Below are 56,007 nucleotides of genomic sequence, written 5' to 3'. Positions count from 1 at the left end.
CCAGACGACGGCGTTGCGCTGGGTGCCGGCCCAGCCGTCGACGGTCCAGACGTAGCGGCGGGCGTCGGAGTTCTTCTCGATGCCCTCGACGGCCTGCCGGACGCCGGTGAAGGCGCTCTTGTACCCGCCGCCGATCCAGGCGACGTCGGTCTTGACCCCCCGGGTGCCCGCGGCGGCGACTTCCGTCGCGATGTCGGTGAGGCCGGTGGAGGTCCACAGGCCGGTCTGGAACCCCTTGGCCTTGAGTGCGTCGACGGTGGACTTGAGGGGAGCGGTGTAGCCGCAGCCGTAGCCGTCGTTGGGCAGGAACCAGCCCGAGGGCATGTCGGCGGTGCGGGCGTCGGAGGCGTAGCCGACCACGTCGGGGGTCGTCTGGTGGCGAAGGCGGTCGTGGTCGCCCTGGTAGGCGGGGTTGGAGGCGTTGAAGCAGTCGGCGTTGCCCAGTTCGAAGCCCCACATCGGCGCCATGAAGGGTTTGCCGCTGACGTCGGTGTACGCGTCGAGGACCGATTTGAGGGTGTCGCCGGTGAAGTACCAGGCGTCGAAGCGCTTCTCGTCGTGGGCGAGGGTGGTGGGCGCGTTGAACCCGTACGAACCGGGGGCCCAGGTGTTGCGCATGACTCCGTAGCCGTTGGTGGACATGTAGAAGGGGGCGGGACTGGCGTTGTCGTTCTCGCGCCACTTGTTGTCCACGGCGATGGGGACGGTCTTGCCGCGCAGGGCCCATTCCCCGAGCCGCAGGCCGGTTCCGTAGAACTGCTCGTCCGCACCGCGGGCGAGGTACTGGGTGGTCCGGGTGCCCGTCCAGGAGGTGGGCTGGGTCTCCTGCCAGACGAGGGTGGCGTCGTCGGCGCGGTAGACCGAGAACCGCAGGGGCTTCTTGTCGACGTGGATGGACAGGGCGCCGGTGGTGATCCGGTAGTGGGCGCCCGCGTCGGTGTACGTCGTGTCCACCGGGCCGAAGTCGGTGGTGGGGGCGAGGTCGGAGCCGGCCGGGTCCTGGGTGAAGGCGCCGTCGGGCGAGAGCCACAGCCGGAAGATGTCGGCGCGGGCGACGACCACGCGGGCCTTGGCGCCGGAGGACGTGGTCACGGTGAAGGTGTTGCCGGACCGGGTGAGGCCGGTGGCGTTGCCGGCGGTCGCCGGGGCGGGGGCCGCGTCGGCCGGTGAGGCCATCGGGCCGGCGGCGGCCAGCCCTGACATGGCGAGGGCGCCGGCGAGCAGGGCGGCGCCGGGTATGCGGCGGCGCGCGCGGAGCCGGTGTCTGGCGGGGGCGGGGGCGGACAGGGGACGGATGCGCCTCAGGGTCAGTCTCATGGGGCAGCTCCTCGTGCGGTCCGGGATCACGGACACACCGCTTTGGCATGCGCCTGGCAAACAGCACGGCCAAGATAGCGGCTGCGAGGAGCGGGATGAAGGAAGTTGCTCGAAATCGGCCGTCAACAAGCAACTTCACGCATGAACTTCCTGCATGAGCACGCTCAAGCCCCGTGAAGACGTTCGATCGCCACGAGCGCCGCGTCGTCCCCCAGCCGGCCGTGCGGAGAGTGCCGGAGCAGATCCGCGCACAGGTGGCGCAGCAGGCCCTCCGGACCGTCGCCGGGCCAGCCGGCGGCACGCTCCCTCAGGGGGTAGAAGTCACCGGCCCCGTTCCGGGCCTCGATCACCCCGTCCGTGTACAGGAGCACCAGGTCGCCGGGCTGGAAGGCGAAGGACTGCACGGTGAAGCCGCCCGGCACGAGTTCCAAGAGCCCGAGCGGCGGTGCCGGATGGGCCACCTGGAGCGGGACGGCCCGGCCTCCGCGCAGCAGCAGGGGCGGCGGGTGACCGCAGCTGACGACGCGCAGGATCATCTCGGCGTCCGGGATGTCGACCACGGCGGCGGTGGTGAAGCCCTCCCCCGGCGGGCGGCCCGCGTCGTCGCGCGTCTCGTCGTCCATGTCCGCGGCGACCGCTCCGTCCAGGGAGGCGACCAGCTCGGACAGACCGGCCCTGCGGTGGGCGGCGGAGCGGAACGCGCCGAGGACGATGGCCGCCTCACCGACCGCCTCCAGGCCCTTGCCCCGGACGTCCCCGATGATCAGCCGGGTGCTGTCCTCGGTCCGGGAGGCGGCGTACAGGTCGCCGCCGATCTGCGCCTCGGCCTCGGCGGCCAGGTAGACGGAGGCCAGCCGCAGCGGGCCCATCCGCTCGCGCAGCGGCCTCAGCAGGACCTGCTGCGCGGTCTCCGCCACCGACCGGAGCTGGGTGAGCTGCGCCTCGTGCACCTCCCGCAAGTGCGCGAAGAAGGTGACGAACGCCGAGATCAGGACCAGCGCGATGATCTGGAAGGTGTGGTTCAGGTCGGTGACGTTGGTCCTGGCGACGGCGACCGCCACCTGCGCCGCGACCGCCACCGCGCCGATGAACGCGGTCGCCCGCGGCCCCGCGAACGAGGCGGTGACGGCGGGGGCGGCGGCGAGGAAGGGGCCCAGGTGGACGTCGGGCGGCGCCAGCACGTCGACCGCGGTGACGATCGCGATCAGGGCCAGGGGAACGGACAGCATCCCCATGCGCGGCTCACGGTACCGGCGGGTACCTCCGTGCTGCGGGCGTAGGTCCATGACTCCTGCATACACCCGCGCCGCTCCTTCCCGTACGGGGGCGCGCACGGGGGACGCGCCCGGCGCGGCGGCCGGCGCGCTCCGTCACACCTCGAGCGCCGGCCCATGGGTGACGGCCAGGAGCGGCGGGGCCGGGGTGGCGTGGCGGTGACCGCAGGGGGCGAGGACCAGGACCACGGACTCCCCCGGGCGCTCGCGCCAGCTGATCCGTTCGACGCGCCCGGCGCACACCGGACAGGGCGGCAGCGCGGGCCCCGCCCCGGGGCTGCCGGGCGGGGCCGCGAGCGTCGGCGGCGCGGTGTGCGGGTCACGCATGGCGGCTCCCTGGTCCGGAGGTCGTGCTGCTCGCACTGTGCCATGCGCGGCTCGTCGTACGCGCGGGCGGTCCGCCCCGGGTCCGGCCGGGTCCTGCCGCCGCTCACCGCCTCGCGCGGCCGTCCCGGCCCGTCAGGCGCCCCGGCGTTCGGCTTCGACCAGGCCCGACTCGTAGGCCGCGATGACCGCCTGGGCGCGGTCGCGCACACCCAGCTTGCCGAACACGCCGGTGAGGTGGTTCTTCACCGTGGAGACGCTGATGGCCAGCTCTCCGGCGATCTCGGCGTTGTCGAGGCCGACGGCGAGCAACCGCCAGATCTCCAGTTCGCGCGGTGTCAGACCGTCCCGGGCCGCCGGGACGGGCGCGGCCCGCGGGGAGGGCGCGGGGGTGCGGACGTAGGTGGAGATGAGCCGGGTCAGCAGCCGCGGCGCGACGACCGCGTCGCCCGTGTGCACGGTGCGCACTGCCGCGATCAGCTCCTCCGGGGAGACGTCCTTGGGGAGGAAGCCGTACGCGCCCGCGCGCAGGGCGGCGACCACGTACTCGTCCATGTCGAAGGTACTGAGGGCCAGTACCCGGGACCCGGGCAGGGTGCGGGCCAGCTCGGCGGTGGCCGCGACTCCGTCGAGCACCGGCATCCGGATGTCCATCACCACCACGTCGGGGCGCAGCAGGCCCGCCCGGGCCACCGCCTCGGCTCCGTCCCCGGCCTCGCCGACGACCTCGACGTCCGGCTCCGGCGCCAGGATCAGCGCCAGGCCGCGCCGCACCAGCGGCTGGTCGTCCGCGATGAGCACCCGGATCACGTGTGGTTCCCCTCTCCGGACTGTGGTTCCCCCCGGACGGGGCCGCCCCCGGCGGCGCCCGTCACGACGCCGGCAGGGTCGCCGCCACCCGGAATCCGCCGCCGTCGAGCGGCGCGGCTTCCAGCGTGCCGCCCTGGAGGGCGACCCGTTCCCGCATTCCCACCAGACCGTACCCGGAGCCCGGCCCCGGCCGGGAAGGCGCCGTGTGGGCGGGCGGACGTACGGCTGACGTGCCGCCGGACGAGCCGCCCGGGCCGTCGTCGCTCACCTCCACGAGGACGTGGTCGGCACGGTAGCTCAGCCGTACGTCGGCGCTGGCCCGGCCCGCGTGCTTGCGCGTGTTGGTCAATGCCTCCTGCACGATCCGGAACACGGTCAGGCCCACGCTCGGCGGCAGCGGACGGACGGGACCGTCCACGGTGAACGCGGTCCGCGTCCCCGCGAGCCGGGCTTCGGTCACGATGCGGTCCAGGTCCGCGGTTCCGGGCTGCGGGGCCGGCGGGGCGCCCTCCGGGTCCTCCCCCGCCCTCAGGACGCGCAGGAGTTGCCGCATCTCGCCCAGTGCCGTACGTCCCGAAGCCTCCATGATGACGAGGGCCTTGCGGGCCGCCTCGGTGTCGTGGGCCAGGTTGGCCCTCGCCCCACCGGCCATCAGCTGCATGGTGGTGATGTGGTGGGCCACGATGTCGTGGAGCTCCCGGGCGATCCGGCGGCGCTCCTCGGCGACCGCCCGCTCGGCCAGCACCACGCGTTTCGCCTCGCCCACGCGCTGCCGACGGCCGACCGCCAGACCCGCGCCGACGCTGAGGGCCGCGGCCATGGTGGCGTTGAGCGCGCCCCAACCGGCGTCGGTCCAGCTTTCGGTCCGGACGGCGAGCGGCATCGCCACGGTCAGCGCGACGGCTCCCGCGGCGGCTCCGGGGCCGCTCATCCTGCCGACCGAGTACAGGGCGACGGCGAGGCCGGCCGTGAAGTGCTGGGGCAGCGGGGCGGTGAGCTCCAGGGCGAGGTCGAGGGACAGGACCACGGCGAGCACGGGCCCCGGGTGGCGGCGGCGGGCGAGCAGGCAGAGCGCGGCGAGCACGAGGAGGGCGAGGCCGGGAAGGCGCAGGGCCTCCCCGTCGACCACGGCGGTGCCCGCGTAGCCGAACACGTCCACGGCGGCCGTGCCGATGGCCACCAGCGCGTCGTCCCGGGTCCAGACGAAGGACCCGGTGGCGGTGCCACCCCCGCGGCGTTCACCCGGATCCTCCCCACGGCGTGTCGGCATCCTGTCCGGCCCTCCCCCTCGTCGACGCGCGCCGCCCGGTCGGTACCGGCGCCGCTCTTGGGCTCCCGCCCCATTCTCGCGTGGGGATCGGCCGGTGGGGCCGTACCCGGGGTGGAGCCGCACCCGAGACTCGGGTCCCGGTCGGCGGCGGGTGCCCGGCTCCGGTCCCGGGTGCGGACTCCTCCCCTCTCCCGACGTGCTGCGGCGCGGCCGGTGATGGGCTGGTGGGCGGCCGGTGAACACCGGTCCCGTGACGTGATGGAGGACCCTTGATCCGCGCCCTGACCGGCTTCGCCACCCGAAGTCCATGGAAGGTCATCGTCGTCTGGGCGGTGTTGGGCATAGCCCTGGCCGTGGTGGGCCAGGCGTTCGTACCCCGTGCCACCGAGGCGAGCACCGGCGAGTTCCTGCCCGCCGGCTACGACTCCGCCGCGGCCCTGCGGGTCGCCGAGCGGCACTTCGGGACCAAGCCGCACGCCAATCCGCTGACGCTGCTCGTGGCCCGCACCGACGGCGGCCCGCTGACGGCCGAGGACGAACGGCGGATCGACGCCGCGGCCGCAGAAGTGGCGCGGCGGCGGGTCGCGATGCCACGGACCGAGGACTCGGCGCCGCTCGGCCGGGACTACTCCCAACGCCCTCGTCTCAGCCCGGCCATGACCGCACCGGACCACCGCTTCAGGCTGCTGGCGGTGGAGTTGACGGGCAACCCGACCGATCCGGGCATGCAGGACCTGTACCGTGCCTTCCGGGACACCACCCGGGCCGAGTTCGCCGGAGAGGGCCTTCGCACCGGGTTCACCGGGGCGCTCCCCGAGTCCGTGGACACCGCGGACGAGGGCAAGACGCGGTCGACGGTCGTGGGCGCACTCGTGCTCGGCGTGATCGTGCTGCTGCACCTCCTGGTGTTCCGCAGCGTCATGGCGGCCCTGATCCCGCTGTTGGCGGTGAGCATCGTCGGCGGCGCCGCGACGGGCGCGGTGGTCGGTGCCGCGCTGCTGACGGGGGTGCGGCTCGATCCGTCGACACCGCAGCTGATCGGCGTGGTGCTGCTGGGCATCGGCATCGACTACTTCCTCTTCCTGCTGTTCCGCTTCCGCGAGCAGTTGCGCACGCGCCCCGGGCAGAGCGGCCGGGAGGCGGCGGCCGAGGTGGCGGGCCGCGTGGGAACGGCCGTCACCTGCGCGGCGCTGACCATCGTCGTCGCGTTCTCGACCCTGGGGGTGGCCACCTTCGGGCAGTTCCGGGTGCTCGGCCCGGCGATCGCGGTGTCCGTCCTGGTGATGCTGCTCGGCAGCCTGACGCTGATGCCCGCCCTGCTCGCGGTCTCGGGGCGCAGGATGTTCTGGCCCTCGCGCTCGCTGGAGCGGGAACCGCGTCCGGGCGTGGCCGCCCGAACGGGCGAGCGGATCGCGCGGCGTCCGCTGACGGCGGTGGTCGCCTCGGTGGCCCTGCTGGGGGCGCTGGCCGCCGGGCTGGTGGGGATGCGGATGGACTACGGCCAGGGCGGCCCGGACGGACCGCGCACGGCCGCGGCGGACACGGCCGCCGAGATCGCCCGGGCGCTGCCGGCCGGGGTGGCCGACCCGGCCCCGGTGTTCGTCACCGCGTCCGACGGGGGCACGCTGACCGCCGGACGGCTCGACGGCCTGGCACGAGCGCTCGCCGAGGTCGCCGGGGTGGGGCAGGTGGCCCCGGTGGTGTGGAGCGGGGACCACCGCGCGGCGCGCATCGACCTGTTCCTCACCGTCGACCAGCGCCGCCAGGAGGCGCGTGACCTGGTCGCGGGGCCGTTGCGGAAGGCGGTGGCCGAGCACCGGCCGGAGGGCACCGAGGCACACGTGGGCGGCACGGCGGCGGTCTTCTCCGACATCTCGGTCGCGGTGGGCGAGGACCTGCGGGTGGTGTTCCCGGTGGCGGCGGTGCTGATCGCGCTGATCCTGCTCCTGCTCCTGCGGAGCCTGCTCGCGCCGGTGGTCCTGATGGTCACGGTGGGACTGGGTTTCGCCGCCACCCTCGGCGCCGCCGCCCTGGTGTTCCAGCACGCTCTGGACCGGCCGGGCGTGGACTTCACGCTGCCGCTGGTGCTGTTCCTGTTCGTCGTGGCGCTGGGCACCGACTACAACATCCTGATCACCGACCGGATCCGGGAGGAGATGGAGCGGCCCGGTCCGGTCCGCGCGGCGGTGGCGCGGGCGGTCCGGCACACGGCGCCCGCGATCGCGACGGCGGGCCTGGTACTGGCGGTCTCCTTCGGGAGCCTGGCCGCGGGCCCCGGTTCGTCGACCCGGCAGATCGGCTTCGCGACGGGCCTCGGCATCCTGCTCTCCGCCTTCCTGCTGTCGATCGTGCTCGTGCCGGCGCTAGCCGCGCTGCTGGGGCGCTCCCTGTGGTGGCCGCTGCGGCCGCGCGACGCCGCCCGGCGGCTGAAGGCGCCCGAGCCCGAGCGGGTCATGGCGGGCTGAGCCGAGCGGGCCGGGGCCGGGCCCGCTCGCGCGAAAGCGCCGGTGCGCGAAAGGACCGTAGGGTCCCCCGCGCACCGGCGCCGGTGTGCGTGCCCGCTCAGCCGAGCCGGGCAACCTCCGGGTGGGCGTCCAGCCAGGCCCGGACGGCCTGCTGTTCCTTGCCCTTTCCGGTTTCCTGGATCTTGGCCTCCAGGCCGGTGAGCTGCTGCTCGGTCAGCTTGAACGAGCGCATCCAGGCGGCGACTTCCGGCTCGTCGGCGGCGAAGCCCTTGCGCGTGACCGTGTGGATGCCGTCGCCCTCACCCCAGGCGCCCTGCGGGTCCTGGAGCTTCTTCATGTCGTACGAGGCGTAGGCCCAGTGCGGCGACCAGAGCACGACCGCGACCGGCTCCTTCTTGGCGTAGGCCCGCTTGAGTTCGGCGAGCATGCCGGGGGTGGAGCCGTCGACGACCTGGTACTCGCCGTCGAGGCCGTACTGGGGCAGCACCTTGTCCTTGAGCATCTTCATCTCGCCCGCGCTGGGCTCGATGCCGATGATCCGGCCCTTGAACCGGTCGCCCTTGCCCTTGAGGTCGGCGAGGGAGGTGACGTCCTTCATGTACGAGGGGACGCTCAGTTCGAGGGACGTCGGGCCGTACCAGGAACCCAGGTCTTCGAGCTTGTTCCCGTACTTCTTCCAGTACTCGGACTGGGTGACGGGCAGCCACGCGTCGGTCTGCACGTCGATCTGGCCGCCCGCGAGGCCGGTGAAGAGGGCGCCCAGCTCCAGCTGGCGGGCGTCGACCTTGTAGCCGCGCCGCTCCAGGAGCTCCTTCCACAGGTAGGTGGAGGCGATGCCCTCGTCCCAGGGGATGTAGCCGATGCTGACGGTGCGGCCCTTGCCGGTGTCGGGGACGCCGGAGGCGGTCGTGGCGGTCGTCCCGCCGCCGAACATGCCGATGCCGCCCGCGACGAGGGCCAGGGCCACGACGCCGCTCAGCGCGTGGACGGGCTGCGGCCGGTGCTGCCACACCCTGGCCGCGCCCTGCGTGGCGGCGCGGGCCTTGGCGAGGGCGCGCCGGCCGAGCGGGGAGACCTGGCGCCCGAGGGCGCCGGTCATCCGGTCCAGGTACATGGCGAGGATGACGATGGAGATGCCGGCCTCGAAGCCGAGGCCGATGTCGACGCTGCCGATGGCGCGGTAGACGGCGCCGCCGAGTCCGCCGCCGCCGACCATGCCGGCGATGACGACCATGGACAGGCCGAGCATGATGACCTGGTTGATGCCGGCCATGATCGTGGGCAGGGCCAGCGGCAGCTGCACCCGTACGAGCGTGTTGCGCGGGGTGGTGCCGAACGCGTTGGCGGCCTCGACCAGCTCGCCGTCGACCTGGCGGATGCCGAGCTCGGTCATCCGCACGCCCGGGGGCAGCGAGAAGATGATGGTGGCGATGATGCCGGGCACCACGCCGACCCCGAAGAAGATGATGCCGGGGATGAGGTAGACCATCGCGGGCATGGTCTGCATGAAGTCCAGGACGGGCCGCAGCACGGCGCTCACCCGGTCCGATCGGGACGCCCAGATGCCCAGCGGTACCGCGATCACGAGGGTGACCAGGGTGGCGACCAGGACCAGGGAGAGCGTGGACATCGCGTCGTCCCACAGGCCGACGGAGTCGACGAGCGCGAACCCGGCGAAGGCCAGCAGGCCCGCGAGCAGCCCGCGCAGCCACCAGGCGCCGACGGCGAGGATGCCGGCGAACAGCAGGGGGGCGGGGGCGGACAGGACGGCGTCGATGCCGTCGTAGAGGCCGCTGACCAGCGAGCTGATCGCGTCGAAGAGCCAGGACAGGTGGCGCTGGAGGAAGTCGACACCGCTGTCGACCCAGGCACCGAGATGGATGCGGGGCATCAGGCCGCCACCTCCGTGGTGCAGTGCATCGGGGGCCGCTGTTCGTCCCCTATGAAGGCGACGAGGCGGTCCTGGCCCACCGAGCCGACGACGGCGCCGTCCGCGCCGGTGACGGCGACGGGGTGCGGGACGCGGGCGCTGACCGCGCACAGGTCGGCGAGCGGGGTGTCCGCGCTGACGGTGGGGCAGTCGCAGGCGTCGGCGTGCGGCTCGGGCTCCTCCATGACGGCGTCGGCCGTCAGGACCCGGGAGCGGTCGACGTCCTGGATGAAGGAGGCCACGTAGTCGTCCGCGGGGCGGGTCAGGATGTCCTCGGCCGTGCCCTGCTGGACGATCCGGCCGTCGCGCATGACGGCGATCGAGTCGCCGAGCCGCATGGCCTCGTTGAGGTCGTGGGTGATGAAGACGATCGTCTTCTTCAGCGTGCGCTGGAGTTCGAGCAGCTGGTCCTGCATGTCGCGGCGGATCAGCGGGTCGAGGGCGCTGAACGACTCGTCCATGAGGAGCAGGTCGGCGTCCGTGGCGAGGGCGCGGGCGAGGCCCACGCGCTGCTGCATGCCGCCGGACAGCTCGTCGGTCCAGGAGTTCTCCCAGCCGCCGAGCCCGCACAGCGCCAGCGCCTCGGCGGCGCGCCGTTCGCGCTCGGCCCGGGGGACGCCCTGGACCTCCAGACCGTAACCGGCGTTCTCCAGCACGTTCCGGTGCGGGAACAGCGCGAAGTGCTGGAACACCATGCTGATCTTCGTGGAGCGGACCCGGCGCAGTTCGGCCGGGGCGAGCGCGGTGAGGTCCTCGCCGTCGAAGAGGATGCGTCCGGCCGTCGGCTCCAGCAGTCCGTTGAGCATGCGCAGGAGCGTGGACTTGCCGGAACCGGACAGGCCCATGACGACGAAGATCTCGCCGGGCTCGACGCGGAAGGAGGCGTCGATGACGGCGGCCGTGATGCCCTCGGCCCGCAGTTCCTCGCGGTCGGTGCCCTTTTCGAGCGTGCGGATGACCGCCGCGTCGCCTTCGTCGTCGCCGGGCCGTCTGCCGAACACCTTGTACACGTGCTCGGCCTGGAGCGTGGACACATACACCTCGCGGGTCGTGGGGGATACGGCTCGCGCGCCGGTGGGGCGACGCGCACCGTGGAGCGGCGCGGGATCCGCCCGCCCTTGCACCGACCCCGTGAGAGGGCGGCGGAAGGTTCCGTTCCAGACCCGCTCGTTCCCGGCCTTATTCAGTGCAAACGCAAAGGTGATCTACCTCACGGTGAGGAGGAGGGCCTGAGCGGGCATACGACGACGCACGTCGCCGGGGTTGGCGACGTGCGTCGTGGGTGTGGCGCGGGCTTTCGCCGCGCCCTTCGCAGGCGCGAGTCCGTCAGACCCGGCGGGCGGGCGCGGTGCGCCCGGCGGGGGTCTCGGACGGCTCGGGGTCGGCCAGCATGGACTCCCGCAGATGGGTGAGGAGCCGGGTCAGCAGACGCGAGACCTGCATCTGGGAGATGCCGAGGGCCGCGCCGATCTGGGCCTGGGTGAGTTCCTCGCCGAAGCGGAGCTGGAGCATCCGGCGCTCGCGGTCGGTGAGCCGTTCGAGCAGCGGGGCGAGGGTCTGGATGTCCTCGACCAGCTCCATCGCGGGCTCCTCCTCGCCCATGACCTCGGCGAGGCTCTGACCCTCGGTCTGATCACCGTGCTCGGACTGCGGGGCGTCGAGGGAGCCGCTGGTGTGACCGTTGGCGGCGACGAGCCCCTCGACGACCTCTTCCTCGGTGAGGCGCAGGTGCGCGGCGAGGTCGGCGACGGTCGGCGAGCGGTCGAGCCGTACGGTGAGCTCTTCCTTGGCCTTGGCGATGTCGATGCGCAGCTCCTGGAGCCGGCGCGGGACGTGCACGGCCCAGCTGGTGTCACGGAAGTGCCGCTTGATCTCGCCTGTGATGTACGGCATGGCCAGGGTGGAGAACTCGTTCTCCAGACTCGGGTCGAACCGGTCGATGGCCTTGATCAGGCCGATGGTCCCGACCTGGACGATGTCTTCCATGTCACCGCCCTCGCCGCGGCCGCGGAAGCGGCGGACGGCGTACTGGACGAGTGAGGCGTTCATCTCTATGAGCGTGTTGCGGACGTACTGGTACTCAGGGGTGCCTTCGGACAGCTCCCGAAGGCGCTTGAAGAAGACCTTGGAGAGTTCCCGCGCGTCCGACGGGGCCACCTCCCGCGGGTCCTCGATCAGCGGGAGACCCGCGGTGTGAGGACGGGGGCGGGGGGCGGGGACTCCCGTGTCGGCCGGACGAGCGGTGTCGGCGGTGCGTGAGAAGGGGGCGGGGACCGGCATGGGGGTTCGCTCCTTGGGCTGGTCGGCTTGCGGCGCGGGACCTTGACTGCGGTAAATGTTGTACTGCTTCCGCTCATACGTCAAGAATTACCGGAAAGACTTTTCGCGTATTGCGTCACCGGAATCAGATGACGCATCATGAGCGTATGGGCAGTCCGTCTCAGCGACATAATTGGACATTTTTGACGAATCATGCTCGCGTCCTCGTAGCCATCGCGCGCGATCCCGGCGTACGCCTGAGGGACGTGGCAGCGACGTGCGCACTGACGGAGCGCACGGTGCAGGCGATCGTCACCGACCTCGAGACGGACGGGTACCTGCGGCGGGTGCGGGACGGACGCCGCAACCGGTACGAGATCTCCGACAACGCGCTGTTCCGCCACCCCGCCGAGGCGGGCGTCCAGGTGGCGGGTCTGCTCGCCCTCCTCGCCGGAGCCCCGGGCTCGCGCCAGGCCGCAGCCGGCACGGCATCCGAGGCGGGCGTCGGCATCGGGGGCTGACCCCGCGCCGGGGCCGCAGGAGTGGCTCACCTCACCCGGAACGCCTCCGCCGCGCGGTCCCGGTGGAAGGTCAGCCGGTCCCAGGCGGGGAACGCCAGGTCCGTGAGGGCCAGGAGGCGCCCGGAGGGGTCGTAGAGCGCGCGGCGGACCGTCAGCCCGCAGGCGGCGGATGCCGTGGGGACCGGCGGATGGGTGGTCCGGGTCATGGTGAGGGTCTCGACGGTCCGGCCCTGCGCCCGGGCCAGCTCCAGCCAGCGCTCCAGGGGGGCGAGGTCCAGGTCCCGGACGGCCACCCGCTCGCGCAGGTCCGCCAGCTCCGGGTTCCGCGCCACGGCGCGCGGACTCAGGTACGTCACCGCCTGTCGGCGGGTCTCCCCCGCCGGGCCCAGTTCGCGGTGGTGGTGGACGAGCGTCCGCTCCCCGCCGCGCATCCCGAGCGGCGCGGCGAAGGACGGCGGCACGGTGACGAGCGTGAGCCGGCCCTGCGTGGCGGCGGCTGCCGGCGCGGGCGCCGCCGGGGTGGCGGGGTCGGTACCCTTCGCCGCCGGGGTGGCGGGGTTTATGCCCGTCGGCGCCGGGGTCGCGGGGTCGGCGGCCGCCGGTACCCGCCGGGTGCCGCGCTTCCCGGTGACGACCAGCCCGTCCGCGCGCAACTGCTGGAGAGCGGCCCGGATGGTCTGCCGGTTGACCCCGTAGCGGGCCGCGAGGCTGCGCTCGGAGGGCAGCTTCCCGCCCGGGCCGTGCTCCGCTCGGGCGAGTTCCTGCCGCAGCGCTGCGGCGATCCGCTGGTACTTGGGCATGGCGGCCGGGCCGGGCATGACGTCTCCTCTGACGGGGGGCCAAGGACTGCGGTCTGCCCGACCAACGTAGCAGTGGTCTATACCTTTGACACGGGTGTCGCGGGCAGCCGGAACCACCTTGGCCGAATCCGTACCCTCTAATTCCGCTCGCTGCGCAGGGGGTTCGGCAGGGGCAGGTAGCGCGCGTCGGCCCCGTCCGCCCCGGTCCACCGCAGCAGCAGGTTCGTCTTCGCCGGCAGTATCGGGGCGGCCAGCAGTGCGGCGATCTCGGGCAGGCCGTGGGCGGCGTCGAAGCGCAGCAGTTCCTCACGGACCGCGGGCCACAGCTGCCCTGCTGCCTGCGGGTGCCGCTCCGCCAGCGCTTCCGCGATCTCCGCCAGGTGGTTGACGACCAGGCAGTAGACGAGCCGCTGCCAGGCGGCCTCCCTCGGGAGGTCCCCGGGCAGCTTGACCCCCTCCGCGTCACGGAAGAGGGCCTGGACCGGCATGCCCCGGCCGTCCACCGCGACGAGGCAGTTCTGCAGGTGGGCCTCCAGGACGATCCCGCGGCGGGCGAACAGCCCCAGCACCGGCGGCACTACCTGGCGCAGGTAAGCCCGCCACCACGCGCCCGGGTCCGGGGCCGCCGCGAGCGGGCTCCCCCCGTAGCCTTCGGCGAGCGCGGCCGCCAGCAGCGGCCCGGCCCCCTGCGCGACCCGCCCCCTCAGGCCGTCCCGGACGACGACGGCGAGCTCCTCGAAGGCGAAGCCGGCCGTCCGGTAGCCCCGGTCGGCGAGCCAGACCGCGTTCGACCCCGCCCGGCGCAGCTCGGCGAACCCCGTCCCGACCTCGGCGTCCGTGCGCCGCAGCCGCAGCAGGTCGTGCCGCCACAGCCGTCGCACGTCGTTGGTGATCCGGACGTCGAGGCTGAACTTGACGAACGCGTCCCGCTCCGGGTCCGGCACGTAAAGGGTGCGGACGGAGGCGGTCGGCCAGACGCTCCGCCTGCCCGCACCGAGCCGCACGAGCCGCCCGTCGGAGAATGCCTCGCGCAGCGCCGGACGGGCGGCGACCAGGGCCAGCTGCCACGGGTGCGCCGGCAGCAGCCGGTACCCCGCGGGCGCCCGGGGGCCGTCGAGGATCCCGGCGAGCGCCTCGAGCGCCTCGGCGGCGGCCGGGCCGCCCTCCTCGACGGCCTGGTCCTCCCGCACCCCGAGGAACAGGAGCGGGAAGCGGGCGTGGGCCTCGGGCGCGTAGGGCAGCCAGCTCGCGGCGGGGGCCCCGCCGCGGGCCTTGGGGGCCGGGTGGTGCGGATGCCCCATGACGAGGGCCTGCTCCGACAGGACGTACGGGTCCGCCGGGGCCTCGGCGTCGGCGCGGGCCGCCAGCAGCGCCGCGATCGTGTCCCGGCTGTCGTTCATCTCGGCCGGCAGTTCGTCGTTGGGGACACCGGTGTACTGGCGCAGCTCGTCGGAGGTCAGCTTCACCAGCTCCGCATGGCTGAGCTGACGCCAGCCCTGGCCGGTGTCCAGTTCGGGGAGCACGGGCCGGCGGGCACCGCGTACCCGCAGCAGCCGGCCGCTGCCGCGCAGCCGGTGGACGCCGTCCTGCCCCGTGGGATCGGCCGTCTCCCGCAGCAGGCAGTTCAGCAGCGGGGTGGCGGCGTACGCGTCGGCGGCGGCGTTGAAGTCCACGGGTTCCATTCGATCCATTCGGTGATCATCACCGATCATCGGGTGAGGCAATTATGAGAGAGGAACGGAACCCTGGACCGCAGCACGCACACCCCCCGCCCCTCGGCCGAGGAATCGGTCGCCGCCGCGCTGGCCGGGACGCGCCCCGGGCTCGGCACCTCCTACGCCGCGGCGCTGGGCGGTGCGCGGGCGGCCGTGCTCACCCGGCTGTGGCGGGCGCTGGCCTTCGAACCGCTGCCGTGGGTGGAGCGGCGGGAGAGCGGGCCGGAGTCCCTGGTCGTGTTCACGTCCGGGGGCGGCCGGCTGGAAGGTCCGCTGCCCGACCCGTACGCCACCGGTGACCTCGTGAGCGAGCTGAGCCTCGACGGGCGCGTCCACCGGCAGGCCGCGCGGCTGATGGCGGCACTGGGTGTACCGCACGGCGCCGCGTTCGCCGCCGAGCTCGACGACAGTACGGCCTCGCTCGCGCTGTCCCGGGCGGGGCAGCCGCGCGAGGACCTCGACGACGCCCCCGAGGCCGGCTGGCAATGGGAACAGCGGGTGGTCGACGGGCATCCGTACCACCCCAACTGCCGCTCCCGTCCCGGCTTCTCGGTCGCCGAGCAGCTGGCGTACGCCCCGGAGCACCGGCCGCTGGTCGAGCTCGGGACGGTGGCCGTCCCGGCCGGGGAGTGCCTGGTGACGGGGACCTGGCCCGAGCCGCTCCGGGACGGTGGCCGCGTCCTGGTCCCGGTGCACCCCTGGCAGGCGGAGCACGTCCTGGGAACCCGGGCCCCCAGGGGCCCCTCCGGCCCCGGCATCCCGGCGCACCCGCTGATGGCGCTGCGGACCCTCGCCCCGGCCGGGGGCGGCCCGCACGTGAAGACGGCGCTCAGCACCCGGCTGACCTCCTCCGTCCGGGACATCTCCGGCCGGTCGGTGCAGACCGCGGCGCTCCTGTCCGACTTCGGGCAGGTGCTGGCGGAGCGGCTCGACGGGCGGCTGCACGTGACCCGCACGCTGGGCGCGGTCACCGCCCACAGCCCCGACCTGGCGGCGGTGCTCCGCGAGCCGCCGGAGGCGTACGCGGGCCCGGGGGAACGGGTGGTGCCGGTCGCGGCGCTGGCGGGCGCGGCGCCGGTACGGTCGGCGGCCTGGCGCGCACGGTTCGCGCGGCTCGTGCTCTCGGTGTGCCTGGAGGTGCTGGACCTCGGGGTCGCGCTGGAGGCCCACGGGCAGAACCTGCTGGTCGTCCTCTCCCCCGACGGCGCCCCGGTGCGGCTGGTGTACCGCGACCTCGGTGACATCCGGATCAGCCCGGCCCGGCTGGCCCGGCACGGCCTGCCCGTGCCCGCCGTGTCGGGCCGGCAGATCACGGACGACGTGGCGGCGCTGCGGCGCAAGGTGTTCGGCTCGGCGGTCGCCGGGGCGCTCGCGGCGACCGTGGGCTCCGCGGGCGCGCTCGGCGAAGCCCTGGCGCAGCTGTCCGCGCTGGCGCCGACCGCCGACAGCCGGGCCCTGGCACGTGAGCCGATCCCGGTGAAGGCCCTGACGCTGATGCGGCTGAGCCCCGGCGTGCCCGGCGACCAGTGGGCGGAGCTGCCCCACCCGCTCGTCGGCCGGCGGGAAAGGGGGTGAGCCGTTCGACCGCGCCGTCGCGGCGGCCGCCTGCGCCGAGTGCGCGCGGGGCGACGCGGTACACGGCCCGCCGGCCGCACCGACGCCGGTGAGTAACAGGGGTTTGGGCCGTTCGGGGGGCAACCCGGTCTTTGCTGGCCCGCCTTCGTCCCGAACGCCTCCGCCGATGGCAGGAAGGAGTGATGAGTCTCCACCGCCGTCTGGTCCTGATAAGCGCGGCCGCCGCCGCACTCTCCACCGTGGGGGCGGGTGCCCGGGCTTCCTCCCGCAAGCCTTCGGGCGGCCCCGACTTCGGTGCGCTGGCCCGGGCGATGGACGGCCGGGTGATCGTCCCCGGCGACCGGGAGTATCCGCAGGCCCGGCAGCTGTTCCAGCCGCGCTACGACACCGTCGTCCCGGGCGCCGTCGCCTACCCGGCCCACGCGGGTGACGTGGCCGTCTGCCTGGAATTCGCCCGGCGCTGCGCCGTACCCGTGGTGCCGCGCGGCGGCGGTCACAGCTACGCGGGCTGGTCCACCACCGCTGCCGGGCTCGTGGTCGACGTCGGGGCCATGGCCGCACTGGCCGTCGAGGGGGACCGGGTCCGGATCGGCGCCGGAGCCCGGCTCGGCGGCCTGAACACCGCCCTCGCCGCCCGGGGCCTCGGCATCCCGACCGGTCTGTGCCCTTCCGTCGGGATCGCCGGGCTGACGCTCGGCGGGGGCATGGGCCTGACCTCACGGGCCTACGGGACCACCTCCGACGCCCTGACCGGGGTCCGGGTGGTCACCCCGGACGGAGTGATCCGCGACGCCGACGCCGACCGGGACCCCGACCTGTTCTGGGCGCTGCGCGGCGGCGGGGGCGGCAACTTCGGCGTCGTGACCGAGTTCCGCTTCCGCACGCACCCGGTCGGTGACGTCGCCTCCGCGGAACTGCGCTGGCCCGGTGACGACTCCGCGGCGGTGCTCGAAGGCTGGCAACGCTGGCTGGGCGGGCTCCCGGACCCGTTCTGGAGCCACCTGGAGTTCCTCATCGAAGCGGGCGGCGACGACGCCCCGGCCGTCAGGGTGCTGTGCTTCGACGGACGCCACGAGCTGGAGCGGGAGTTGACCCGGCTGTCCGACCTGGTGGGACGCGAGCCGCGGGACGGCTCGGTCACCGTACGCGGCTACGGCGACACCGTGCGGGCCATGTCGGGGTGCGCCGACGCCGACGAGGCCCAGTGCCACGTGCAGGGCACGCTGCCCGGCCGGGAGCCGCGGGGCCGGGTCGGCCGGCACTCCTACGCGGCCCGCTCCGACTTCTGGGCCGAGCCGGGGCTCGCGGAGGCGGCCGTCCGGGCGGTGCTGGCCGCCGTACGCCGCTACCGGGAGGCGGTCCCCGCGGGCGGCCGCGGGGTGGTGCAGTTCCTCGGCGAGTGCGGCGGCGCGATGAACCGGCCGGCCGCCACCGACACCGCCTTCGCCCACCGCGACCACGCCTTCCTCGCCCAGTACCTCGCCTATTGGCCCGACTCCGCGCGGGCCGCCGAGGTGGCCCGGCACCAGGAGTGGCTGGACGGGCTCTGGCGGGACCTGCGGCCCTGGGCGAGCGGCAGCGCGTACCAGAACTACGTCGATCCGAAGCTCACCGGCTGGCGCGAGGCCTACTACGGCGCGAACCTCGCCCGGCTGGAAGAAGTCCGGCGCACCTACGACCCCGCCAGGCTGTTCCGCTTTCCCCAAGCCATCTAGGGAGCCCTTGCATGCGACGTACGTTGACGATGGCGGCGGCCACGGCCGCGCTGGCGCTGGTGGGCGGCCCGCTGGCGGTCACCGAAGCGCGCAGCGCCCCCGTCCTCGGGCGCTGGTCGGCGGTGGAGGCGCAGGCCTTCTGGACGCCCGAGCGGATGGCGTCGGCCGTTCCCGCTCCGCCGCTTCCCGAGGCGTCCCCCGCCCCGGAGCCGTCCGTGGATCCCGCCGCGAGCCCCGCCGTCCCCGCCCCGTCCCCCTCCCCCTCGCCCACCGCGGTGCCCGCGCCCGCCCTCCCGCCGGCACCGGCTCTCCCTCCCACGCCGACGCCGCCCCCCACGCCGACGCCGACCGTCGCCGCCGTCTCGCCCGTCCGGGCCCCGGATCCCGCCTACGCCGCTGCGGCCGCCCACCCCGGCGCGGGACGCAACTTCGACGGCATGCCGGTCGTCGGGCGGATGTTCGTCATGACGGGCGGCGGCGCGTACTTCTGCACCGCGAGCGTGGTCTCCTCCCCGGGCCGCGACCTGGTGGTCAGCGCTGCGCACTGCCTGCTCGGCGCGGACGCCCGCCAGGTGGCGTTCGTACCGCACTACAGGGCCGACAAGCCCCAGCCCTACGGGCTGTTCCCGGTGCTGCGCGACTCCGCCGGGCGGGCGAAGGTGTGGATCCACCCGCGCTACCGGCGTGAGGGAGCCGACCGCGCGGCCACGCTCGACGTGGCCTTCGCCCAGGTCGGACCCAACTCCTCGGGCGCCCTGGTGGAGGACGTCGTCGGCGGGAACCGGCTGGTGACCGGAGCCTCCTACGCACAGCCCTCGGTCACGCTCGTCGGCTATCCGGCGTCCGCGGCCCGGCCGCGCCTGTGCGTGAACCGGACGACGAAGTTCACCAGCTCCGATCCGAAGATCCCGGGGTCGTTCCAGCGGATCGACTGCACCGGCTACCCCGGCGGGACCAGCGGCGGGCCCTTCCTGACGCACTTCGACACGCGGCGCCTGACCGGTGACGTGATCGGGGTGATCGGCGGCTGGAAGACCGGCGGCGACACCGACGACACCTCCTACAGCTCCTACTTCGGGGCGGAGATCAGGGCGTTGTACGAGACGGCAGTCGCCTCGGGGCGGATGACGCGGGCGACACGGGCGACCCGGTCCGGGTGAGCGGCCCGGGCTGCGCGTGCACCCGTACCCAACGGGTGCGGCGCGGGTTGCCGACGGTGGGCGGGGTCGCCGGGACCTCCTCGGCGCTCAGCGGGTCCGCCGGGGCCAGGGCGAGCTGACGGCGCAGCTCGGCCAGCGCCGTGTGCACGGGGGCGAGGATGATCTCGGCGCGCGGGTGGATGCGGGCCAGCGCGTGCGCGGTGGTCTCGATGGTCTCGGCGGCGTCCTCGGCGGCGGTCCGGCTCCATCCGCCGGGCCCGCCTGCGCCCCAGGGCGCGACGGCGTCGTAGAGGTGACAGGCGGCATCGGCCGCGGCGTCGGCCCGTTCACCGACACCCGGCGCCGCGTTCATCGGCAGCAGCTCCATGCCCGGTCAACGACCGGCCCCCGCCGGGGGAACGAACGGACGGCCACCGGATCCCCGGGCCGCGGCGTACGGGCCCCCGGACGTCAGGAGACGACGGCCTGCAACCAGAGGGGCAGCAGCAGGATGGACACGACGGAACTCTTGATCACGACGGAGGCCGAGAGGCCGACCCCCACGTCGTAGCGCTGCGCGAAGATGAACAGGTTCTGCGGGGTCGGCATCGCGGCGATCAGCACGAGGTAGGCGAGCCAGTCGCCGCGGACGCCGAACAGGGCCCCGCAGACCAGCCACGCCAGCAGCGGGAAACCGAGGCACTTGACGGCGACCAGCGCCATCTCCTCGCGCGTGGTGTCCCGCAGCGCGAGGCCGGTGCCGCCCAGGTGCAGGCCGAGCGCGAACAGGGCGACGGGGGACGCGCTGTCGCCGACGAAGGCCGCTCCGTCGAGCACCACCTTGGGCAGGTGCACCGACAGCAGGTTGAACGCGATGCCCGCGTTGCAGGCCAGCACGAGGGGGGTGATCAGGGAGGCCCGGACCGCCCGGGCGAGGCGGGTCCCGGGGCCCGCGGCGCCGGCGCCCGCGCGGCCGAGCTCCATGATGGCGATGACGACGAGGGACAGCACGCAGACCTGGAACAGCAGCACCGGGAAGATGGGCGCCGCGGTCCCGAAGACGGTGATGAAGACGGGGACGGCGAAGTAGGCGGTGTTCACCTGCACCCCGGCCATGACGCGCAGCGCGACGGCACGGGGCTCGCGTATGCCGTAGGCGACCGCGCCGAGTACCACGCAGAGCACCGCGACGGCCGCGGTCGCCGCGTAGCCGCCGATCGCGCGCCAGTCGAACAGGGCGGCGAGGTCGCTGGCGTAGATGTTGCCGAACAGGTAGCAGGGAACCGCGAAGAGGAACGCGTAGTCGGCGAACACCTTCGACGCCTCGGCCGGGACGATCTTGCGGCGTGCGAGCAGCACCCCTCCGCCGAAGGCCAGGAGTACCGGCACCAGCTTTTCGAGTGCGGCCGTCCCGCCCATGGACACGGTCCTCCTTGATCGCCCCGGCGCAGCCTACTCCGCAGCCCTGCGCGCCGTGCGGCCGCATAGGCTGGTGCGATCATGAGCGACGCACCCGGGCCGACGGCCCCTCCCCCCGCCCCCGTCCGGGGACCGCGCAAGGCCACCCGGTTCGCCGTGGTGCTGCGCACGCCGGCCCGGCCCGGGGAGCCACTCTTCTCGCGGGCGCCGAAGCGCTGGCAGCGGTGGATGCCGCTCGTCGTCACCGGCGTGTTCGTCGTGACGCTGCTGCCGGTGACCATCTCGGTGCTGAGCGGCGACTACGGGGCGGCCGGCGGCTGGGCGGGGGCGCTGGGCGTGGCGCAGACGGTGCCGCTGCTGCTCGCCGTCACCCGGCCGCTGCCGGCCTGGGGCATGGTGCTGCTCGCGGACACCCTCGGGGCGGCGCTGCTGATCCACGCCGACAAGGTGGCGGGGCACGCCTGGCCGTGGACGCCGATGGCCATCGTCGGCTACCTGCTGCTGATGGTCTGCCTGGGGCTGCGCGAGTCCGTGCGGACCCTGGTCGGGGTGTGGCTGGTGACCGGCGCCGTCGGGGTGGTGCTGGGCTTCTTCGCGCCCGACGGGGTGATGAACACCGTCGCGCTCCTCTTCGTACTCGCCGGCACCTTCCTCGCGCTGACGGGGGCGCTGCGCCTGCTGGGCGACGCGCAGCAGCGGATCACGGAGCAGGAGGACATCAGCGAGGCGGAACGGTCACGGCGCACCCTGCTGGAGGAACGGGCCCGCATCGCCCGGGAGTTGCACGACGTGGTGGCGCACCACATGTCGATGATCACGGTGCAGGCCGATTCCGCGCCCTACCGGCTGCCCGGCATGGGGGAGCCGGTGCGGGAGGAGTTCGCGGCGATCGCGGCGGCCGCCCGCGAGTCGCTGGGCGAGATGCGGCGGCTGCTGACGGTGCTGCGCGGCGACGGCGGCGACGGACCGGCCGGTGAACGGGCGCCGCAGCCGGGGATCGACCGGCTCCAGCAGCTGGTGGAGGCCACCGTACGGGCGGGGCAGCCGGTGGAGTTGTCCCTGGCGGCGGGGGCGGCGCGGGGCGTGCCGCCGGCGGTGGACCTGTCGGCGTACCGGATCGTCCAGGAGGCGCTGGCCAATGTGGTGCGGCACGCGCCGGGGGCGACGACCCGGGTCTCGGTGAGCCGGTCCCCCGGCGAGCCGGACGAAGTGCTCGTGCTGGTCGTCAACGGCCCGGCGCGCGACGCCCTGGTGGCGGTGGAGACCTCGGGGACGGGCCACGGTCTGGTGGGGATGCGCGAGCGCGTACGGTTGACGGGCGGGACGCTCGACACCGGCCCGCTGCCGGAGGGCGGCTTCCGCGTCGCCGCCCGCCTGCCCGTGAACCCCCCGGCCGAGGAGCCCAGTTGACCATCCGTGTGATCATCGTCGACGACCAGGCGATGGTACGCGCCGGGTTCGCCGCCCTGCTCTGCGCCCAGGCCGACATCGATGTGGTGGGCGAGGCGCCGGACGGCCGGGAAGGGGTGCGGGTCGCGCGCACCGTGCACCCGGACGTGGTGCTGATGGACGTACGGATGCCGGAGATGGACGGCCTCGCGGCGGCGCGGGAGATCCTCACCCCGCCGGCGGGCGTGGTCCACCGGCCGAAGGTGCTGATGCTGACCACGTTCGACATCGACGACTACGTGTACGAGGCGCTGCGCGCGGGCGCGTCCGGCTTCCTCCTCAAGGACGCTCCGCCGGCCGATCTGATCGCCGCGGTGCGGATCGTCGCCTCGGGCGAGGCGCTGCTGGCGCCGTCGGTGACGCGCCGGCTGATCGCGGACTTCGTGGAGCGGCGGCCGGCGCCCCGCAAGGACCCGGCGCTACGGCTGAACGGCCTGACTCCCCGTGAGACCGAGGTACTGGAGCTCATCGCGCGCGGTCTGTCGAACCAGGAGATCGCCGGGCACCTGGTGGTGGCGGAGCAGACGGTCAAGACGCACATCGGGCGGGTGCTGGCCAAGCTGGACCTGCGGGACCGGGCCCAGGCGGTGATCTTCGCCTACGAGGCGGGTCTGGTCCGGCCCGGAGACGGCGCCTGAGAGGTCCTGTTCCCTCCTCCACCCCCTACCCGGGTATGAGGCGGAGCTTGGCTCCGCGGTCTGACGCAGCGGCCGGTACCTCCTTCCTACCTTCTGCCTCACCACGAGGAGAGGGGAGGAGCGGATGCGCCGCTTCGGAAGGACGCTGGCCGCCGCCGCACTGGTGGCGACACTGGTCGCGGGCACCGCCGGTTGGGCGGGCGCGGACAGCGTCACGCCGGTCACCGGTCCGCCGCCGGGCACCGCCGCCTGGCTGGGCGACCCGCTGCCGGGCCGGCCGCTGCCCGACCCGGCGACCGCGTCGGCGCCCGAGGTCGCACGGTTCTTCGCCGGGCTCGACGACACCGTGCGTGCAGAACTCCTGCGCCGCCACCCGCTGGTGGTGGGCAATCTCGACGGGGCACCGCTCACCCTGCGGTACGAGGCCAACCGGCTGGCGATCACCGCCACGGGCGAGGCCCGGTACTCCTCCCTGGCCCGTCCCGGCCGGCAGATCCTCGCCTTCGACCCGCGCGGGCGGGGCCAGGTCGCCGAGGTGTTCGGGGACCTGGAACACGCGGCCCACGTGGCGGTGGTCGTCCCCGGCTCCGACAGCGACGCCTCCGGCCACGACACCGCTCGGGGGCCCGCCGCCGGCCCCGCCGCAATGGCCCGGGCGCTGCGCACAGCGACCGACGGCTCCGCCACCGCCGTGGTGGCGTGGACGGGCTACACCACCCCGGTCGGCATCGGCCTGGACGCGGCCGGCGGGCGGCTGGCCGAGGCGGGCGCCGTGCGCCTGGCCCGGTTCACGGCCGGGCTCGACGCGGTCGGCGCCCCCGACCCGGCGCTGTTCTGCCACAGCTACGGCTCGGTGGTGTGCGGGCTCTCGGCCCCGTACACGGACGCCGCCGACATCGTCGTGTTCGGCTCGCCCGGCATGCGGGCCGCCAACGCCGCCGCTCTGCGCACCGGTGCCCGCGTCTGGGCGGCCCGGGGCCCCTCCGACTGGATCGCCGACATCCCGAACGTCGAACTGGCCGGCCTCGGTCACGGCGCCGACCCGACGTCCGCCGCGTTCGGCGCCCGCCGGGTGCCCGCCGCCGATGTGGAGGGCCACACCGGGTACTTCGCACCCGGCACCCGCTCCCTGGCGGCGTTCGCCGCGATCGCGACGGGGGACGTCCGATGAGCGCCCTGACCGCGCTGCGGGCCACGGCCGCCCGGATCGAGCGGCAGACCCCCGCCCACCGGGACCGCGCCGTCGACGGGCTGCGCGCCCTCGCGCTGCTGGCCGTGCCGACCGGGCACTGGCTGCTCGGGGGCTTCACCCTCGACTCCGCGGGCGGCCTGCACAACGCGAGCCCGCTGTCGGCCTTCGGCGCCCTGGCGCCGGCGAGCTGGGTGCTCCAGATGCTGGGCATCTTCTTCCTGGTCGGCGGCTACGCCTGCGTGCTGTCCTTCCACCGCCGCACGGGTTCGACCGGCGCCTGGCTGCGGGGCCGGATCGCCCGCCTCGGACGGCCGGTGCTCGGGGTGACGGCGGTGTGGGCGCTGGCGGCGCCGGTGCTGTACGCGCTGGGCGTGCCCGAAGCGACGCTGCGGACCGGGGCGACGCTGGTGATCCAGCCGCTGTGGTTCGTCGGGGTGTACGTGGCGGTCACCGCGCTGACACCGTACTGCGTGCGCGCGTCGCACCGGCTCGGCGGGTGGGCGGCGGTCCCGCTGCTGGCCTCCGTCGCCGTCGTGGACGCCCTGCGCTACGGGCCGCTCGCCGGTTCCGTGCCGGGCTGGCTGTCGCTGCTGAACATCGTGCCGGGCTGGCTGTTCGCGTACCAGCTGGGCGTGGACTGGGGCGAGGGCCGGATCGGACGCCGAGGGGCGTGGGCGCTGCTGGTGGGCGGGGTCGCGCTGTTCGCGACGCTGCTGACGGTGTTCCACTACCCGGCGTCGATGGTCGGGGTGCCGGGGGCGGCGCGGACCAACTCGCACCCGCCGTCGCTGCTGGTGCCGGCGCTGGCCGCGGCCCAGTCGGGTGCGGCGATGCTGGTGCGCGACCGGCTGGCGAGGCTGCTGTCGCGGCCCGCGCTGTGGGCGCCCGTCGTGGTGGTCAACCTGTGCGCGATGACGATCCTGTGCTGGCACCAGAGCGCCATGCTGGCCGCCGCCGTCCCCGGCTCGTTCGTCGGGGAGCTGGCGGGTCTGACCACCTCCCCCGACAGCCCCGGGTGGATCGCGGCCCGGCTGGCCTGGATGCCGGTGTTCGCGGCGCTGCTGGTGGGCATCGCCCGCTACGCCCGCCGCTTCGAGGAGCCGTGGACCCGGGCGACGGCGGTCCGCAGGGCCCTGGCGGGCGTACTGGCGGCGGGGTTCGCGGTGTTCGCCCTGGGCCTGGCGTGAAGGCGGCGCCCGGACGGTCAGGCGATGGAGGCGGCGACGATCGCGGCGACGGCCAGGTTGCAGGAGGCCGTGACCCAGACCGCCGGGTGGGGCTCCGGGTCGACCACGATCGCGCCGAGCTTGCCGGGGGTCACCAGGTCCAGTACCAGGAAGGCCACCGCCATCAGCACCAGGCCGAGCACGCCGAACGCCGCGGTGGACGCCAGGCCCTTGCCGAAGTCCTCGTACGTCGTCCAGATCGAGGTGAAGACGATGCCTCCGACGCCGAGCAGCGCGGAGCTGAGCATCACCGCGGCGTTGCGGTTGCGCTCCTCCCAGATCTGCTGCGGGAGCTTCCCCGGCGTCAGTACGTCCACCAGGACGATGCCGAGGATCAGCAGCACCAGGCCGAGGGCGCCGAAGGCGCTGGTGCGGCCGAGTCCGTCGAGGATGTCGCTCATGGGAAGCCTGTCTGCGCGTGAGGAGGAAGGCGTGGGCAGGAAGGGGTTGCACCCCGCCGTGGGCCGGGCGAATCTATCGCACGTCCGGGCGGCGGACCATGGGGAGGCCGGTACGTGGAACAGCTCAGGGCCGCACGGCCCGATGAGGCGCGGACACTGACCGCGCTCGTCCTGCGGTCCAAGGCCCACTGGGGGTACGACGCGCGGTTCCTGGCGGCCTGCGCACCGCAGTTGGCACTCCGGCCGCACGAGGTGACGGCCCGGCGGGTGGTGGTCGCCGAGGACGGGCACGGCGCCGTCGTGGGCCTCGCCTCCCTTGAGCCCGAGGGCGACGGGGAACGGGCACGGCTGGGGCTGCTGTTCGTGGAACCGGCGGTCATCGGCCGCGGTGTGGGGCGGCTGTTGTACCGGGACGTGCTGCGCCGGGCGCTCGCGCTGGGCGTCCGCCGGCTGCTGATCGACGCCGATCCGCATGCGGCGGGGTTCTACCGGGCGATGGGCGCGGTTGCTTCGTCGGGCGCCCCGCAGGGCCTGGTGCGGTTCGAGGTGGCTCCGGTCCCCCTCGCCGGGTGGGCGCGGGCGTGGACGGGCGGGGGCCGCGCGGTGCACGTGGGCAACGTGGCCGAGTTCAACGCGCAGTTCGCCGACGCCTCCCTGGACCGGGAGCAGTCGGCCGCGCACCACTACGCCGCGCTGGCCGCGTTCTACAGTCCCGAACCGGCGGCCCTGGTGCTGCCGCGGCCGGTGCCGGCGCACTGGCCGGCGCTGGTGGGGCGGCAGTTGGGCTGGGGCGAGGTGGAGGTGTTCGACGGCCTGGCGGAGTCGGGCCCGGGCCTGTCGTGGGCGGTACGGGCCCGGCCGGCGCTCGTGGAACGGCTGACGGCGGCCGGGCTGCCCCTCGTACCGTGGGGGCTGACGGAGCCCTTCGGGCGGCTGTCGGGCCGGCCGTGGCGGCCGCGGGAGCTGCGCTACGAGTCGAAGGCGGCCTCGCACGCCCTGTTCGCCGAGATCCTGGCGGGCGGCGGGCATCCCGCGATCAGGCTGCCCGCGCAGTGGCGGGCCCCGACCCGGCGGGCGGCGGCGCGGACGGTGGCGCGGCGGGCCGCCGCCGGGGAGGCCTCGGTGGTCAAGTCGGAGCACGGCGTGGGTGGTTCCGGGGTCACGGTCGTCACACCGCAGCGGCTGCGGACGCCCGGCGGGGCGCGGGTGCTGCGGCGGCGGCTGCCGCGCGGCCCGCTGCTCGTGGAGGAGTACGTGCCCGGTCCCGCCGCGGGGGAACCGGGCGGCGGCCTGCGGGACCTCACCTACGACGGGTTCGTGGACGGCGCGGGCCACGTCCACGAGGCCGGGGCGGCGGTCATGGACGTGACCGACGGCGGCTACCGGGGGGCGACGGTCGGGCCCGGGGTGGTGCCCGCCGAGGCGGAGGGGCCACTGCTGGCCTTCGGCGCGGCCGTGGGCCGGGAGCTGGCGCAGGCGGGCTACCGGGGCTGGTTCGACGTGGACTTCGTCACGGACGGGGCGGGCCGCCTGGCGCCGACCGAGACGAACCTGCGCCTGACCGGCCCGGCGCTCGCCTTCATGGTGGCGGCCCGGCTGGACGCGCTGCGGGGCGCGGGGCACTTCGTACGGATCGCGGACCGGGTGGAACTGGGGGCGCGGCTGCCGGACGGGCAGCTCGAGGAGCTGTGCGGGGAGCTGGCGCGGGCCTGCTCGCGGCTCGGGGCGGTGTTCGTCCCGGCGATCCCGACCGCGGCGTTCGAGCCGGCGCCCTGGCTGGGCGTACTGGTGGCCGCGCACGGCAAGGAGGCGCTGGACGCGGCCGGGGCACTGGTGCGGGAGCGGGCGCTCGCGGTCGGACGGCCGTTCACCCGTGGGCGGTCGCCTCAGTCGTCTCCGAAGGGGGAGGCCGGTTTCCGCGTGAGGTAGAGGGCCACGACGGCGCCCGCGATCATCAGGGGGATGTTGAAGGTGTAGACGAGGGCGGCCTGGCGCGGCCAGTCGTGCTTGGCGGCGAGCCGGTAGAGGTTGTCCTGGGGCCACCAGGCGACGAGCAGGTAGACGACGGCAAGGTGGGCCGCCCTGGTCAGGGCGCGGCTCCGGCCCCGCATCCGGGAGCGCCCGCCGAACAGGAAGACGACGCCCGCGGCGAAGGCCAGCGCCTCGAAGACGTAGAGGACGAAGAAGAGGGCCGCCCAGGGACTCGGTACCCCGCTGAGGTCGGTCGAGCCGGGCCAGAACACACCGGTGAGGGCGAGCGCGAAGAGGGCCAGCACGAGCACCGCGCAGCCGGAGGCGAACGCCGGGGAGAGTTGTTCCCCGCCCCCGCCCGCGTACTTTCCGGCGCCGCGGGCGGTCCGCGCGGGGCCGTCCGGCAGGGGCGGCAGCGGGAGGCCGGCGCGGTCCTCGCGGCCCGTGCGGTCCCGGGGCAGGGCGCGCAGCGGCACCACGGTGTACGGGAGGTGCTCCGGGGGCACCTCGTCCGCGAGGTGGGCCCTGAGCGCGACGGCGTCGGGCAGGCCGGCGCCCGGAGGTGCACCGGCCGGTGGCGGGGCGAGGTAGGCGACGATCCCGCGGGAGCCGGCCCGGGGACGCTTGCCGGGGCCGCCGTCTGCGGAGCCGCCGTCCCGGACGTCGGCGACGAGCGCGGACCCCACGCCGTCGTGGGACCGGATCAGGGATTCCAGGTGGTGGGGGTCGAGGTGGGGGCCGTGTCCGGTGATCCGGTCACGGATCCGGCCGCGGAACTCCAGGAGCCCGTCGGGGCCCAGCAGACCGAGGTCGCCGGTGGGTATCGCTTCCCCGCCGTCGGGCGGGGTGAGCAGGATCTGCCCGTCGCGCAGGTCGGCACGGCAGCCGGGGAAGGGGACGCCGATCAGCGCGAGCCGTGCGGGGGCGGCGGGCGGGGCGGGCAGCCGGGACAGCTCGAACCAGGTGCCGGTCCCGGCGCTCTCGGCGGTTCCGTAGAGGGCGAGCACGCGCGCGCCGGGCCGCAGTCGGGCTTGCAGGGCGGCGTGCTGGTCGAGGTAGAGGCGGTCTCCGGTGACGGTGACCATGCGCAGCGACCGGGCGGCGGTGCCCGGTGCCGGGCGCACGACGGCCGCTTCCCGGTCCGGTTGCGGGCGGTCGCCGAGGAGCAGCCGCAGGGCCCCGGCCGGGTCGGTGTGCAGGACCGTGACGTCGTCGGCGTCGACCGCCGCGCGGATGCCGTCCGGCGACCAGGGCGTGCGCTCGGTGAGGACCAGGGCGCCGCCCGTGCACAGGGCGCGGGGCCACCCGGCGGCGAAGGCGGTCGCGTCGGGCCCGGCGGTGATCAGGTGCCGGTCGGCGGGGCCCGGGGCCGCGACCTCGGCCCAGCTGTCGCAGGCGGCGAGCAGCAGGGGGTGGCTGACGGGGACGGGGCGCGGGTCGGCGGCCCCGGTGAACAGCAGCGCGGCGGTGCCCCGGTCGCGCGTCGCGGGGGTGGGCCGGTCGGTGGGCCGCCCCGCGATGGCGGACGCCTCGGCGCCCAGGCGGATGAACCGCAGGCCCCGGCCGTCGTCGAGCCGGGGGTGGTGTGCGGCGTGGGTGAGGACGGCGTCGGGGCGGATCGCGGCGAGCTGCCGCTGTCCGGTGCGCGGGTCGGCGACGTCGATCAGTGCGTAGGCCGCGCCCGCTTTGAGGACGGCGAGGAGGGCGACGACGAGTTCCTGCTGCCGGGCGGTACCCACGGCCACGAGAGCCTGGTCGGGCAGTCCGGCGGCGAGGAGGTGGTGGGCCAGCTGGTTGGAGCGGGCGTCGAGCTGCCCGTAGGTGAGAGTGTCCGGCCCGGCGACGAGCGCGCGGGCCCCGGGGGCGTCGTGCGCCCACTGTTCGAAACGCCGGAGGACACTGCCGAGGGCCTGCCGTCCTGGACGGGTGGTCTCTGATCCCTGCGTCATGGACCGATGATGCCACCTGGCACCGACAACCCGGAGCTCCGAACATCCTTGCTGTGCAGTGCAGTTGGGGCTCTTCGGAGCAAATCATTGACCTCAAGTTTGGTTGAGGTCGTAGCGTTCGGCGTATGGATATGGAAGTCACCGCCTGGACATCGCTGCACAGCGCCATGAACGCCCAGCAGGACCGTCGCCCCCTCTCCCGGGCGAGCCTGCGCCGGATCGCCGCCTTCGCCCGCCCGCACCGCCGGGGCCTCACCGCCTTCCTGTTCCTCAGCGTGGTGACCGCACTGCTCGCCGTGGCGACCCCGCTGCTCGCCAGCCGGGTCGTGGACACGATCGTCGGGGGCGGGAGCAGCGGCACCGTCACCCGCCTCGCCCTGCTCATCGCGCTCATCGCGGTGGCGGAGGCCGGGCTCGGCCTGCTGACCCGCAAACTGTCGGCCACCCTCGGTGAGGGGCTGATCCTCGATCTGCGGACGGCGGTCTTCGACCACGTACAGCGGATGCCGGTCGCCTTCTTCACCCGCACCCGTACCGGCGCCCTGGTGAGCCGGCTCAACAACGACGTGATCGGCGCCCAGCGGGCCTTCAGCAACACCCTGTCCGGGGTGGCTTCCAACATCGTCACCCTGCTGCTGACGCTTGCCGTGATGCTGGGCATCTCCTGGCAGATCACCCTGCTGGCGCTGGTACTGCTGCCGGTGTTCGTGCTGCCGGCGCGGCGGATGGGGGCGCGGATGGCCTCCATGCAGCGCGAGGCCTCGGCGCTCAACGCCGCCATGGGCACCCAGATGACGGAACGGTTCTCCGCGCCCGGCGCCACCCTGGTCAAGCTGTTCGGACGCCCTGCGGAGGAGTCCGCCGAGTTCGCGGCGCGGGCGGCCCGGGTGCGGGACATCGGCATCCGCACCGCCATGGCACAGTCGGCCTTCATCACCGCCCTCACCCTGGTCTCGGCCCTCGCCCTGGCGCTGGTCTACGGCCTCGGCGGCTACTACGCCGTGCACGGGACCCTCGAAGCGGGTTCCGTCGTGGCCCTCGCCCTGCTGCTCACCCGGCTCTACTCCCCGCTGACCGCCCTCGCCGGGGCCCGCGTGGAGGTGATGAGCGCGATGGTGAGCTTCGAGCGGGTCTTCGAGATCCTCGACCTCGAGCCGCTCATCGCCGAGAAGCCCGACGCCCGCCGGGTTCCGGACGGGCCGGTGACCGTGGAGTTCGACCGGGTCTCCTTCGGTTACCCCTCTCCTGACAAGGTCTCGCTCGCCTCCCTGGAGGAGGTCGCCACCCTCGACGCCCGGGGCGGCACCCGGGTGCTGCACGACGTCTCGTTCCGCGCCGAACCCGGCCAGATGATCGCGCTCGTCGGCTCCTCCGGCGCGGGCAAGTCGACCATCGCGCAGCTGCTGCCGCGCCTGTACGACGCCGACGAGGGCGCGGTCCGTCTCGGTGGCATCGACGTACGGGACCTCACCGCCGACTCGGTCCGCGAGACCCTCGGCATGGTCACCCAGGACGGCCACCTGTTCCACGAGTCGGTGCGGGCCAACCTGCTGCTGGCCCGGCCCGGGGCGAGCGAGGAGGAGCTCTGGGAGGCGCTGCGCCGCTCGCGCCTGGACGGGCTCGTCGCCTCGCTGCCGGACGGCCTGGACACCGTCGTCGGCGAACGCGGCTACCGACTGTCGGGCGGGGAGCGCCAGCGGCTGACGATCGCACGGCTGCTGCTGGCCCGCCAGCGGGTGGTGATCCTCGACGAGGCCACCGCCCACCTCGACTCCACCTCGGAGGCGGCCGTCCAGGAGGCCCTCGCGGAGGCCCTGTCGGGCCGGACGGCAGTGGTGATCGCGCACCGCCTGTCGACGGTCCAGGCGGCCGATCTGATCCTGGTGGTGGAGGAGGGCCGGATCGTGGAACGGGGCACGCACACCGAGCTGCTGGCGGCGGGCGGCCGCTACGAAGAGCTGTACCGCACCCAGTTCGCCCCGGCGGAGACCGCCGACCCCACCCCGGACGCCACCTTGCCGGTCTCGGGCGGATGACCCGCCGTCCCCGGTAGCCCGGCACCGCGCTGACGCTGCTGCCGGGCAAAGCTCCCGGGCGGCCCCGTCCGAGGCCCGGCGGAGCCCCCGCAGCGGCGCCGGAGGGGCCGGCCCTGGGCCTCGGATTGGGCTCGGAAGCGCCGCAGGACGGACGCGGATCACGCCATGCACGGTTCCCGCACCGGCAGTTCGTCCGGCGGCCATGTACGTGGCGGCGCGGACGGGGTGTACTGGGGCGCTTGCCCGGACGACCACCGCCCCGCCAAGGAGCCGATGTGCGCAGCGCCCCGCCGCCGATGACGAACCCACAGCACGCGCCCCGTCACCGGCTCCGCCGGATCCTGACCGCCGCCGGCCTGGGAGCCGCGTCCCTCGTGATGACGCTGCCCACCGCCGCCGTCGCCGCCGTCATCCCGCAACTCCCGCAGAACGCGGACGGCTTGGAGCAGACCTTCTCCCCCGCCTACGACTACGACAGGGACGGCTGCTACGCCACCGCCGCCATCAGCCCCGACGGCACTGCCAACCCGGGACTGAAACCCGGCGGGGACGTCAACGGCCACTGCCGGGACCTCGCGCAGCTGCAGAACTCCAACACCTACTCGCGCGCGAAGTGCAACAACGGCTGGTGCGCGGTCATGTACGCGAGTTACTTCGAGAAGGACCAGGCCACCCTCGGTCCGGCGGCCATCGGCCACCGCCACGACTTCGAGCACGTGGTCGTCTGGATCAAGGACAACCAGGTCGAGTACGTGTCGACGTCCCAGCACAGCGGCTGGAAGTGGTACCCCCGCTCCCAGGTCCGGTTCGACGGCACGCACCCCAAGGCCGTCTACCACAAGGACGGCGCCTCGACGCACTTCTTCCGGCTGGCCAACGGCAACGACGAACCCGCCGAGAACCACACGGGAAACTGGTTCTTCCCCCGCCTCGTCGGCTGGAACGGATACCCGGCCGGCTTGCGCGACCGGCTCATGAACGCCGATTTCGGCGCCGCCACCATCAAGATCTCCGACCCCCGTTTCAACGACGCCCTCAACGCCGCGAAGCCTCCCGTCCCCTTCAACCCCTACGGCTGACGGCGCCGCCTCCCGGCACCAGCCACCACAGGAGCCAGCAACAGGTCCCGAGGAGCAGGCCGTTGGTGACCACCTCCACCACCCCCCAGATCGGCCAGATCGCGGCGACACCGAAGAACAGCCACACGTTCACCAGGACGAACAGCAGCCACCCGACGGCCGGGGACCACCGGGGCCGCAGGACGGCGTTGACCAGCGCGATCACCCCAGCCGTGACGGAAATGAGCATCTCCCGCTTGTAGCCGTGCCAGTTGTCCACCGCGTTCCACGGCAGCACGGTGCCGAGCCAGACCAGCACGAAGCAGCCCGCGGCGCGCAACAGCAGCGAGAGCGGGGTCTGCGCCGGCGCCGTGAGCCGGGTGGCGGCGACCCGGGCGGCCACCGCCTCGGCGTCCGTCACCTCGGCGTCCGTCGCCCCCACCGGCCCGACCGGCGGCAGGAGGCGGTGCGTGGGTGCGGCCCGTACGGGGATCTCCGTCGCCGCGGTGCCCCGCAGGACGGCCTCCAGCGCCGCCAGTGCCTGGTCGGCGCAGGCCCGCGCCTGCGGGTCCTTCGTCAGGAGGGCCGCAAGTACGGGCGCCAGGGGGCCGGCCCGCTCCGGTACCGGCGGCTCCTTCGTGACGATGGCCACGCACAGGGCGGAGAACGTGTCGGCGGAGAACGGCGGACGGCCCTCCAACGCGCTGTACAGGGTGGCTCCCAGCGACCAGAGGTCGGTGGCGGGCGTCGGCGGCTCGCCCTCCAGTTGCTCCGGAGCCATGTAGGCGGGCGTGCCGATGAGGGTCCCGGTATGGGTGAGCGTCATCGTGGCGTCCGCCACGTGGGCGATGCCGAAGTCCGTGATGACGACCCTGTCGTCCATCAGCAGGACGTTGTCGGGCTTGAGGTCGCGGTGGACGATGCCGGAGGCGTGCGCCCGGGAGAGGGCTTTGAGCATCGAGGCGCCGATCTCGGCGACCCTGCGCACCGGTAACCGGCCCGCCTCGCGCACCGCGGCGGCGAGGGAGGGTCCGGTCACGTACTCCATGACGATGACCGGAGCGCCTTCGTGCTCGACCACGTCGTGCACCGTGATGATCCCCGGGTGGTTGAGCCGGGCCGCGGCCCGCGCTTCGCGCAGGACGCGCTGGAGCAGCAGGGCGCGCTGTTCCTCGCCGACGCCCGGCGGCAGCATGACCTCCTTGACGGCGACCTCGCGGCCCAGTCTCTCGTCGCGGCCCCGCCAGACCCGGCCCATTCCGCCCCGGCCTACGAGATCCAGGAGTCGGTACCGCCCTCCGATCAGCGCCCCGCCCACCTCTGCCCCGCCCACCTCTGCCCCACCCACCTCTGCCACGCCGCCCACCCTAGCGCCGCGTGCCGCCCGCGTTCGTGGACTTCCATCCCTGCTTGTGGAGCTTCTCGAAGCCGTCCAGGAGCAGGTCCAGGGCGAACTCGAACTCGAACTGGTCGTCACAGCCCTGGCCCACCACCGACCCCTGGTCGTGGGCCACCGCCCGGGCCAGCTCCGTGACGTGGGGGTACCGCGCCGCGGCCGCGGCCGAAGCCTCGGCCGCGGGACCGGGGTCCGGCGGGGTGGGCTGCGGTGGCGGGGTGTCGTACAGCTCCTGGGTGAAGCCGAGGACCCGGCTCCCGAGAGCGTGCATCACATGGTGGGTGAGGTCGACGGACAGGCCGCCGGCACGGAACGTTCCGATCACCGAGTCCAGGTGGGCGAGTACGGCGGGAGTCGGCCGGCTCCGGGAGCGGAGCACCTGGGAGGCCCAGGCGTGCCCGCGCAGGGCGCTCCGGGCGGAGAGGATCCGGTTGCGGACCGCGTCCTTCCAGTCGGTTCCCGGGGGCGGGTCGTCGATCCCGCCGACGACGACGTCCACCATGCCGTCCAGCAGTTCTTCCTTGCCGGCGACGTGTTTGTAGAGCGCCATCGGTACGACGCCCAATTCCTGGGCCAGCTTGCGCATGCTCAGGCCTTCGATGCCCGTGTCGTCGGCGAGCGCCACGGCCACGCGCAGCACCCGGTCCCGGTTCAGGGGGGACCGGCGTGCGGTCCCGGTCCGTTCCGCCATCCCGGTCGGCTCCCTTCGCAGTCGGTGCCGGAGGCCCGGCTTGACGAGTGTACGCCGTACACCTACTGTGCTCCGCAGGTGTACGCCGTACACCTCCTAGGAGGTCCACATGAGCGCAACCAGGAGAACGGCCGTCCTCGCGGGCGTCTTGTTCCTCGTCACCGAGACAGCGGCGATCGGCGGGCTCACGCTCTACGGACCCGCGCTGCACGGCGCGGCCTACGTCACCGGCTCCGGCGCGGACGTCCGGGTCTTCCTCGGCGCCTTGTCGGAGTTCGTACTCGCCCTCGCCGTGATCGGTACCGGCGTCGTCCTGTTCCCGGTCGTCAAGCGGCACGGCGAAGGGGCCGCCCTGGGCTACGTGTGCGGGCGCCTGCTGGAGGCGGCCGTGATCGTCGTCGGCATCATCAGCGTGCTGTCGGTCGTGACGCTGCGCAGACGATCGGCGGGAGCGGGCACCGGTGACTCCGCCTCCCTCGCCACGGCCGGCGACGCCCTGATCGCGATCCACGACTGGACGTTCCTCTTCGGCCCCAACTTCGTCCTGGGGGCGAACACCCTGGTGCTGGCGTCCCTGATGTACCGCTCGCGGCTCGTGCCCCGCCCCCTCGCCGTGCTCGGCCTGGTCGGCGGGGCCATGACCTGCGCGTCGGCGACCGCCGTGCTGTTCGGCCTCTACCCGCAGGTCTCGGCGGCGGGCTCGCTGGCGGCGCTCCCGGTCTTCGCGTGGGAGGTGACGCTGGCCGTCCGGCTCATCGCCAGGGGCTTCGACCCGGCGCCGCAAGCACGTGCCGGGGCAACGGCGCGGGCCGGGTCCGTCGGATGACGGACCAGGCCCGTGGTCCGGGGCCGGTCACACCCGGTCGGCCGCGATCAGGACGTACTGGAACGAGCCGTCCTTGTAGGAGTTGATGAACGCCTCTTCGATCCCGGTGACCAGCGAGGACGTGGCCCGCAGCTCCCAGTAGGGCAGGGTCTGCGGGGTCAGGTCGATGACGGCCTGCGGTACGAGACGGTTGTCGGCCATGGCCCGCAGGTACTCACGGCGGGAGTGGATGTTGCACTCGAAGTGCGCGTTGATCTGGGAGACCCACTTCGAGGGCTGGCCGTAACGCGGGTTCCAGCAGCCGGTGATGGTCACGTAGCGGCCGCCGACCGCGAGGACGCGGGAGTGCTCGGCGAAGAGGTCCTGCACGTCGACGTACATGCTCGACTCGTTGTTCCAGGAGGCCGCGGCCCGCCCGGTCTCGAAGGGCGTACCGAGCATGTTGCAGACACGGGCCCGGACGTGGTCCTCGATGCCGAGTTCACGGGCGCGCCGGTTCGCGAACTCGGCCTGCTTGGCCGAGAGGGTGACTCCCTCGACCTTGCACCCGAAGCGCTGGTGGGCCATCACCATCGAGCCGCCGCGGCCGCAGCCGGCATCCACGAGCGTGTCGTCCCGACCGATCGGACCGAGGTGGTCCAGCAGGACCTCGGCCTGCGCCGACTCCAGGCGGTGCAGTTCGGCGATCAGCTTCTTCTCGTACGCGCTGTCGCCCGGGTCGCCGAGGGCGGCGTGGTCGACGTCACCGATGCCGTAGTGGTGGTGGTAAAGGCCGTCGACATCGCCGAGCCGCAGGTTCACCGGCCGTGCCTCGACGTCCCAGTAGCGGGCGATGTCGCCCTGGTAGGGCGTCGCCGGGCCGGGGATGAACACGGAGGCGGAGGTGGCCGCGGTGAGATCGGTGCTAGTCACAGATGGATCCAATCCTTACCAGAAGTCGGGGAGGCTGTAGCGATAGGTGTTGGTCTGGTGCCAGTAGTGGTTGCCGTCGACCCATACGGCGACTCCCCGCAGGAAGCGCTGCACGCTGGGAACGGGGCAGGCGGCGGCCAGGGCGGCGGCTTCGGCTTCGAAGTCGCGCATCAGGTCGTTGTGGACCTCGACCGCCTTCAAGTAGCCCTCGCGGTCGGAAACGCCCTCGCGTTCGGCGATCACCACCGGAAGGTTCAAGTGCTTGCCGGGACTGGCGAGTTCCTTGGTGTACGAGTACAGGTCGTTGACGATCGTGGTGGCGTTGCCCGCGAGTGCGATGACCCGCTGCATGGCGGGCTGCGCGTGCAGGTCGGCCGGCAGTTCGTAGCCGCCGACGGTGTCGGTGATGGTGGGGCAGGGGCGGAAGTTGTTGAACTGCCGCATCGCCAGGTACTCCCACACCTCGGGGACGTGGTCGGTCTGGGCCCAGGCGGCTTCGGCGAGATAGCCCAGGTGGAGCCGGGCCATGTCGTGCCGGAACCGGTCGGCCTGGGAGGCCGTGGACTGCTGGACGAAGTACTCCATGGCGGAGCGGTACGCGCGCCGTGGAGCGTCCGCGCCCAGTGACTCCACCCACTGCGGCTGGTACTCCCCCGTCGTGTGGAGGGGGTCGAGGGCGGTGTGCGCCAGCAGGAGGCGTCCGCCGAGACCGATGGGCGAGCCGCCGTGGTCCTCGCAGTAGCAGTCGTCGACCGCGTTCTCCGCGACCATCAGCCGGGTGGCGATCATCAGGTGGTCGACGCTCGCGGCGTCCGGATGGCAGGCGACCATGTAGCGACCGACGGAGAACCCGTCGAACTGGTCCTCCCAGTCCTCGGGGTACAGCTCGACCTCGTCCAGGGCCCAGGCCTTGATCCTCCGGCTGACCTCCTGCACCCGCGCCGCATCGGGCTCCGGCACGGGATGGTGGTACAGGCCCGGGATGGGGCGGCCCTGCGGGGGCTCCGGCGCCTCGGGAACCGCCGGCACGGGTACCCCCGGAGCCACCGGCTGCACGTGCCGGCCGGGGTAGAGGCTCGCCGTACCCAGACCGCTGGGGCCGCGCAGGATCCGTTCCAGGGCGGGGCTCCGCCGCACCACCGCGGCAGCGCCCTCCCGCACGGAGGCGGGCACGTCCGCGTCCACGTCAACGGGTGTTGCCACGGGTGCTGGTGCGGGCGCTCCTGCGGACACGGCCACCGGCGGGGGGAGGGGGACGGCGGGCGGGGAGGGGAGCGCGGGCCCGGAGCCGGCGGCGGCCGCGACACCCGTGGCCTTGGCGAGGACGTCGGCGAGGACATGGGCCCCGAAGCGGGCGGCGGCCCCGGGCAGGCTCGATTGCAGAGGGGAAAGCCCGGGCTCGGGCATCCGTGGCTCCTTGGGGGTGTGGGCGGGCTGTCCCGGACCATGGGCATGCTCGGGCGGCCCGGGACGGTCCGGGCCGTCGTGGGTCATGGGGCGGCCGGCGCGGTCGGGCAGGTCCCGCTACTCGGGCCTGCGGGCGATCCGTACGTTCTCCAGCACGCCCAGCGCGTCGGGCACCAGGACGGCAGCGGAGTAGTAGGTGGTCACCAGGTAGGAGATGATCGACCTTTCGTCGATGCCCATGAAGCGCACCGACAGGCCCGGCTCGTACTCCTCCGCCAGACCGGTCTGACGCAGACCGATGACGCCCTGGTTGTCCTCGCCGGTGCGCATCGCGAGGATGGAGCTGGTGTTCTCTTTGGTGATCGGGATCTTGTTGCAGGGCAGGATCGGGACCCCGCGCCAGGCCGGGACCTGCTGGCCGCCGACGTCGACGTGGTCCGGGTAGAGCCCGTGGGCGTTGAGCTCGCGCCCGATCGCGGCGATCGTCCGGGGGTGCGCGAGGAACAGCTTCGTGCCACGCCGGCGGCAGAGCAGGTCGTCGAGGTCGTCCGGGGTGGGCGGGCCGGAGTGCGTCTGGATCCGCTGCTTGAAGGCGGCGTTGTGGAGCAGACCGAACTCCCGGTTGTTGATCAGCTCGTGCTCCTGGCGCTCGCGCAGCGCCTCGATGGTGAGCCTGAGCTGCTCCTCGGTCTGGTTCATGGGTTCGTTGTAGAGGTCGGCGACCCTCGTGTGGATCCGCAGCACGGTCTGCGCGAGGGACAGTTCGTACTCGCGCGGCTTGAGCTCGTAGTCCACGAAGGTGCCGGGCAGCTCGGCCTCACCGGTGTGGCCGGACGACATCGCGATCTCGGCTTCGCCGTGCTTGTTCTGCCGCTGGCGGGGCAGCGAGCTGAACTGCCGGACGTGCTCCTGCAGATGGGGCGCCGTGGACAGTACGGCGGAGAAGTCGGCGCGGGACAGCGTGAGCAGGGTGCCGCCCGTCTCGGCGGTGGCGGTGCAGTCCCACCTGGCGCCGCCGTCCAGCAGGGCGCTCTCCCCGAAACGGTCGCCGTCGGCGAGTACGGCGACAGCCACCTCGTCGCCGTACTTGCCGACGGAGGTCTGCCGGATCCGGCCGTGGGCGATCAGGTGGATCTGCTCGGCGGGGTCACCGCGTTCGACCAGCACCTCGCCCGCGCGGAAGTCGCGCTGCACGCACCGGCCGGCGATCGCGGTCAGTACGTCCACGTCGTCGAAGCCGCGCAGCAGGGCCAGTTCGCCGAGCTCGCGGGGGATCACCCGGACGTGCGCGCCGTCCTGGAGGAACTCGATGCGCCCGTCCCCGACGGCGTAGCTCAGCCTGCGGTTCACCCGGTAGGCGCCGCCCTTGGTCTCCACCCAGGGAAGCATCCGCAGCAGCCAGCGGGAGGTGATCTCCTGCATCTGCGGAGCGGACTTGGTCGTGGTGGCAAGGTTGCGGGCGGCCGCCGTGCCCAGGCTGGACTGCCGGGGGGGCTCCAGGTGCGCTTCCGGGCTGGTGTCAACGGTCATCGGGCGAGCTCTCCTTAACAAGGGAGGTGATCGGCTTACGTGCACGTCAACCGGTGAAAGAGGAAATAAGAGGCTGAACCTCCGGAATCCGGCCAGATCCATGGGAACGGTAACTGCCGGTACCCCCACTCGGCCCTGTGAAGCCGTGGGTTTACCTCGAAGCGGTGATCTTGCCGCGTGGGGTGTTTGCCGGGGCCGTCGACGGTATTCGGCCTTTGGCCGAGAGCGCCCGGTGGCGGCACGGTCTCCTCTCGGACTCCGCTCTCCGCTTGAATACGTCCTGCCGACCGGCTCCAGCGGGGAGAGCGGCGGCGACGGAGGGGGAGGTGCGTGACATGGGGCAGGGGGCCGGAGCCGGGGGCGTCATCGTGGTGATGGGCGTGGCGGGATCGGGGAAGACGTCCGTGGGCCGGCTGCTCGCGGACGCGCTCGGCCTTCCGTTCGCGGAGGGCGACGCGTTCCACCCGGCGGCCAATGTCGCCAAGATGTCGGGCGGCACGCCCTTGGACGACACCGACCGTCGGCCGTGGCTGGACGCCATCGGCGAGTGGCTCGGCCGGGCGGCGGGGCACGGCGGCGGCGTGGTCTCCGCGTCCGCCCTCAAGCGGGGCTACCGCGACCGGTTGCGCGCGGCGGCGCCCGGGGTGGTCTTCGTCCACCTCACCGGCGAGCGGGCGCTGATCGAGAAGCGGTTGGAGGAGCGCACGGGCCACTTCATGCCGGTCGCGCTGCTGGACTCCCAGCTCGCCGCGCTGGAACCGCTGCAGGACGACGAGGCCGGTGTGGTCGTCGATGTGGCGGGGACGGCCGCGCAGACCGCGGAGCGGGCCGTGACCGCGCTGCGGGAGCGCCCTTAGGGATCCTTGCGGCGGAGCGCCGGTCCCGCCGGGCGCCGCGATCGCCGCGATCGCCGCGGGGCGTCGAGCTGGGCGGCGGCGAGGGTCAGGCCGCCGGCCGCGACGGCGCAGCGCTCGGCGAGCAGGGTGACCTCGGCGTGGAGGGGGTCGGCATACGAGCCCCGGCGCCCGAGGTCGGCGGCGACGGAGCGAAGCCGTTCGGCGTGTGAGCGCAGTGCGTCGGAGTGGGCGCGCAGGCCGTCGGCGGGGCCGGGCGGGCGGCGCCGGCCCCTGGGGGTCGGGGGAAGGTGGTTCATCCGTGTCCTCCGGGGTGGGTCTGGCGGATCACCTGCTGCCACCGGTGCGGCGGGGACCGCGTCCGAGGAAGGCGCGGAAGGCCGCGCCGAGCCCGACCAGCCGCGGGGCGGGCCTGCCCCGGCCGGTGGCGATCTGCCAGCCCGCGTGGTCGTTGAAGGGGTTGTCGTCGGTCAGCGCGTCCCAGGCGAGGATGTCGGCGAAGGACGGGGCCAGCAGGCCGAACGCCCGGCCGGCGCCCCGCTCCCGCAGGATCCCGCGGAACAGCCGGACGGCCTCGCCCTGCCGTCCCGCCTCCGCCGCCCGGAACACGGCGGCGGAGTCCGGATCCGCCATCAGCTCGGGGTGCGCCTCGCGCGCGGCCCGGAGCCTGGCCTTGAGGCCGCACACCGCGAGGCTGACGGCGAGGCTCTCGCGGCCGGCCAGGATCCCGGCGAGCCACCCGGCCCGGGCCGCGCCCCGGCCGCGCGCGGCCCAGCCGAGGCCGGCCGGGTCGGTGAGGGTGCGCAGCAGGGTGCGCCACGCGGGCCCGGGCCGCCCGCCGCGGCCGAGGGAGGCGGCGGGGAGGCGGGCTCCGAGGGCGAGGCCGGAGGCGTAGCGGGCGGCCTCGTCCACGGCGTCGGCCGCCTCGGCCAGCTCCAGGCACAAGGCGCGCAGCAGTTCGGCGTCCTCGGTGGCGGACGCGGAGGTCGGGGTGTCGGGCATGGGCACCTCGGTGGCTCGGATCCGGTCACGGGCTCCGGCGAACGCGTTCACCGGCGGGCTGGGCGGCGGCTCATCGGCGGGGTCGTGAGCCACCTCGTCGGCAGGCTCGACGGCCCGCGCATCGGCCGGCTCGACGGCGGGGTCCTGGGCCGGCTCAACGGCGCTCTCGTGGGCGGGGTCATCGGCGGGCCAGCCCCAGCCGGATCCCGCGCGGGTCGAGCGTCACGGGCAGCGGCCCCATCGGGTCCAGCGCGGGGCGCCCGTCCCGTACCCGGTGTCCGCGCAGCACCTCCGCGCAGAAGGCGGCCACGACGAGCAGGCCCAGCTGGTCCCCGGGGCAGCGGCCCGCTCCGTGGCTGAACGGGGCCATCCGGACGTCCTGGCGCGCCCCGTGGGACGACCACCGTCCGGGTACGAAGACGTGCGCGGCCGGCAGGTGTTCGGGGTCGCGCTGGTGGAACAGGACGGGCAGCAGCACGGCGGTCCCGACGGGGTGGCGCACCCCTCTCCACTCGGTTTCGGCGCGGGTGATCCGGATCAGGTCCGGCACCACCGGGTAGAGCCGCAGCGATTCCTGGACGCAGGCCCGCAGCCTGGGCAGTTCGCCCGTGCCCGCGTCGGCCGCCCGGGCCTCGGCGGCGGCCACGTCCTGCTCGGCGGGGTGCGCGGCGAGGAGCAGCAGGGTGCGCAGCAGGGTCGCGGGGACGGAGTCCATGGCCTGGAGCCAGTGGCGGGCCCGGCCGGTGGAGTCGGCGTGCCGGCGGGCCCGCCCGATCAGGGTGTGCGGCTCGGCGTGGGCGGCGTACTGCCCGATGCGGGCGGCGGCCTTGTCGGAGAGTTCCCCGACGGCGCGGGTGCGGCCGCCGCGCAACCGGCGCAGCCATCCGGCGAGTTCCTCGTCGTCGGCGGCCTCGTCACCGAGCACCATCCGCCGGCCGGCCCGGGCGACGGCGTGCCGGGCGCGGGCGAGCCGGAGGGTCCCCTGGCCGGTGAGCTGCCGGGCCTCCTCGGCGATGACGGAGAGGAAGGGGGCGCAGGAGGGGTGGACGGCCGTGCCGGACGCGAGGACGGCGTCGTCGATCTCGCGCCGGTCCTCGCGGCTGCCGGGGGGCGCCGAGTAGAACTGGTGGAGGTCCTGCGGGTCGAGGATGACGAGCAGCGTTCCGGACAGACCGCGCACGAGGACGGGTGCTCCGCCGTGCCGGGCGCGCATGGCCCGCAGGGTGGCTGCGGACCAGTGCGGGCGGGCGAGGGCGGGCCAGGTCCGGGCCGTGTGCGGGCGGCGGGTCACGAAGCCGCGTACGAGATCGGGCAGGGCGTGGGTGGCGGCGAAGCGGACCGTCTCGGCCCGCCCGGCCCTGGCGGGCTGCCCGGCTCCGGCGGTCCCGGCTCCGGTCCCGGCCGGGCCGCGGCCGGCCGTCGTGGTCGACTGGGTCATTGCCGGGACCACCTTGCCTGTTCGGTCGGTGACATCGGGATCACCGTACGTCGGGGGTGGTGGGTGCGCGCTCCGGGTGCGCTACGGGAGTGGAGCGGCGAACGCCGCCTCGCGGAACGCGGTGGGCGGCGGGCCGTCCGGGGACGCGGGGACGAGCACCGCCCAGCGGCGCCGGGCGGGCGAGACCCACAGGGCGGGGCCGTCGCCGTGGACCCAGACCCCCGAGGGCGCCGGGCGCCAGAGGAGGCCGCGGGCCGGAGTCAGCTCGCCGGTCCGGATGCGCAGCGACTCGGCGGTCCAGGCGCGGGGGATCGGATGGTCGGCCGGGGAGAGCAGGTGGCGCAGGAACCGGGCGAGGTCGGCGCCGGTGGTGTGCAGGGTGGCGCCGGTGAGGCGGGTACGCGTCATGCCGAGGGGCCGCCAGATGCGTGCGCCGGCGTGCTCGGCGAGCGGCCCGCCGCAGAGGTGCTCCGCGAGCCGGGTCAGTCCGGGGACGCCACCGGGCCGTGTGAGGAGGTGATGGGCGGTGCTCCCGTCGGGCGCCTGGGCCCCGTAGGCGGCGACCGGGGTGTGCAGTGCCAGCTCCCCCTGGGCGACGAGGCTGCCGATGACGGGCCAGAGCGCCAGCACGGCGGCGAGCCCGCTGACATCGAGCCCGCCGTCCTGGTCCCCGCCCGCGGCCTCCACCCCGTCGACCCCGCCGACGGCCCACACGGCTCCGTCCCCGGCGGCCTCGGCCAGTTCCCCCGCGCGCGCCTGCCCACTCCGCAGCGTCATGGTCCCCCACGCTATCCCCCCGCTCCCCCGCCACCGCCCCGCTCCCGCCGCGCCCACCCCCGTCCACCCGTATGCCGGTACGCACGTCCCGCCGCCGGCCGCTGTCCGAAGAGCCGCGTCCAGGAGCGGGACACCATCGACGGACCACTTGTCCCCCGCCTGTGCGGCCGCGGCGATACCGTCCCCGGACGGATGGAGCTCCCGAGAAGTTCGACACCGCGATGACTGCCTGGCAGGAATGGCAGGACGCCCCCTGGGGCCGCCTGCGTTACGCGATCGCCGAGGCGAACCTGGTCCGGCACCTCGAAGGGCCGGGTGAGGGGTCGCTTCGCGTACTGGATCTCGCGGGCGGCGACGGCGGCGATGCGATGCGCCTCGCGGCCCGTGGGCACCACGTCACCGTTGTCGACTACTCCCCCGCCATGCTCGCCGCGGCAACCGCGCGCGCCTCGGCGGCCGGCCTCACGGAGCTGATCACCTGCGTGCAGGCCGACGTGGCTGCTCTGCCCGCGGAGCTTTGCGGGGCGGGCTTCGACGTGGTGTTGTGCCACAACCTCCTGCAGTACGTGGACGACGCGCCGGGTACCCTCGCCACCCCCCTTACTCCACTGAGACCCGGCGGCCTGCTCTCGGTGATGGCCGTCAACCGGCACTCGGCGACCTTGAGACTCGCCGTTCGCGAGGGGGATCCGGCCGCCGCGCGGGCCTCCCTCGGCACCGATCAATCGCGGACCCGGATGTTCGACTCGACGCTGGCGCTCCACGTAGCCGATGAGATCATTGCCGTCCTCCGCGGCCTCGGCTGCCAGGACGTGCAGCACTACGGCATCCGCAGCTTCTGCGACTACATCGCCGACGACGCGCGCAAGTACGACCCGGCGTTCTACGCCGAACTCGAACGCCTGGAGCTCGCCGCCACTGCACGGCCGCCGTACATGCACACCGCCCGGCTCTTCCAGCTGACGGCACGGAAAGGGGAACGGCCGTGACCGCACCCCACGCGTCGAAACCGTCGCTCCTCGGGGTCTTCGCCCACCCCGATGACGAGTCGCTCCTCGTCGGGGGCGTGTTCGCCCGGCACGCCGCCGCCGGCGCGCGCACCGCCGTCGTCACCACCACCTGGGCCCCGGACAGCCATCGGGCCGCCGAGCTCGCCGATGCCCTGGCCGCCCTCGGAGCCGGACGCCCCCGCATGCTCGGGTTCGCCGACGCACGCGTCCCCGAGTCGGCGCCCGGACGGCCGCGGCTGTGTGACGCGCCGTTCGACGAGGTGGTCGGGCTGCTCGTCGGGCACGTGCGCGCGTTCCGTCCGGACATCGTCGTCACCCATGACGCCCACGGCCAGTTGACGGGTCACCCGGACCACGTCCGCACCCATCGGCTGGCCGCCGCCGCGGTACACGCCGCCGGGCTCGAACACCTGTATCCCGGCGCGGGAGCGCCCTGGCGGCCGACCGCCCTCCACCTGGCCACCCATCCGCACTCCGGGGTCGGCGAGCTGGGCCCGCTCCTGGCCCTGGTGGGCAAGAAGCTGTGGAGCGTGCCGGACGAGCACATCACCGCGACGGTCGACGTGAGCGCCTGGCTGGGGCAGAAGTGGGCCGCCATCACCGCGCACCGCAGTGAAGCGGCGCGGGAGCGCTCCCTCCCCGGCATTCTCCTGCGCCTGCCGGCCGACACCCGGGAACGGATCCTCTCCACCGAGTACTACTCCCGCCTCGACACCGGGCCCTCGGCCCCCGGCACGGAGCCGTCCCCCGGCCGGGTGGTGTTTCCGGGGTGAGGGGGTGAGCCTGGTGGCATGACCGGAGCTGTCGAGCCGCCGCGTGAGCCGTCCGTCGGGCGGGTGGTTCCGCCGCCCGTCGAGGGTGGGGTGCCCGATGTGCCGTTGGCCTCGGCACGGGGGCGTTGGATCCTGCTCACCACCGTGCTCGGGTCGAGCATGGCGCTGCTGGACTCGACGGTGGTCAACGTCGCGCTGCCGAGCATCGGAAAGGACCTCGGCGCCGACCTCTCGGTGCTCCAGTGGACGGTGAACGCCTACCTGCTGACCCTGGCCGGGCTGATCCTGGTCGGCGGGGCGCTCGGGGACCGATTCGGGCGGCGGCGGGTCTTCGTGCTGGGCGTCGTGTGGTTCGCCGCCGGTTCCCTGCTGTGCGGGATCGCACCGAACGCCGGTGTGCTGATCGGAGCCCGCGCCCTCCAGGGCATCGGCGGGGCGCTGCTGACACCCGGCTCCCTCGCGTTGATCCAGGGTTCGATCCGGGGCGGCGACCGGGCTCGGGCGGTCGGTCTGTGGTCCGGGCTGGGCGGTGTCGGCGCGGCCGTGGGGCCGTTCCTCGGCGGGTGGCTGGTCGACGGGCCCGGCTGGCGCTGGGTGTTCCTGCTGAACGTGCCGCTGGCCGCGCTGTGCGTGCCGGTGGCGCTGAGACACGTACCGGAGTCACGGGATCCGCAGGCGCACGGGAGGTTCGACGTGGCGGGAGCCGTGATCGGGGCCGCCGCGCTCGGCCTGCTCACCTACGCGTTGATCGAGGCCCGGTCCGGTACCGCGCTGGTGGTCGCCACGGCGGTGGGCGGCCTGCTGCTGGGAGTCCTGTTCGTCTGCGTCGAGCGGCGGAGGCAGTACCCGATGGTGCCGCCGTCGATCTTCGCCTCCCGCCAGTTCACGGCCGTCAACCTCGTCACCCTGTGCGTGTACGCGGCCTTCGGCGGCTTCTTCTTCCTCGTGGTGCTCCAGCTCCAGGTCGTCTGCGGGTACTCGGCGATGGCCGCCGGGGCCGCGCTGCTGCCGACCACGGCGCTGATGCTGCTGCTCTCGGCCCGCGCGGGGGCCCTCGGGGAGCGGATCGGGCCGCGGCTCCCGCTGACCGTGGGCCCGCTGCTGTGCGCGGGCGGGATGCTGCTGATGCTGCGCGTCGGACCGGGCGCCTCGTACCCGTGGGACGTGCTGCCCGCGCTGGTCGTGATGGGGATGGGGATGGTGACGCTGGTGGCTCCGCTGACCGCGACGGTGCTGGCTTCGGTGGATCCCGGCCGGGCCGGCCTGGCCAGCGGCATCAACAACGCCGCCGCGCGGGCCGCCGGGCTGCTCGCGGTGGCCGCGCTGCCGCTGCTCGCGGGAATGGGCCCCGACTCCTACCTCTCCGCGACGCGTTTCGACGCGGCCTTCGGGCGGGCCATGGCCTGGTGCGCGGGGGTGCTCGTGGTGGGAGCGGTGCTGGCGTGGACGACCGTGCGCAACCCCGTTCCGACGGCGTGCCACCCGCTGTGCCGCACGTGCTGCGGGGTGGCCTCGCCACCGCTGGAACCGCCGCGGACGGCGGAGGCGCCCCGCGAACCTCCGCGCGCGGCCAAGGGGTGAGGCCCTCGCACCGCGATGTGCTGGAGCGCGACGGCCGACCTGACGGCGGGCACCGTCATCACCGCCGTGGGGGCGGCCTGCGTGCTGCGCGTGCGGCGGGCGCGCGATCTGCCCGTCGCCGCCCTGCCGCTGCTGCTCGGCGTCCACCAGCTGCTGGAGGCGGCCGTCTGGGACTCCGGCGGGGGCTGCGGCACGGCCGCCACCGCGTGGGCCGCGATCGCCCTGCCGGTGCTGCCGGCGTGGGTGTCGCTGGGGGTGCTGCTGGCGTCCGGGCCGGGGGCGCCGCGACGGCTGTGGTGGCCGGTGGCCGCCGGCCTCGCCACGGCCGGCGTCCTCGCGTACTGCCTCGCCACCGGCCCCGTGTCGGCGGGCATCCGCGGCCGCACCATCGGCTACGGCGTCGACGTGCCGTACCCGGCGCCGGTCCTCGCCGGCTATCTGTTCGCCACGCTGGGTGCCCTGCTGCTCGGCGGTGACCGCCGGCTGCGGCTGCTCGGGGCGGTCCTGGCCGCCGGCGCGGTGGTCTGTGCGGGGCTGTGGCGGCTGGAGTTCGCCTCCACCTGGTGCGCGTTCGCGGCGGTGGCGTCGGTGCTGGTGCTCGGCTGGGTGCGGCGCCGGCCACCGCGCCGTCACTGGTTGCGGGCCCCGAGGACGAAGAGCATGTAGACGAAGCCGGCGAAGAGGTGGCCCACGAAGAGGTAGGCGACGAGCCGGATGACCAGCCCGCGCGGGAACTTGGACTCGATGCGCTTGAGGACGCCCACGGGCTGCTCGGGCGACGGGGTGGGGGGCATGGGTGCGGCTCCTCGGTCAGCGGGGGTTGACGGGGTTCGTGGCCGCCCCGCCGAGGCACAGCCCGGCGAGGCTGCTCTGCAGCAGGGTGTGGACGAACAGGATGTCCGTCCCGGCAGCGCTCGCCGCACCGATCCGGTGCGGGGTGAGCGAGTCGAAGTGCGCGCTGTCGCCCGGCTCCAGCAGGTACTCGGCCTCCCCCAGGTGCAGCCGCAGCGTGCCGGTGAGCACGTACAGCCACTCCTCGCCGGGGTGGACGCGGACCAGCTCGCCCTGCCCGCGGCCGGCCGGGACGTGCACGCGCAGCGCCTGCATGCCGCGGCCGGAGCCGCCGGCCTGCCAGTACGTCCAGCCGTCCGACTCGCGGGCCCCGGGTCCGCCCGCCCTTACGATGGGATCGGCTACGGCCGGGGTCTCGCCGAGCAGCTCGGAGACGGTCGTGCCGTAGGTGCGGGCGAGGCCGAGGAGCAGGGGCAAGGACGGCTGGCGCCGCCCGGTCTCCAGGCGGGACAGGTGTGCGGGCGAGAGCCGGGCCCGGGCGGCGGCGGCTTCCAGCGTCAGTCCGGCGCGGCGGCGCAACTCGCGCAGCTGCGGCGCGACGGCGGGCAGCGCCTCGCCTTCGGCGGGTTCGTCGGCGTCGGCGTGGGTCTCGAAGCCGGGGGCGGGACCGGTGGTCATGTTCCGATTGAGCCAGAGATTTGCCTGTCTGACAATTCCTCTTGCCTCTGAGGCAAAGAGCCTCAGTCCGTGCGGTCGTCGGTCGTGCGGTCCTCGGTCGTGCGGTCCTCGGTCGTGCGGTCGCGGAGCACCGTCTCGACCGTGTCCGCCTCCTGCGCGTTCTTGTCCGGGCGGTACCGCAGCACCCGGGCGAAGCGGAGCGCGACCCCGGCCGGGTAGCGCGGGGAACGCTGCAAGCCGTCGTAGGCGATCTCCACCACGAGCTCCGGACGTACCCACACGGTGTAACCCTCTTCGCGCACCGCGAGTTCCCGCAGCCGTTCGGTCTGCCAGCGCAGCATCTCGTCGGTGAGGCCCTTGAAGGTCTTGCCGAGCATCGCGAAGCTTCCGTCCGCGGCCCGTGCGCCCAGGTGCAGGTTGGACAGCAGGCCGGTGCGCCGCCCGTGGCCCCACTCGGCGGCCAGCACGACGAGGTCCAGGGTGTGCACCGGTTTCACCTTGAGCCACTGCTTGCCGCGCCGGCCGGCGGCGTAGGGAGAGTCGAGGCCCTTGACCACCACGCCCTCGTGCCCCCGGCGCAGCGCTTCGGCCGCGAACGCCTCGGCGTCGGCCGACTGCTCCGCCGGGTCCTCGACGGCCAGTCGGCGCACCCGGGAGGTCTCGGGCACCAGCTCCGCGAGCACCGCGTACCGCTCGCGGACCGGCAGGTCGAGCAGGATGTCGTCCCCGGCGGCCAGGACGTCGAAGAAGTAGGCGCTGACGGGCAGGGTCTGGCGGGCGGCCGCCACGTCCAGCCGGGACCCGACCCGGCTCGCGATCTCCTGGAAGGGCACCGGGCGGCCGTCGGCGCCCTCCCCGATGACCTCGCCGTCGAGGATGAACCGGTCGCCGGGCAAGGTGAGGGCGAGGGCGGCCACCTCGGGGAGCCGGCCCGTGATCTCGTCGAGGGAGCGGGTGTAGACGCGTACGTCCTCTCCCGTGCGGTGGACTTGTACCCGGATGCCGTCCAGCTTCTCCTCCACGGCGCAGGGCCCGAGCGCGGCCACCGCGTCGGCCACTGAGGGGGCGGTGCCCGCGAGCATCGGCTGGACGGGCCGGCCGACGCGCAGCGTGACCGCCCGCAGGGCTTCGGCGCCTTCGGCGAGGACGGCGGCCCCGACCCGGGGCAGCGAGCCGTCCAGCATCACGGCCCGGCGCAGTGCGGCGGCGGGCACCCCCGCGGCGGCGGCCACCCCTTCCAGCGCGACGGCGTCCAGGGCGCCCTGGCGCACCTCTCCGGACAGCAGGCTCCGCAGGAACCGCTGTTCGGGGCCGGTGGCGGCGCCGAACAGGCCGTCCAGGAGGCGGCGCCGCTCGGCCTGCGAGCCGGCACCGGAGACGGCGGCGAGGCGGGTGACGGCAGCGTCGACGGCGCCCACGGTCAGGGTGGGCCGCTCGGCGGGCGCGACCTCCCGGCCGAGCGCGCTCCAGCCGATTCCGGGGCGGCCCTGCGGCAGCCGTCCGGCGAGGTACGCGATGACAAGCGCCGCCTCCCCGGGCGGCGTGGCGGCGAACAGCTCCGCGAGCAGGGCGGTCTTGCGGGAGCGGGCGGAGGTCTCGGCGACCTCCCGGGACACGCGAGCGACCTCGGCCAGCAGCATGCGGACCATAGTGCCGCCGTCGGGCGCCCCGCGCAGGTCGGGGCGCGGGTCGCGGCGAGGGGGCCCGGGCGACGCGTACCGCGAGTGCGGTATCCAGGGCCGCCGGTGTAGTCCTCGAGGACGTCCCGGGCTCAGCCTGAGGGCTCCTCGGCGCACGCGGCCGGACCCGTAGGGTTCCCGTATGAAGCTCCGACTCCCCCGGCGCCGCCGGGACCGTCTCCTCGCCGGCGCCGCCGCGGTCGCCGTCCTGGCGGCGACCGGCACCGTCACGGCCGTGGCCTCCGCCGACGGCCCGGCGGTGCACCGCATGGACCGGGTGGTGCAGATGCCCGGTGCCGGGATCGACCTCTCGTACTTCACCGCCGGCGAGGGGGAAGGGGGCACGGGGAAACGTCCCGCCGTCCTCCTCGGCCACGGCTTCGGCGGCAGCAAGGACGACGTCCGCGCGCAGGCGGAGCGGCTGGCCCGCGACGGGTACGCCGTCCTCACCTGGTCGGCGCGCGGTTTCGGCCACTCGGGCGGCCGGATCGGGCTGAACGACCCCGACCACGAGGTCAAGGACGTCTCCCGGCTCATCGACTGGCTCGCCCTGCGCCCCGAGGTGCGCCTCGACGCGGCCGGCGATCCGCGCGTGGGGGTCGCCGGGGCCTCCTACGGCGGTGCGGCGGCGCTCCTGGCCGCCGGGTACGACCGCCGTGTGGACGCGATCGCCCCGCAGATCACGTACTGGAACCTCGCCGACTCCCTCTTCCCGAACGGCGTGTTCAAGAAGCTGTGGGCCGGTGTCTTCTTCACCACCGGTTCGGCGCAGGGCCTGACGCCGGGTCAGCCGGCCGCCGGGCCCCGAGCCGCCTCCGCCACCGGATCCGCGGCCGCCTCCGCGGCCGGTTGTGGACGGTTCCAGCCGGAGCTCTGCGCGATGTACGAGCGGGTCGCGGTGTCCGGGAAGCCCGACGACGAGGCCCGTGCGCTGCTGGAGCGGCGCAGCCCGTCCGCCGTCGGCGGCGCGATCAAGGTGCCGGCCCTGATCGTGCAGGGCCAGGACGACTCCCTCTTCCCGCTGGACCAGGCCGATGCCATGGCCAGGGCCATCTCCGCGAACGGTGCTCCGGTGGCGGTGGACTGGGCGGCCGGCGGCCATGACGGGGGGATGCGCGAGGCGGTCCGGGTCGAGGCTCGGGTGACCGCCTGGTTCGACCGGTACCTCAAGGGCGACGAGGGCGCGGCCACCGGTCCCGTGTTCCGGGTCTCGCGCTCCGGCGGACTGGACTCGACCGACGGCGCCGTGCGGCTGCGGGGGGCGAGCGGCGACGAGTACCCCGGCCTGTCCTCCGGCCCGCGCGGGTTCGCCCTCGTCGGCCGGGAGCAGAGTTTCGTCAACCCGGCCGGTGCGAGCCCGCCGTCGCTGTCCTCGCTGCCCGGCATCGGCGGACAGCTCGCCGCCTTCGGAGCGGGGCTGTCGCTCGACTTCCCCGGGCAGAACGCCCGGTTCGAGTCGGAGCCGCTGGGCGAGGGCGTACGGATCACCGGCACCCCGACCGTCAAGGTGAGGGTGGGGTCGACGGCCGCGGACGGTTCGGCGGTGCTGTTCGGCAAGGTGTACGACGTCGGGCCCGACGGGCGGCAGGCGGTGCTGCCGGGTCAGTTGGCGGCGCCGGTACGGGTGACTGACGCGGGGCGGGGCCGGAGCGTGGAGCTGCGGCTTCCGGCCGTCGACCACGCCGTCGAGGCCGGGCACCGGCTGCGACTGGTGGTGGCGGCCACTGACTTGGGCTACGCCTCCCCCGCCGAGCCGGCCACGTACACCGTGGCCGTGGAGGGGCCGTTGACGGTGCCCGTCGCCGACGGGGTGCGGACGGCGCCCGGCGGACTGCCCGCCTGGACCTGGGGGCTGCCGCTCGCGGCGGTGGCACTGGCCGCGGGGATCTTGGGGATCCGGAGGACCGGTGGGGGTCGCGGCGGGACCCGGCCGGGCGCACCGCAGCCCGAACCCGCGCGGGCCGACGTACCCCTGGAGATCACCGGGCTGACGAAGCGCTACGCGAAGGCGCGCGACCGCTACGCCGTAAAGGACCTGTCGTTCCGGGTGGAGAAGGGCCAGGTGCTCGGTCTGCTCGGGCCCAACGGCGCCGGGAAGACCACCACCTTGCGGATGCTGATGGGGCTGATCACCCCGGACGCCGGGGAGATCCGGGTGTTCGGGCACGCGGTGCGGGCCGGGGCCCCGGTGCTGTCGCGGGTCGGGGCCTTCGTGGAGGGCGCCGGTTTCCTGCCGCACCTGACGGGCCGGGCCAACCTGGAGCTGTACTGGCAGGCCACCGGCCGGCCCGCCGAGGACGCGCACATGGCGGAGGCGCTGGAGATCGCCGGGCTCGGCGACGCCCTGGAGCGCGCGGTGCGCACGTACTCGCAGGGCATGCGGCAGCGGCTCGCGATCGCGCAGGCCATGCTCGGGATGCCGGACCTGCTGATCCTGGACGAGCCGACGAACGGCCTGGACCCTCCGCAGATCCGGGAGATGCGGGACGTGATGATCCGGTACGCGGCCGGCGGGCGGACCGTGATCGTCTCCAGCCACCTGCTGGCGGAGGTCGAGCAGTCGTGCACGCACCTGGTGGTCATGGACCGCGGGCGGCTCGTGCGGGCCGGTGAGGTCGCGGAGATCACCGGTGGCGGGGACACCCTGCTGGTGGCCCTGGCCGGGCCGGTGGACGAGGGCGTGGTCGAGAAGGTGGCGGCGCTGGAGGGAGTGGGTTCCGTGGTGGCCGCAGATGCGGGGCTGCTCGTACGGCTCGACGGTGCGAGCGCCGCCGGGCTGATCGCCGAACTCGTCCGGCTGGAGGTCCCGGTGTCCGCGGTGGGCCCGCACCGGAGGCTGGAAGACGCGTTCTTGACGCTGATCGGAGGTGCGGCGTGACGGCTGTGGTGGAGACGGCCCCGGGGTACCGGCCCGGGCGGACGCTCCCGCTGCGCGTGGAGGCGCTGCGGCAGTGGCGCAGGCGGCGGACGCTGGTGATGGGCGGGGTGCTGGCGGCGCTGCCCTTCATCATGATCATCGCGTTCGCGGTGGGCGGAGGTCAGGACGGCGGCGGCCGGGGCGGCGCGGAGGGGCGGGTCACGCTCATCGACACCGCCACCGCCTCGGGCGCCAACTTCGCGGCGACCTGCCTCTTCGTGTCGGCGGGGTTCCTGCTGGTGGTGCCGGTGGCCCTGTTCTGCGGGGACGCGGTGGCGTCGGAGGCGAGCTGGTCCTCGCTGCGCTACCTGCTGGCCTCGCCGGTGCCGAGGGCGCGGCTGCTGTGGAGCAAGCTCGTGGTCGCGCTGGGGTTCAGTCTGGCGGCGATGGTGCTGCTGCCGGTAGTGGCGCTGGCGGCGGGCACGGCCGCGTACGGGTGGGGCCCGCTCAGGCTGCCCACCGGCGGTGCGCTGGACGCCGGTGACGCCGTGCCGCGCCTGGCGCTGGTCGTCGTGTTCGTCTTCGTGTCGCAGCTGGTGACGGCGGGGCTGGCGTTCTGGCTGTCGACGCGGACCGACGCGCCGCTCGGCGCGGTGGGCGGTGCGGTCGGGCTGACGATCGTCGGGAACGTGCTGGACGCGGTGACCGCGCTCGGCTCCTGGCGGGAGTTCCTGCCCGCGCACTGGCAGTTCGCGTGGGCGGACGCGCTCCAGCCGCAGCTGGAGTGGGGCGGGATGATCAAGGGTGCCGCGGTGTCGGTGTCGTACGCGGTGGTGCTGTTCGCGCTCGCGTTCCGGGGGTTCGCCCGGAAGGACATCGTGTCCTGAGGGCGGCCGGGGCCGTACGCACGTGAAGGAAGCCGTCGAGGACCGCAGGGGGTCGTCGACGGCTTCCGTACGGGGCGGCCGGCCCGCTCAGGCGACGGCGTCGATCTCCGCGAGCAGCTCCGCTTCCAGCGGGCGGTCGGCGACTGCCGCGTTCGCGCGGACCTGTTCGGCGGAGGTGGCGCCGGCGATGACGGAGGAGCAGGCCGGCTGGGCGGACAGCCAGCCGATGGCGAGTTCGAGAACGGTGCGGTCGTACTTCTCGGCGATCGCGGCGAGGGCCTCGACGGTGTCGAGCCGCTCCTCGGTGAGGTACGCGTCGCGCCCTTCGAGGCGGGAGCCGGCCGGGACGGGCGCGCCCCGGCGGATCTTGCCGGTGAGCAGGCCGTTGGCGAGGGGGAAGTAGGGCAGGACGCCGACTCCGTAGTGCAGCGCGGCCGGGACGAGCTCCGCTTCGGCCGAGCGCTGGAGCAGCGACCATTCGTTCTGAGCTGATACGAAGGGGGTCGCGCCGGTCTCGCGGGCGGTGTGGGCCGCTTCGGCGAGCTGCCAACCGCTGAGGTTGGAGTGGCCGATGTAGCGGACCTTCCCCTCGGTGACGAGTTCGCCGAGGGCGCCGAGGGTCTCGGCGACGGGAACGGCCGGGTCGGGGCTGTGCAGCTGGTACAGGTCGATGTGGTCGGTCTCCAGGCGGCGCAGGGACTCCTCGACGGCGCGCCGGATGTACGCACGGCCGCCACGGGCCCCTGCGGCGGGCCCGTACCCCATGTCGACGCCGTCGTACCCGAACTTGGTGGCGAGGACGACCTGGTCGCGTCGTCCCTTGAGCGCCTGCCCGAGGTGGCGTTCGGAGCCGCCGGCCCCGCCGTAGATGTCGGCGGTGTCGAACAGGGTGACGCCCGCGTCGAGTGCGGCGTCCACGACGGCCCGGGTGGCCTGCGCGTCGAGGCGTCCACCGAAGTTGTTGCAGCCGAGGCCGACGGCGGAGACCAGGAGCCCTGAATTGCCCAGGGGGAGATAGCGCATACGGGTTCTTCCTCCACACTCGTCGGACAGGTTCTGGATCAAATCGGCAGTCTACGCAGCCCCCTTCGCCGCAAGGCCGGCAACGCAAGGGTGCGCCACACTGATGACATGTCGAACCTCTTCCACTGGGCGGAGGGCCGCTGCCTGGACCTGAACAACAACGCGACCGCCGTCTTCGTCGACGTACTGGTCCTGGCGGTGTCCACGCTCGCCCGGGAACCCTGCCACTTCCGCTTCGCCGCCCTGTTGACGCTGCAGGACCAGAACGTGATGGGGCGGGGCGTGGTCGGCTTCCGCCTCGGCGACCTCGACTGGGGCGGGACGCCCGCGGAGCGGGCGGCGGCCAAGGGGTTCGTGCTCGACGTCGTCGACCTCGCGCTCGGCCGCCACCGGTGGGAGGAGCTGTCCTACGAGCCCGCGCGGGCGGAAGGGTACCTGAGGGAGTTCCGTTCCATGGTCGGGGACTTCGACCCCGAGACCGCCGGATCCCGGGCACGCGAGGTGATGCCCGACGCACCCGGGGCGGCGTGTGCCTCCTGCGTCCGCCACCGGGTGCTGGACGCGCTGCCGTGGTGGGAGGGGTGCGTCTTCTGCACCGAGGGGCGTTGAGGCCGTCCCTACGCGACGCGGGCCGCGCCCGCCGAGGGGGTGGCCGCGGTGATGCGGGGCGGGGCGTGGCCGGCGCGGGCGAACGCGTCCGTCACGGCCCGGACCACCGCCGGTTCGGCTTCCGCGTCGATCAGGGCCAGGGCGGAGCCGCCGAAGCCCCCTCCCGTCATCCGGGCCCCGTACGCGCCCGCCGCGTTGGCGGTGGCCACGGCGAGGTCGAGCTCCGGGCAGGACACCTCGTAGTCGTCGCGCAGGGAGACGTGGCCCTCGGTGAGCAGGGGTCCCGTCTCGCGCAGCCGTCCGGCGTCGAGCAGCGCACCGACCCGCAGCACGCGTGCGTTCTCGGTGACGACGTGCCGGACCCGCCGGCGTGCGACCGGATCGTCGAGCCGGGTCAGTGCCGGGTCCAGGTCCTCGTACGCGAGGTCGCGCAGCGCCGGCAGGCCCAGGCGGGCGGCCGCCCCGTGGCAGGAGGCGAGGCGTTCGGCGTAGGCGCCGTCGGCCAGGTCGTGCTTGACGCGGGTGTCGATGACCAAGAGGCTCAGGCCCGCGGAGGCGCAGTCGAAGGGGATGGCGTGGTGTGCGGGGCCTCGGGTGTCCAGGCGCAGGACGTGGCCCTCGGTGGCGCAGGCGGAGGCCGTCTGGTCCATGATCCCGCAGGGCACGCCCACGTACGCGTTCTCGGCGCGGCGGGCCAGGGCGGCCAGTTCGGGGCGGGTGGGCGTGAGCCCGTACAGCTCGGTGAGGGCCAGGGCGGTCGCCACCTCCAGGGCGGCGGAGGAGGACAGTCCTGCTCCGGTCGGCACGTCGGAGCGTACGTGGAGGTCCGCGC

49 protein-coding genes (2 of these 49 only partly in view) are annotated in these 56,007 nt (G+C 74.3%); 21 read left to right on the top strand and 28 right to left on the bottom strand.

From position 1 onward, the window contains the following. From OHA81_RS28465 to OHA81_RS28445, 5 genes are all read right to left on the bottom strand, one after another. Positions 1-1,317, bottom strand: the 5' end (the start) of a protein-coding gene (locus tag OHA81_RS28465) for a TIM-barrel domain-containing protein (protein ID WP_329200570.1). It extends 1,911 nt beyond the left edge of the window; the window shows 1,317 of its 3,228 coding nt (coding positions 1-1,317); the start codon lies at positions 1,315-1,317; its stop codon lies beyond the left edge, outside the window. A 164-nt stretch (positions 1,318-1,481) separates the two neighbouring features. Continuing rightward, entirely contained in the window at positions 1,482-2,552 is a 1,071-nt protein-coding gene (locus tag OHA81_RS28460; protein WP_329200568.1) for a PP2C family protein-serine/threonine phosphatase, read from the bottom strand. A 135-nt stretch (positions 2,553-2,687) separates the two neighbouring features. After that, complete coding sequence (locus OHA81_RS28455) at positions 2,688-2,918, bottom strand: hypothetical protein (protein WP_329200567.1); 231 nt, start codon at positions 2,916-2,918, stop codon at positions 2,688-2,690. A 132-nt stretch (positions 2,919-3,050) separates the two neighbouring features. Further along, positions 3,051-3,725, bottom strand: a complete 675-nt coding sequence (locus OHA81_RS28450) for a response regulator transcription factor (RefSeq protein ID WP_329200565.1) — start codon at positions 3,723-3,725, stop codon at positions 3,051-3,053. A 61-nt stretch (positions 3,726-3,786) separates the two neighbouring features. Beyond that, the gene (locus tag OHA81_RS28445) at positions 3,787-4,995 is read right to left on the bottom strand and encodes a sensor histidine kinase (RefSeq protein ID WP_329200563.1); all 1,209 of its coding nucleotides are present in this window, start codon (positions 4,993-4,995) and stop codon (positions 3,787-3,789) included. 269 nt (positions 4,996-5,264) lie between these two features. Between OHA81_RS28445 and OHA81_RS28440 the strand changes: the two genes are divergently transcribed. Next, entirely contained in the window at positions 5,265-7,460 is a 2,196-nt protein-coding gene (locus OHA81_RS28440) for an MMPL family transporter (RefSeq protein WP_329200561.1), read from the top strand. Between the two features lie 97 nt (positions 7,461-7,557). Here OHA81_RS28440 and OHA81_RS28435 read toward each other — a convergent pair whose 3' ends face one another. The 3 genes from OHA81_RS28435 to OHA81_RS28425 all read right to left on the bottom strand — a co-directional run bounded on the left by OHA81_RS28435 (position 7,558) and on the right by OHA81_RS28425 (position 11,670). Then, the gene (locus tag OHA81_RS28435; protein WP_329200558.1) at positions 7,558-9,351 is read right to left on the bottom strand and encodes an ABC transporter permease/substrate binding protein; all 1,794 of its coding nucleotides are present in this window, start codon (positions 9,349-9,351) and stop codon (positions 7,558-7,560) included. Then, positions 9,351-10,424 (bottom strand): quaternary amine ABC transporter ATP-binding protein, encoded by a 1,074-nt coding sequence (locus tag OHA81_RS28430; protein WP_329200556.1) that lies wholly within the window; start codon positions 10,422-10,424, stop codon positions 9,351-9,353. Before OHA81_RS28430 ends, OHA81_RS28435 begins: the two co-directional genes overlap by 1 nt. A 292-nt stretch (positions 10,425-10,716) precedes the next feature. Then, the gene (locus tag OHA81_RS28425; RefSeq protein ID WP_329200554.1) at positions 10,717-11,670 is read right to left on the bottom strand and encodes a SigB/SigF/SigG family RNA polymerase sigma factor; all 954 of its coding nucleotides are present in this window, start codon (positions 11,668-11,670) and stop codon (positions 10,717-10,719) included. 182 nt (positions 11,671-11,852) lie between these two features. Between OHA81_RS28425 and OHA81_RS28420 the strand changes: the two genes are divergently transcribed. Beyond that, positions 11,853-12,170 (top strand): MarR family transcriptional regulator, encoded by a 318-nt coding sequence (locus tag OHA81_RS28420; protein WP_443056704.1) that lies wholly within the window; start codon positions 11,853-11,855, stop codon positions 12,168-12,170. 26 nt (positions 12,171-12,196) lie between these two features. Here OHA81_RS28420 and OHA81_RS28415 read toward each other — a convergent pair whose 3' ends face one another. Together OHA81_RS28415 and OHA81_RS28410 are read right to left on the bottom strand one after the other, a co-directional pair. Beyond that, on the bottom strand, positions 12,197-12,988 hold the full coding sequence (locus OHA81_RS28415) for a GntR family transcriptional regulator (protein WP_329200552.1): 792 nt from the start codon (positions 12,986-12,988) through the stop codon (positions 12,197-12,199). Positions 12,989-13,107: 119 nt separating this feature from the next. Next, the gene (locus tag OHA81_RS28410) at positions 13,108-14,661 is read right to left on the bottom strand and encodes an IucA/IucC family protein (protein ID WP_329200551.1); all 1,554 of its coding nucleotides are present in this window, start codon (positions 14,659-14,661) and stop codon (positions 13,108-13,110) included. Between the two features lie 54 nt (positions 14,662-14,715). Here OHA81_RS28410 and OHA81_RS28405 point away from each other — a divergent pair, with 54 nt between their 5' ends. From OHA81_RS28405 to OHA81_RS28395, 3 genes are all read left to right on the top strand, one after another. Next, complete coding sequence (locus OHA81_RS28405; protein WP_329202583.1) at positions 14,716-16,260, top strand: IucA/IucC family siderophore biosynthesis protein; 1,545 nt, start codon at positions 14,716-14,718, stop codon at positions 16,258-16,260. Between the two features lie 182 nt (positions 16,261-16,442). Next, positions 16,443-17,975 (top strand): FAD-binding oxidoreductase, encoded by a 1,533-nt coding sequence (locus tag OHA81_RS28400; protein WP_329200549.1) that lies wholly within the window; start codon positions 16,443-16,445, stop codon positions 17,973-17,975. Positions 17,976-17,986: 11 nt separating this feature from the next. Then, on the top strand, positions 17,987-19,135 hold the full coding sequence (locus OHA81_RS28395) for a hypothetical protein (protein WP_329200547.1): 1,149 nt from the start codon (positions 17,987-17,989) through the stop codon (positions 19,133-19,135). Here the strand turns inward: OHA81_RS28395 and OHA81_RS28390 are convergent. Beyond that, positions 19,062-19,487 carry a hypothetical protein gene (locus OHA81_RS28390; protein WP_329200545.1) on the bottom strand — a complete coding sequence of 142 codons (426 nt, stop codon included), beginning with the start codon at positions 19,485-19,487 and terminating at the stop codon, positions 19,062-19,064. The two genes, OHA81_RS28395 and OHA81_RS28390, sit on opposite strands and share 74 nt — an antisense overlap. 98 nt (positions 19,488-19,585) lie before the next feature. Next, a complete protein-coding gene (locus OHA81_RS28385; protein WP_329200543.1) occupies positions 19,586-20,533 on the bottom strand; it encodes an AEC family transporter in 948 nt (315 codons plus the stop codon). 81 nt (positions 20,534-20,614) lie between these two features. Between OHA81_RS28385 and OHA81_RS28380 the strand changes: the two genes are divergently transcribed. From OHA81_RS28380 to OHA81_RS28365, 4 genes are all read left to right on the top strand, one after another. Beyond that, complete coding sequence (locus OHA81_RS28380) at positions 20,615-21,943, top strand: sensor histidine kinase (protein ID WP_329200542.1); 1,329 nt, start codon at positions 20,615-20,617, stop codon at positions 21,941-21,943. Beyond that, on the top strand, positions 21,940-22,620 hold the full coding sequence (locus OHA81_RS28375; RefSeq protein WP_329200540.1) for a response regulator transcription factor: 681 nt from the start codon (positions 21,940-21,942) through the stop codon (positions 22,618-22,620). The genes OHA81_RS28380 and OHA81_RS28375 overlap by 4 nt, the downstream gene beginning before the upstream one ends. Before the next feature lie 124 nt (positions 22,621-22,744). Then, positions 22,745-23,791 carry an alpha/beta hydrolase gene (locus OHA81_RS28370; RefSeq protein WP_329200538.1) on the top strand — a complete coding sequence of 349 codons (1,047 nt, stop codon included), beginning with the start codon at positions 22,745-22,747 and terminating at the stop codon, positions 23,789-23,791. After that, entirely contained in the window at positions 23,788-24,999 is a 1,212-nt protein-coding gene (locus OHA81_RS28365) for an acyltransferase family protein (protein WP_329200536.1), read from the top strand. The genes OHA81_RS28370 and OHA81_RS28365 overlap by 4 nt, the downstream gene beginning before the upstream one ends. A 17-nt stretch (positions 25,000-25,016) precedes the next feature. Here OHA81_RS28365 and OHA81_RS28360 read toward each other — a convergent pair whose 3' ends face one another. After that, positions 25,017-25,439, bottom strand: a complete 423-nt coding sequence (locus OHA81_RS28360) for a DUF350 domain-containing protein (RefSeq protein ID WP_329200534.1) — start codon at positions 25,437-25,439, stop codon at positions 25,017-25,019. A 114-nt stretch (positions 25,440-25,553) separates the two neighbouring features. Here OHA81_RS28360 and OHA81_RS28355 point away from each other — a divergent pair, with 114 nt between their 5' ends. Further along, a complete protein-coding gene (locus OHA81_RS28355; RefSeq protein ID WP_329200532.1) occupies positions 25,554-27,368 on the top strand; it encodes a GNAT family N-acetyltransferase in 1,815 nt (604 codons plus the stop codon). Here the strand turns inward: OHA81_RS28355 and OHA81_RS28350 are convergent. After that, entirely contained in the window at positions 27,326-29,359 is a 2,034-nt protein-coding gene (locus OHA81_RS28350) for an AMP-binding protein (RefSeq protein ID WP_329200529.1), read from the bottom strand. The genes OHA81_RS28355 and OHA81_RS28350 overlap by 43 nt on opposite strands. Before the next feature lie 125 nt (positions 29,360-29,484). Between OHA81_RS28350 and OHA81_RS28345 the strand changes: the two genes are divergently transcribed. Continuing rightward, positions 29,485-31,395, top strand: coding sequence for an ABC transporter ATP-binding protein (locus OHA81_RS28345; protein ID WP_329200528.1), 1,911 nt, complete (start codon positions 29,485-29,487; stop codon positions 31,393-31,395). A 296-nt stretch (positions 31,396-31,691) separates the two neighbouring features. After that, positions 31,692-32,474 (top strand): NPP1 family protein, encoded by a 783-nt coding sequence (locus OHA81_RS28340; protein ID WP_329202582.1) that lies wholly within the window; start codon positions 31,692-31,694, stop codon positions 32,472-32,474. On the opposite strand, the gene OHA81_RS28335 is transcribed toward OHA81_RS28340, so the two are convergent. Both OHA81_RS28335 and OHA81_RS28330 read right to left on the bottom strand, forming a co-directional pair. Continuing rightward, positions 32,458-33,810, bottom strand: coding sequence for a serine/threonine-protein kinase (locus OHA81_RS28335; RefSeq protein WP_329200527.1), 1,353 nt, complete (start codon positions 33,808-33,810; stop codon positions 32,458-32,460). The two genes, OHA81_RS28340 and OHA81_RS28335, sit on opposite strands and share 17 nt — an antisense overlap. Positions 33,811-33,820: 10 nt before the next feature. Further along, positions 33,821-34,540 carry a TetR/AcrR family transcriptional regulator C-terminal domain-containing protein gene (locus OHA81_RS28330; RefSeq protein WP_329200525.1) on the bottom strand — a complete coding sequence of 240 codons (720 nt, stop codon included), beginning with the start codon at positions 34,538-34,540 and terminating at the stop codon, positions 33,821-33,823. 109 nt (positions 34,541-34,649) lie between these two features. Here OHA81_RS28330 and OHA81_RS28325 point away from each other — a divergent pair, with 109 nt between their 5' ends. After that, positions 34,650-35,366 (top strand): DUF4386 domain-containing protein, encoded by a 717-nt coding sequence (locus OHA81_RS28325; protein WP_329200524.1) that lies wholly within the window; start codon positions 34,650-34,652, stop codon positions 35,364-35,366. A 27-nt stretch (positions 35,367-35,393) separates the two neighbouring features. On the opposite strand, the gene OHA81_RS28320 is transcribed toward OHA81_RS28325, so the two are convergent. The 3 genes from OHA81_RS28320 to OHA81_RS28310 all read right to left on the bottom strand — a co-directional run bounded on the left by OHA81_RS28320 (position 35,394) and on the right by OHA81_RS28310 (position 39,215). Continuing rightward, a complete protein-coding gene (locus tag OHA81_RS28320) occupies positions 35,394-36,278 on the bottom strand; it encodes a geranyl diphosphate 2-C-methyltransferase (RefSeq protein ID WP_329200522.1) in 885 nt (294 codons plus the stop codon). A gap of 15 nt (positions 36,279-36,293) precedes the next feature. Further along, a complete protein-coding gene (locus OHA81_RS28315; RefSeq protein ID WP_329200520.1) occupies positions 36,294-37,685 on the bottom strand; it encodes a family 2 encapsulin nanocompartment cargo protein terpene cyclase in 1,392 nt (463 codons plus the stop codon). Positions 37,686-37,802: 117 nt separating this feature from the next. Then, positions 37,803-39,215 (bottom strand): family 2B encapsulin nanocompartment shell protein, encoded by a 1,413-nt coding sequence (locus tag OHA81_RS28310; protein ID WP_329200518.1) that lies wholly within the window; start codon positions 39,213-39,215, stop codon positions 37,803-37,805. A 335-nt stretch (positions 39,216-39,550) separates the two neighbouring features. On the opposite strand from OHA81_RS28310, the gene OHA81_RS28305 reads away from it, so the two are divergent. After that, the gene (locus OHA81_RS28305; RefSeq protein WP_329200517.1) at positions 39,551-40,072 is read left to right on the top strand and encodes a gluconokinase; all 522 of its coding nucleotides are present in this window, start codon (positions 39,551-39,553) and stop codon (positions 40,070-40,072) included. Here the strand turns inward: OHA81_RS28305 and OHA81_RS28300 are convergent. The 4 genes from OHA81_RS28300 to OHA81_RS28285 all read right to left on the bottom strand — a co-directional run bounded on the left by OHA81_RS28300 (position 40,069) and on the right by OHA81_RS28285 (position 43,286). After that, positions 40,069-40,368, bottom strand: coding sequence for a hypothetical protein (locus OHA81_RS28300; protein WP_329200515.1), 300 nt, complete (start codon positions 40,366-40,368; stop codon positions 40,069-40,071). The two genes, OHA81_RS28305 and OHA81_RS28300, sit on opposite strands and share 4 nt — an antisense overlap. Positions 40,369-40,396: 28 nt before the next feature. Continuing rightward, positions 40,397-41,071, bottom strand: coding sequence for a hypothetical protein (locus OHA81_RS28295; protein WP_329200513.1), 675 nt, complete (start codon positions 41,069-41,071; stop codon positions 40,397-40,399). 178 nt (positions 41,072-41,249) lie between these two features. Beyond that, the gene (locus OHA81_RS28290) at positions 41,250-42,509 is read right to left on the bottom strand and encodes a cytochrome P450 (RefSeq protein ID WP_329200511.1); all 1,260 of its coding nucleotides are present in this window, start codon (positions 42,507-42,509) and stop codon (positions 41,250-41,252) included. Between the two features lie 81 nt (positions 42,510-42,590). Then, a complete protein-coding gene (locus OHA81_RS28285; protein ID WP_329200509.1) occupies positions 42,591-43,286 on the bottom strand; it encodes a hypothetical protein in 696 nt (231 codons plus the stop codon). 221 nt (positions 43,287-43,507) lie between these two features. Here OHA81_RS28285 and OHA81_RS28280 point away from each other — a divergent pair, with 221 nt between their 5' ends. From OHA81_RS28280 to OHA81_RS28265, 4 genes are all read left to right on the top strand, one after another. Continuing rightward, positions 43,508-44,275: a methyltransferase domain-containing protein gene (locus tag OHA81_RS28280; protein WP_329200507.1), complete on the top strand. Its 768-nt coding sequence runs from the start codon at positions 43,508-43,510 to the stop codon at positions 44,273-44,275. Then, a complete protein-coding gene (locus OHA81_RS28275) occupies positions 44,272-45,069 on the top strand; it encodes a PIG-L deacetylase family protein (protein ID WP_329200505.1) in 798 nt (265 codons plus the stop codon). Before OHA81_RS28280 ends, OHA81_RS28275 begins: the two co-directional genes overlap by 4 nt. Before the next feature lie 90 nt (positions 45,070-45,159). Continuing rightward, positions 45,160-46,650: an MFS transporter gene (locus OHA81_RS28270; RefSeq protein ID WP_329202580.1), complete on the top strand. Its 1,491-nt coding sequence runs from the start codon at positions 45,160-45,162 to the stop codon at positions 46,648-46,650. Between the two features lie 15 nt (positions 46,651-46,665). After that, on the top strand, positions 46,666-47,316 hold the full coding sequence (locus tag OHA81_RS28265) for a DUF6629 family protein (RefSeq protein WP_329200503.1): 651 nt from the start codon (positions 46,666-46,668) through the stop codon (positions 47,314-47,316). Here OHA81_RS28265 and OHA81_RS28260 read toward each other — a convergent pair. From OHA81_RS28260 to OHA81_RS28250, 3 genes are all read right to left on the bottom strand, one after another. Continuing rightward, the gene (locus OHA81_RS28260) at positions 47,280-47,444 is read right to left on the bottom strand and encodes a DUF6126 family protein (RefSeq protein WP_329200502.1); all 165 of its coding nucleotides are present in this window, start codon (positions 47,442-47,444) and stop codon (positions 47,280-47,282) included. The two genes, OHA81_RS28265 and OHA81_RS28260, sit on opposite strands and share 37 nt — an antisense overlap. A 16-nt stretch (positions 47,445-47,460) precedes the next feature. Further along, entirely contained in the window at positions 47,461-48,120 is a 660-nt protein-coding gene (locus OHA81_RS28255; RefSeq protein ID WP_329200500.1) for a helix-turn-helix domain-containing protein, read from the bottom strand. A gap of 62 nt (positions 48,121-48,182) precedes the next feature. Beyond that, positions 48,183-49,760: an ATP-dependent DNA ligase gene (locus OHA81_RS28250; protein ID WP_329200498.1), complete on the bottom strand. Its 1,578-nt coding sequence runs from the start codon at positions 49,758-49,760 to the stop codon at positions 48,183-48,185. A 181-nt stretch (positions 49,761-49,941) separates the two neighbouring features. Between OHA81_RS28250 and OHA81_RS28245 the strand changes: the two genes are divergently transcribed. Together OHA81_RS28245 and OHA81_RS28240 are read left to right on the top strand one after the other, a co-directional pair. After that, positions 49,942-52,677, top strand: coding sequence for an alpha/beta fold hydrolase (locus OHA81_RS28245; protein WP_329200496.1), 2,736 nt, complete (start codon positions 49,942-49,944; stop codon positions 52,675-52,677). Then, the gene (locus tag OHA81_RS28240; RefSeq protein ID WP_329200494.1) at positions 52,674-53,543 is read left to right on the top strand and encodes an ABC transporter permease; all 870 of its coding nucleotides are present in this window, start codon (positions 52,674-52,676) and stop codon (positions 53,541-53,543) included. Before OHA81_RS28245 ends, OHA81_RS28240 begins: the two co-directional genes overlap by 4 nt. 87 nt (positions 53,544-53,630) lie before the next feature. Here OHA81_RS28240 and OHA81_RS28235 read toward each other — a convergent pair whose 3' ends face one another. Next, positions 53,631-54,566 (bottom strand): aldo/keto reductase, encoded by a 936-nt coding sequence (locus OHA81_RS28235; protein WP_329200493.1) that lies wholly within the window; start codon positions 54,564-54,566, stop codon positions 53,631-53,633. Positions 54,567-54,674: 108 nt separating this feature from the next. Here OHA81_RS28235 and OHA81_RS28230 point away from each other — a divergent pair, with 108 nt between their 5' ends. Beyond that, the gene (locus tag OHA81_RS28230) at positions 54,675-55,175 is read left to right on the top strand and encodes a hypothetical protein (RefSeq protein WP_329200491.1); all 501 of its coding nucleotides are present in this window, start codon (positions 54,675-54,677) and stop codon (positions 55,173-55,175) included. An 8-nt stretch (positions 55,176-55,183) separates the two neighbouring features. Here the strand turns inward: OHA81_RS28230 and galK are convergent, their stop codons facing one another. Further along, positions 55,184-56,007: the 3' portion of a galactokinase gene (gene galK / locus OHA81_RS28225; RefSeq protein WP_329200489.1), read on the bottom strand. 334 nt of this gene lie beyond the right edge of the window; the window shows 824 of its 1,158 coding nt (coding positions 335-1,158); the start codon falls outside the window, past its right edge; its stop codon occupies positions 55,184-55,186.

This window comes from Streptomyces sp. NBC_00667 (assembly GCF_036226825.1).
Classification (GTDB): domain Bacteria; phylum Actinomycetota; class Actinomycetes; order Streptomycetales; family Streptomycetaceae; genus Streptomyces.
The sequence above is the reverse complement of the archived record's forward strand: the minus strand, read 5'-3'. Positions and strand labels throughout refer to the sequence as shown.

Coding starts and splice junctions, on each gene's coding strand:
- OHA81_RS28310 (WP_329200518.1), bottom strand. CDS start 39,215: ATGACCGTTGACACCAGCCCGGAAGCGCACCTGGAGCCCCCCCGGCAG.
- OHA81_RS28370 (WP_329200538.1), top strand. CDS start 22,745: ATGCGCCGCTTCGGAAGGACGCTGGCCGCCGCCGCACTGGTGGCGACA.
- OHA81_RS28305 (WP_329200517.1), top strand. CDS start 39,551: ATGGGGCAGGGGGCCGGAGCCGGGGGCGTCATCGTGGTGATGGGCGTG.
- OHA81_RS28235 (WP_329200493.1), bottom strand. CDS start 54,566: ATGCGCTATCTCCCCCTGGGCAATTCAGGGCTCCTGGTCTCCGCCGTC.
- OHA81_RS28300 (WP_329200515.1), bottom strand. CDS start 40,368: ATGAACCACCTTCCCCCGACCCCCAGGGGCCGGCGCCGCCCGCCCGGC.
- OHA81_RS28350 (WP_329200529.1), bottom strand. CDS start 29,359: ATGACGCAGGGATCAGAGACCACCCGTCCAGGACGGCAGGCCCTCGGC.
- OHA81_RS28445 (WP_329200563.1), bottom strand. CDS start 4,995: ATGCCGACACGCCGTGGGGAGGATCCGGGTGAACGCCGCGGGGGTGGC.
- OHA81_RS28365 (WP_329200536.1), top strand. CDS start 23,788: ATGAGCGCCCTGACCGCGCTGCGGGCCACGGCCGCCCGGATCGAGCGG.
- OHA81_RS28265 (WP_329200503.1), top strand. CDS start 46,666: ATGTGCTGGAGCGCGACGGCCGACCTGACGGCGGGCACCGTCATCACC.
- OHA81_RS28385 (WP_329200543.1), bottom strand. CDS start 20,533: ATGGGCGGGACGGCCGCACTCGAAAAGCTGGTGCCGGTACTCCTGGCC.
- OHA81_RS28460 (WP_329200568.1), bottom strand. CDS start 2,552: ATGGGGATGCTGTCCGTTCCCCTGGCCCTGATCGCGATCGTCACCGCG.
- OHA81_RS28245 (WP_329200496.1), top strand. CDS start 49,942: ATGAAGCTCCGACTCCCCCGGCGCCGCCGGGACCGTCTCCTCGCCGGC.
- OHA81_RS28280 (WP_329200507.1), top strand. CDS start 43,508: ATGACTGCCTGGCAGGAATGGCAGGACGCCCCCTGGGGCCGCCTGCGT.
- OHA81_RS28435 (WP_329200558.1), bottom strand. CDS start 9,351: ATGCCCCGCATCCATCTCGGTGCCTGGGTCGACAGCGGTGTCGACTTC.
- OHA81_RS28360 (WP_329200534.1), bottom strand. CDS start 25,439: ATGAGCGACATCCTCGACGGACTCGGCCGCACCAGCGCCTTCGGCGCC.
- OHA81_RS28295 (WP_329200513.1), bottom strand. CDS start 41,071: ATGCCCGACACCCCGACCTCCGCGTCCGCCACCGAGGACGCCGAACTG.
- OHA81_RS28395 (WP_329200547.1), top strand. CDS start 17,987: ATGCGACGTACGTTGACGATGGCGGCGGCCACGGCCGCGCTGGCGCTG.
- OHA81_RS28285 (WP_329200509.1), bottom strand. CDS start 43,286: ATGACGCTGCGGAGTGGGCAGGCGCGCGCGGGGGAACTGGCCGAGGCC.
- OHA81_RS28330 (WP_329200525.1), bottom strand. CDS start 34,540: ATGGCGGAACGGACCGGGACCGCACGCCGGTCCCCCCTGAACCGGGAC.
- OHA81_RS28260 (WP_329200502.1), bottom strand. CDS start 47,444: ATGCCCCCCACCCCGTCGCCCGAGCAGCCCGTGGGCGTCCTCAAGCGC.
- OHA81_RS28250 (WP_329200498.1), bottom strand. CDS start 49,760: ATGCTGCTGGCCGAGGTCGCTCGCGTGTCCCGGGAGGTCGCCGAGACC.
- OHA81_RS28425 (WP_329200554.1), bottom strand. CDS start 11,670: ATGCCGGTCCCCGCCCCCTTCTCACGCACCGCCGACACCGCTCGTCCG.
- OHA81_RS28410 (WP_329200551.1), bottom strand. CDS start 14,661: ATGGATCGAATGGAACCCGTGGACTTCAACGCCGCCGCCGACGCGTAC.
- OHA81_RS28255 (WP_329200500.1), bottom strand. CDS start 48,120: ATGACCACCGGTCCCGCCCCCGGCTTCGAGACCCACGCCGACGCCGAC.
- OHA81_RS28290 (WP_329200511.1), bottom strand. CDS start 42,509: ATGACCCAGTCGACCACGACGGCCGGCCGCGGCCCGGCCGGGACCGGA.
- OHA81_RS28455 (WP_329200567.1), bottom strand. CDS start 2,918: ATGCGTGACCCGCACACCGCGCCGCCGACGCTCGCGGCCCCGCCCGGC.
- OHA81_RS28230 (WP_329200491.1), top strand. CDS start 54,675: ATGTCGAACCTCTTCCACTGGGCGGAGGGCCGCTGCCTGGACCTGAAC.
- OHA81_RS28340 (WP_329202582.1), top strand. CDS start 31,692: ATGACGAACCCACAGCACGCGCCCCGTCACCGGCTCCGCCGGATCCTG.
- OHA81_RS28390 (WP_329200545.1), bottom strand. CDS start 19,487: ATGAACGCGGCGCCGGGTGTCGGTGAACGGGCCGACGCCGCGGCCGAT.
- OHA81_RS28325 (WP_329200524.1), top strand. CDS start 34,650: ATGAGCGCAACCAGGAGAACGGCCGTCCTCGCGGGCGTCTTGTTCCTC.
- OHA81_RS28315 (WP_329200520.1), bottom strand. CDS start 37,685: ATGCCCGAGCCCGGGCTTTCCCCTCTGCAATCGAGCCTGCCCGGGGCC.
- OHA81_RS28400 (WP_329200549.1), top strand. CDS start 16,443: ATGAGTCTCCACCGCCGTCTGGTCCTGATAAGCGCGGCCGCCGCCGCA.
- OHA81_RS28415 (WP_329200552.1), bottom strand. CDS start 12,988: ATGCCCGGCCCGGCCGCCATGCCCAAGTACCAGCGGATCGCCGCAGCG.
- OHA81_RS28380 (WP_329200542.1), top strand. CDS start 20,615: ATGAGCGACGCACCCGGGCCGACGGCCCCTCCCCCCGCCCCCGTCCGG.
- OHA81_RS28345 (WP_329200528.1), top strand. CDS start 29,485: ATGGATATGGAAGTCACCGCCTGGACATCGCTGCACAGCGCCATGAAC.